This is a genomic window from Streptomyces sp. NPDC043896 (assembly GCF_056435605.1).
This window is the reverse complement of record NZ_JBWKEE010000031.1, coordinates 1-57,671: the sequence shown is the minus strand read 5'-3', so window position 1 is coordinate 57,671 and position 57,671 is coordinate 1. Positions and strand designations below refer to the sequence as shown.

At 73.1% G+C, this 57,671-nt stretch carries 43 protein-coding genes, 1 tRNA gene and 1 riboswitch (1 of these 45 running past the window's edge); of the genes, 28 read left to right on the top strand and 16 right to left on the bottom strand.

Translation table 11 applies throughout. The features are described from left to right. From hpnD to AC069X_RS33325, 7 genes are all read left to right on the top strand, one after another. Positions 1-373: the 3' end of a presqualene diphosphate synthase HpnD gene (hpnD, locus tag AC069X_RS33355; RefSeq protein WP_478734597.1), read on the top strand. It extends 566 nt beyond the left edge of the window; 373 of the gene's 939 nt are visible here — the last part of the coding sequence; its start codon lies beyond the left edge, outside the window; the stop codon is at positions 371-373. A gap of 262 nt (positions 374-635) precedes the next feature. Continuing rightward, positions 636-2,027, top strand: coding sequence for a hydroxysqualene dehydroxylase HpnE (gene hpnE, locus AC069X_RS33350; RefSeq protein ID WP_478734595.1), 1,392 nt, complete (start codon positions 636-638; stop codon positions 2,025-2,027). A 56-nt stretch (positions 2,028-2,083) separates the two neighbouring features. Further along, a complete protein-coding gene (locus tag AC069X_RS33345) occupies positions 2,084-3,184 on the top strand; it encodes a polyprenyl synthetase family protein (protein ID WP_478734593.1) in 1,101 nt (366 codons plus the stop codon). Positions 3,185-3,299: 115 nt separating this feature from the next. Continuing rightward, positions 3,300-5,369 carry a squalene--hopene cyclase gene (shc, locus tag AC069X_RS33340; protein ID WP_478734591.1) on the top strand — a complete coding sequence of 690 codons (2,070 nt, stop codon included), beginning with the start codon at positions 3,300-3,302 and terminating at the stop codon, positions 5,367-5,369. After that, positions 5,369-6,001, top strand: coding sequence for a phosphorylase family protein (locus tag AC069X_RS33335; protein ID WP_478734590.1), 633 nt, complete (start codon positions 5,369-5,371; stop codon positions 5,999-6,001). The genes shc and AC069X_RS33335 overlap by 1 nt, the downstream gene beginning before the upstream one ends. Positions 6,002-6,007: 6 nt before the next feature. Beyond that, on the top strand, positions 6,008-7,039 hold the full coding sequence (hpnH, locus tag AC069X_RS33330; RefSeq protein WP_478734589.1) for an adenosyl-hopene transferase HpnH: 1,032 nt from the start codon (positions 6,008-6,010) through the stop codon (positions 7,037-7,039). Next, a complete protein-coding gene (locus AC069X_RS33325; RefSeq protein ID WP_478734587.1) occupies positions 7,036-8,439 on the top strand; it encodes an aspartate aminotransferase family protein in 1,404 nt (467 codons plus the stop codon). The genes hpnH and AC069X_RS33325 overlap by 4 nt, the downstream gene beginning before the upstream one ends. A gap of 73 nt (positions 8,440-8,512) precedes the next feature. Here AC069X_RS33325 and AC069X_RS33320 read toward each other — a convergent pair whose 3' ends face one another. Further along, positions 8,513-9,334 (bottom strand): tyrosine-protein phosphatase, encoded by an 822-nt coding sequence (locus tag AC069X_RS33320; RefSeq protein WP_478734585.1) that lies wholly within the window; start codon positions 9,332-9,334, stop codon positions 8,513-8,515. Between the two features lie 317 nt (positions 9,335-9,651). After that, positions 9,652-9,813: riboswitch (cyclic di-AMP (ydaO/yuaA leader) on the top strand. A 4-nt stretch (positions 9,814-9,817) separates the two neighbouring features. Between AC069X_RS33320 and AC069X_RS33315 the strand changes: the two genes are divergently transcribed. From AC069X_RS33315 to AC069X_RS33305, 3 genes are all read left to right on the top strand, one after another. Next, a complete protein-coding gene (locus AC069X_RS33315) occupies positions 9,818-10,852 on the top strand; it encodes a M23 family metallopeptidase (protein ID WP_478734583.1) in 1,035 nt (344 codons plus the stop codon). 163 nt (positions 10,853-11,015) lie between these two features. Beyond that, entirely contained in the window at positions 11,016-11,801 is a 786-nt protein-coding gene (locus AC069X_RS33310; protein WP_478734581.1) for an SGNH/GDSL hydrolase family protein, read from the top strand. A 289-nt stretch (positions 11,802-12,090) separates the two neighbouring features. Further along, positions 12,091-13,299, top strand: coding sequence for an MBL fold metallo-hydrolase (locus AC069X_RS33305; RefSeq protein ID WP_478734579.1), 1,209 nt, complete (start codon positions 12,091-12,093; stop codon positions 13,297-13,299). A gap of 57 nt (positions 13,300-13,356) precedes the next feature. Here AC069X_RS33305 and AC069X_RS33300 read toward each other — a convergent pair whose 3' ends face one another. Both AC069X_RS33300 and AC069X_RS33295 read right to left on the bottom strand, forming a co-directional pair. Next, complete coding sequence (locus tag AC069X_RS33300; protein WP_478734577.1) at positions 13,357-14,478, bottom strand: serine/threonine-protein kinase; 1,122 nt, start codon at positions 14,476-14,478, stop codon at positions 13,357-13,359. A gap of 4 nt (positions 14,479-14,482) precedes the next feature. After that, positions 14,483-16,294 (bottom strand): hypothetical protein, encoded by a 1,812-nt coding sequence (locus AC069X_RS33295; protein ID WP_478734575.1) that lies wholly within the window; start codon positions 16,292-16,294, stop codon positions 14,483-14,485. A 327-nt stretch (positions 16,295-16,621) separates the two neighbouring features. Here AC069X_RS33295 and AC069X_RS33290 point away from each other — a divergent pair, with 327 nt between their 5' ends. The 5 genes from AC069X_RS33290 to AC069X_RS33270 all read left to right on the top strand — a co-directional run bounded on the left by AC069X_RS33290 (position 16,622) and on the right by AC069X_RS33270 (position 21,218). Continuing rightward, entirely contained in the window at positions 16,622-19,117 is a 2,496-nt protein-coding gene (locus tag AC069X_RS33290; protein ID WP_478734573.1) for a sensor histidine kinase, read from the top strand. Next, positions 19,114-19,572: a roadblock/LC7 domain-containing protein gene (locus tag AC069X_RS33285; protein WP_478734571.1), complete on the top strand. Its 459-nt coding sequence runs from the start codon at positions 19,114-19,116 to the stop codon at positions 19,570-19,572. The genes AC069X_RS33290 and AC069X_RS33285 overlap by 4 nt, the downstream gene beginning before the upstream one ends. Before the next feature lie 77 nt (positions 19,573-19,649). Beyond that, complete coding sequence (locus tag AC069X_RS33280; protein ID WP_478734569.1) at positions 19,650-19,991, top strand: DUF742 domain-containing protein; 342 nt, start codon at positions 19,650-19,652, stop codon at positions 19,989-19,991. Then, positions 19,969-20,676 carry a GTP-binding protein gene (locus tag AC069X_RS33275; RefSeq protein WP_478734567.1) on the top strand — a complete coding sequence of 236 codons (708 nt, stop codon included), beginning with the start codon at positions 19,969-19,971 and terminating at the stop codon, positions 20,674-20,676. The genes AC069X_RS33280 and AC069X_RS33275 overlap by 23 nt, the downstream gene beginning before the upstream one ends. Beyond that, positions 20,673-21,218, top strand: a complete 546-nt coding sequence (locus AC069X_RS33270) for a GAF domain-containing protein (RefSeq protein WP_478734565.1) — start codon at positions 20,673-20,675, stop codon at positions 21,216-21,218. The genes AC069X_RS33275 and AC069X_RS33270 overlap by 4 nt, the downstream gene beginning before the upstream one ends. Before the next feature lie 5 nt (positions 21,219-21,223). Here AC069X_RS33270 and AC069X_RS33265 read toward each other — a convergent pair whose 3' ends face one another. Together AC069X_RS33265 and AC069X_RS33260 are read right to left on the bottom strand one after the other, a co-directional pair. Further along, positions 21,224-22,120 (bottom strand): transketolase family protein, encoded by an 897-nt coding sequence (locus AC069X_RS33265; RefSeq protein ID WP_478734643.1) that lies wholly within the window; start codon positions 22,118-22,120, stop codon positions 21,224-21,226. A gap of 21 nt (positions 22,121-22,141) precedes the next feature. Then, on the bottom strand, positions 22,142-22,843 hold the full coding sequence (locus AC069X_RS33260) for a transketolase (RefSeq protein WP_478734563.1): 702 nt from the start codon (positions 22,841-22,843) through the stop codon (positions 22,142-22,144). A 158-nt stretch (positions 22,844-23,001) separates the two neighbouring features. Between AC069X_RS33260 and AC069X_RS33255 the strand changes: the two genes are divergently transcribed. Beyond that, positions 23,002-23,078: transfer RNA gene (locus AC069X_RS33255), tRNA-Pro, on the top strand. 165 nt (positions 23,079-23,243) lie between these two features. After that, the gene (locus tag AC069X_RS33250) at positions 23,244-24,593 is read left to right on the top strand and encodes a DNA cytosine methyltransferase (RefSeq protein WP_478734562.1); all 1,350 of its coding nucleotides are present in this window, start codon (positions 23,244-23,246) and stop codon (positions 24,591-24,593) included. Here AC069X_RS33250 and AC069X_RS33245 read toward each other — a convergent pair. From AC069X_RS33245 to AC069X_RS33235, 3 genes are read right to left on the bottom strand one after another with little or no spacing between them, the layout of a single operon-like run. Beyond that, entirely contained in the window at positions 24,515-25,420 is a 906-nt protein-coding gene (locus tag AC069X_RS33245) for a DUF6339 family protein (RefSeq protein WP_478734560.1), read from the bottom strand. The genes AC069X_RS33250 and AC069X_RS33245 overlap by 79 nt on opposite strands. Continuing rightward, on the bottom strand, positions 25,417-26,421 hold the full coding sequence (locus tag AC069X_RS33240; protein ID WP_478734558.1) for a hypothetical protein: 1,005 nt from the start codon (positions 26,419-26,421) through the stop codon (positions 25,417-25,419). The genes AC069X_RS33245 and AC069X_RS33240 overlap by 4 nt, the downstream gene beginning before the upstream one ends. Beyond that, the gene (locus AC069X_RS33235) at positions 26,418-28,568 is read right to left on the bottom strand and encodes a helix-turn-helix domain-containing protein (RefSeq protein WP_478734556.1); all 2,151 of its coding nucleotides are present in this window, start codon (positions 28,566-28,568) and stop codon (positions 26,418-26,420) included. The genes AC069X_RS33240 and AC069X_RS33235 overlap by 4 nt, the downstream gene beginning before the upstream one ends. Before the next feature lie 476 nt (positions 28,569-29,044). On the opposite strand from AC069X_RS33235, the gene AC069X_RS33230 reads away from it, so the two are divergent. The 4 genes from AC069X_RS33230 to drmB are packed head-to-tail and all read left to right on the top strand — an operon-like array spanning position 29,045 to position 40,831. Continuing rightward, a complete protein-coding gene (locus AC069X_RS33230) occupies positions 29,045-33,811 on the top strand; it encodes a sacsin N-terminal ATP-binding-like domain-containing protein (protein ID WP_478734641.1) in 4,767 nt (1,588 codons plus the stop codon). Next, positions 33,808-35,718: a UvrD-helicase domain-containing protein gene (locus AC069X_RS33225; RefSeq protein WP_478734554.1), complete on the top strand. Its 1,911-nt coding sequence runs from the start codon at positions 33,808-33,810 to the stop codon at positions 35,716-35,718. The genes AC069X_RS33230 and AC069X_RS33225 overlap by 4 nt, the downstream gene beginning before the upstream one ends. A 2-nt stretch (positions 35,719-35,720) precedes the next feature. Next, positions 35,721-38,969 (top strand): helicase-related protein, encoded by a 3,249-nt coding sequence (locus AC069X_RS33220; RefSeq protein ID WP_478734552.1) that lies wholly within the window; start codon positions 35,721-35,723, stop codon positions 38,967-38,969. Continuing rightward, complete coding sequence (gene drmB / locus AC069X_RS33215) at positions 38,966-40,831, top strand: DrmB family protein (RefSeq protein WP_478734550.1); 1,866 nt, start codon at positions 38,966-38,968, stop codon at positions 40,829-40,831. The genes AC069X_RS33220 and drmB overlap by 4 nt, the downstream gene beginning before the upstream one ends. A gap of 57 nt (positions 40,832-40,888) precedes the next feature. Here the strand turns inward: drmB and AC069X_RS33210 are convergent, their stop codons facing one another. From AC069X_RS33210 to AC069X_RS33200, 3 genes are all read right to left on the bottom strand, one after another. Beyond that, entirely contained in the window at positions 40,889-41,899 is a 1,011-nt protein-coding gene (locus AC069X_RS33210; protein ID WP_478734639.1) for a DNA cytosine methyltransferase, read from the bottom strand. Positions 41,900-42,064: 165 nt separating this feature from the next. Continuing rightward, positions 42,065-42,373 (bottom strand): hypothetical protein, encoded by a 309-nt coding sequence (locus tag AC069X_RS33205; protein WP_478734548.1) that lies wholly within the window; start codon positions 42,371-42,373, stop codon positions 42,065-42,067. Then, entirely contained in the window at positions 42,370-42,951 is a 582-nt protein-coding gene (locus tag AC069X_RS33200; RefSeq protein WP_478734546.1) for an RNA polymerase sigma factor, read from the bottom strand. Before AC069X_RS33200 ends, AC069X_RS33205 begins: the two co-directional genes overlap by 4 nt. Before the next feature lie 813 nt (positions 42,952-43,764). On the opposite strand from AC069X_RS33200, the gene AC069X_RS33195 reads away from it, so the two are divergent. Continuing rightward, positions 43,765-45,594, top strand: a complete 1,830-nt coding sequence (locus AC069X_RS33195; protein WP_478734544.1) for an ABC transporter ATP-binding protein — start codon at positions 43,765-43,767, stop codon at positions 45,592-45,594. A 118-nt stretch (positions 45,595-45,712) separates the two neighbouring features. Here AC069X_RS33195 and AC069X_RS33190 read toward each other — a convergent pair whose 3' ends face one another. After that, a complete protein-coding gene (locus AC069X_RS33190; protein ID WP_478734542.1) occupies positions 45,713-46,342 on the bottom strand; it encodes an endonuclease in 630 nt (209 codons plus the stop codon). Positions 46,343-46,554: 212 nt separating this feature from the next. Here AC069X_RS33190 and AC069X_RS33185 point away from each other — a divergent pair, with 212 nt between their 5' ends. Continuing rightward, a complete protein-coding gene (locus AC069X_RS33185; RefSeq protein WP_478734540.1) occupies positions 46,555-48,618 on the top strand; it encodes a SpoIIE family protein phosphatase in 2,064 nt (687 codons plus the stop codon). A 51-nt stretch (positions 48,619-48,669) separates the two neighbouring features. Next, complete coding sequence (locus AC069X_RS33180; RefSeq protein ID WP_478734538.1) at positions 48,670-49,539, top strand: YwqG family protein; 870 nt, start codon at positions 48,670-48,672, stop codon at positions 49,537-49,539. A 65-nt stretch (positions 49,540-49,604) separates the two neighbouring features. Here the strand turns inward: AC069X_RS33180 and AC069X_RS33175 are convergent, their stop codons facing one another. The 4 genes from AC069X_RS33175 to AC069X_RS33160 form a co-directional block, all read right to left on the bottom strand. Then, positions 49,605-50,285: a DUF305 domain-containing protein gene (locus AC069X_RS33175; RefSeq protein ID WP_478734536.1), complete on the bottom strand. Its 681-nt coding sequence runs from the start codon at positions 50,283-50,285 to the stop codon at positions 49,605-49,607. 67 nt (positions 50,286-50,352) lie between these two features. Beyond that, entirely contained in the window at positions 50,353-50,778 is a 426-nt protein-coding gene (locus tag AC069X_RS33170; RefSeq protein WP_478734534.1) for a DUF6153 family protein, read from the bottom strand. 89 nt (positions 50,779-50,867) lie between these two features. Beyond that, entirely contained in the window at positions 50,868-51,920 is a 1,053-nt protein-coding gene (locus AC069X_RS33165; protein ID WP_478734532.1) for an NUDIX domain-containing protein, read from the bottom strand. Between the two features lie 128 nt (positions 51,921-52,048). Then, positions 52,049-52,672, bottom strand: a complete 624-nt coding sequence (locus AC069X_RS33160) for a LysE/ArgO family amino acid transporter (RefSeq protein WP_478734530.1) — start codon at positions 52,670-52,672, stop codon at positions 52,049-52,051. A 68-nt stretch (positions 52,673-52,740) separates the two neighbouring features. Here AC069X_RS33160 and AC069X_RS33155 point away from each other — a divergent pair, with 68 nt between their 5' ends. From AC069X_RS33155 to AC069X_RS33140, 4 genes are all read left to right on the top strand, one after another. Next, complete coding sequence (locus AC069X_RS33155) at positions 52,741-53,646, top strand: LysR family transcriptional regulator ArgP (RefSeq protein ID WP_478734528.1); 906 nt, start codon at positions 52,741-52,743, stop codon at positions 53,644-53,646. Between the two features lie 280 nt (positions 53,647-53,926). After that, positions 53,927-54,547: an ankyrin repeat domain-containing protein gene (locus tag AC069X_RS33150; RefSeq protein WP_478734526.1), complete on the top strand. Its 621-nt coding sequence runs from the start codon at positions 53,927-53,929 to the stop codon at positions 54,545-54,547. Beyond that, entirely contained in the window at positions 54,544-55,734 is a 1,191-nt protein-coding gene (locus AC069X_RS33145; protein ID WP_478734524.1) for a YncE family protein, read from the top strand. Before AC069X_RS33150 ends, AC069X_RS33145 begins: the two co-directional genes overlap by 4 nt. A 37-nt stretch (positions 55,735-55,771) precedes the next feature. Next, on the top strand, positions 55,772-57,559 hold the full coding sequence (locus tag AC069X_RS33140; protein ID WP_478734522.1) for a serine/threonine-protein kinase: 1,788 nt from the start codon (positions 55,772-55,774) through the stop codon (positions 57,557-57,559). Positions 57,560-57,671: the final 112 nt, after the last annotated feature.

Genomic DNA, 57,671 nt, shown 5'->3' with positions numbered 1-57,671 from the left:
CGGCAACGGGCGCACCTACCTGCCCGCCGAGGACCTCGCCAAGTTCGGCTGCGCCGAAGGCTTCCAGGGCGGCCGCGCCCCCGCCGGCTCCGACTTCGCGGGCCTCGTCCACCACGAGGTCCGGCGCGCGCGGGCCCTGTTCACCGAGGGCTACCGGCTGCTGCCGATGCTCGACCGGCGCAGCGGCGCCTGCGTGGCCGCCATGGCGGGCATCTACCGGCGGCTCCTGGACCGCATCGAACGCGAACCCGAGGCGGTCCTGCGCGGACGCGTCTCGCTGCCGCCGCACGAGAAGGCCTACGTGGCCGTGCGCGGCCTCTCCGGCCTCGACGCCCGCACCGTCACCCGCCGGACCACCCGGAGGCGGGCTTGATGCCGGCCGCCCCGGGCACCCGCCTGGCGCCGGCCCGTGCCGCCTCCCCGACCGCTCCTGGCGGCGCCGCCGCCCCGGGCCGGGGCCGGGCGGCGGAGGGCTCCGGCCACGGCCCGGCCGGCTCCCGCCGCCCCGGCGCCACCTCCCCGCAGGACGCCGTCCCCGCCGCGCGGGCAACCGTACGGGGCTGGGCGGCGTCTGTCCCTGCGGGCTTCGCAGCACCCTCCGGCCGCGCGGGCCGGCGTACCACCCGGGAGGCCTCATGAGCGTCAGCGCAACCGGCGGCGACCAGCACGCCGTCGTCATCGGCGGCGGCCTCGCCGGAGTCACGGCGGCCCTCGAACTCGCCGACGCCGGACTGCGGGTCACCCTCCTCGAAGGGCGCCCCCGGCTCGGCGGCCTCGCCTTCTCCTTCAAACGCGGTGACCTGACCGTCGACAACGGCCAGCACGTGTACCTGCGCTGCTGCACCGCCTACCGGTGGTTCCTCGACCGCGTCGACGGCGCCGCCCTCGCCCCGCTCCAGGACCGGCTCGACGTACCCGTCCTCGACGTGGCCCACCCGCGCGGCCCCCGCCTCGGCCGGCTGCGCCGCAGCGCGCTGCCCGTACCCCTGCACCTGGCCGCCTCCCTGGCCACGTACCCGCACCTCTCCCTCGCCGAGCGCGCGAGCGTCGGCCGCGCCGCCCTCGCGCTGCGCCGCCTCGACCCCGCCGACCCCGCGCTCGACGGCCTCGACTTCGGCACCTGGCTCGCCCGCTACGGCCAGTCCCCGCGCACCGTCGACGCGCTGTGGGACCTCGTCGGCATCGCCACCCTGAACGCCACCGCCGGCCAGTCCTCGCTGGGCCTGGCCGCCATGGTCTTCAAGACCGGCCTGCTCTCCGAGAACGGCGCCGCCGACATCGGCTGGGCCCGCGTACCGCTCGGCGACCTCCACGACACCCTCGCCCGCAAGGCCCTCGACGCCGCCGGGGTGCGCACCGAACTGCGCACCCGGGTCACCGCCGTCTCCCGTACCGGCACGGGGGACTGGCGGGTCGACACCGAGGGCGAGTCCCTCGAAGCGGGCACCGTCGTCTTCGCCGTACCGCAGCGCGAGGCGCACGCCCTGCTGCCCGCCGGGGCACTGGCCGACCCCGACAAGCTCCTCGACATCGGCACCGCCCCCATCCTCAACGTCCACGTCGTGTACGACCGCAAGGTGCTCAAGCAGCCCTTCTTCGCCGCGCTGGGCACCCCCGTCCAGTGGGTCTTCGACCGCACCGACGCCTCCGGGCTCACCGACGGCGGCCAGTACCTGGCCCTGTCCCAGTCGGTCGCCCAGGACGACATCGACGAACCCGTCTCCGTCCTGCGCGCCAAGTACCTGCCCGAGCTGGAACGGCTGCTGCCGGCCGCACGCGGCGCGAAGGTACGGGACTTCTTCGTCACCCGCGAGCGGACCGCCACCTTCGCCCCCAGCCCCGGCGTCGGCCGGCTGCGCCCCGGCCCCCGCACCGACACGCCGGGGCTCTATCTCGCCGGTGCGTGGACCGCCACCGGCTGGCCCGCGACCATGGAGAGCGCCGTCCGCAGCGGCCTCGGCGCGGCGCACGCCGCGCTGGCCGCTCTCGGCCGCCCCCGCGAACACCCCCTGCAGGAGGCGGTATGAGCACCACTACCACCAGCACCACCGGCACAGCACGTACAGGAACCAGAGGAGAGCCAGTGAACCCGGGGAACCCGGCTGTCGAGAACACGGATGCCGGCACGGGCGCGGCCGGAGGGGGAGTGGAGAAGTCCGACACCCTCGCCCTCCTGGAACGCGGCCGAGACCTGTCGACGCCCGTGCTCCGTGCGGCGGTGAGCCGGCTCGCGGCGCCCATGGACACCGTCGCCGCCTACCACTTCGGCTGGATCGACGCCCAGGGCAACCCGGCGGACGGCGACGGCGGCAAGGCCGTGCGCCCCGCCCTCGCGCTGCTCTCCGCCGAGGCGGCGGGCGCCGCCGCAGAGGTGGGCGTCCCCGGCGCCGTCGCCGTCGAGCTCGTCCACAACTTCTCGCTGCTGCACGACGACCTGATGGACGGCGACGAGCAGCGCCGCCACCGCGACACCGTGTGGAAGGTGCACGGCCCGGCGCTCGCGATCCTGGTCGGCGACGCCCTGTTCGCCCTCGCCAACGAGGTGCTGCTGGAGCTGGGCACCGCCGAGGCCGGCCGGGCGACCCGCCGCCTGACCACCGCCAGCCGCAAGCTCATCGACGGCCAGGCCCAGGACATCTCGTACGAGCACCGCGAGCGCGTCAGCGTTCAAGAATGCCTGGAGATGGAGGGGAACAAGACCGGAGCCCTGCTCGCGTGCTCCGTGTCGATCGGCGCCGTGCTCGGCGGCGCGGACGACCGTACGGCCGACAAGCTGGAGGAGTACGGCTACCACCTCGGCCTCGCCTTCCAGGCCGTCGACGACCTCCTCGGCATCTGGGGCGACCCGGAGTCCACCGGCAAGCAGACCTGGAGCGACCTGCGCCAGCGCAAGAAGTCCCTGCCCGTCGTGGCGGCCCTCGCCGCCGGCGGACCCGCATGTGAGGAGCTCGGGCGGCTGCTCGCGGCCGACGCCAAGAGCAACGACTTCGAGAACTTCTCCGAGGAGGAGTTCGCCCACCGCGCCGCCCTCATCGAGGCCGCCGGCGGCCGCCAGTGGACGGCCGACGAGGCACGCCGCCAGCACGCGATCGCCATCCGGGCGCTCGACGACGTGGACATGCCGCAGAGGGTGCGGGAGCAGCTCGTCGCCCTCGCCGACTTCGTCGTCGTGCGCAAGAGGTGATCTTCGCCGGAAAGTGGATATGAATCGCGAGTCGCCGGCCGGGGACCCCTCCTGAGGCAGTCCCCGGCCGACGGCAGACCCGGGCACAGCCGAAGCTCTGTTCGAAGGGGAAGCCATGACAGCGACGACCGACGGCGGCGGTGCGATCACCGGCGGCGCGGATCCGCGACACGACAGCACGGCGGCCCCGGCCGTCGCCGCCGCCGGCCCGGCCGGCGGTGCCACCGGCCTGGAGAAGGACGTCCGGGCGGGCCGCGGTGCCACCGGCCTGGAGAAGGGCGTCCGGGACGCGGCCGACCGGGCGACCGCCGACCTGCTGGCCCGCCAGGACCCGGCGGGCTGGTGGAAGGGCGACCTCCAGACCAACGTCACCATGGACGCGGAGGACCTGCTGCTGCGGCAGTTCCTCGGCATCCGCGACGAGGAAGTCACCCGTGCCGCCGCCCTGTTCATCCGGGGCGAGCAGCGCGACGACGGCACCTGGGCCACCTTCCACGGCGGCCCGCCCGAACTCTCCGCCACCATCGAGGCGTACGTGGCCCTGCGCCTGGCCGGCGACGCGCCCGACGCCCCGCACATGGCCCGCGCCTCGGCCTGGATCCGCGGCCACGGAGGCCTCGCCGCCGCCCGGGTGTTCACCCGGATCTGGCTGGCCCTCTTCGGCTGGTGGAGCTGGGACCACCTCCCGGAGCTGCCGCCCGAGCTGGTCTTCCTGCCGCCCTGGGTGCCGCTCAACATCTACGACTTCGGCTGCTGGGCCCGCCAGACGATCGTCCCGCTCACCGTCGTCTCCGCGCTGCGGCCCGTCCGTCCCGCCCCGTTCGCGCTCGACGAGCTGCACGCCGACGCCCGCGACCCGTACCCCGCCAAACCGCTCGCCCCGGCGGCCAGTTGGGACGGCGCCTTCCAGCGGATGGACAAGGTCCTGCACCTCTACCGGCGCGTCGCCCCGCGCCGGCTGCGCAAGGCGGCCATGGACTCCGCCGCCCGCTGGATCATCGAACGCCAGGAGAACGACGGCTGCTGGGGCGGGATCCAGCCACCCGCCGTGTACTCGGTGATCGCCCTCCACCTGCTCGGCTACGACCTGGAGCACCCCGTGATGCGGGCCGGGCTGGCGTCCCTCGACCGTTTCGCCGTGTGGCGCGAGGACGGCGCCCGGATGGTCGAGGCCTGCCAGTCCCCGGTCTGGGACACCTGCCTCGCCGCCATCGCGCTGGCCGACGCCGGCGTCCGCCCCGACCACCCGGCCCTCGTCAAGGCCGCCGACTGGATGCTGGGCGAGGAGATCCGCCGGCCCGGCGACTGGGCCGTGCGCCGGCCCGGACTCGCCCCCGGCGGCTGGGCCTTCGAGTTCCACAACGACAACTACCCCGACATCGACGACACCGCCGAAGTGGTCCTCGCCCTGCGCCGCATCCGCCACCCCGAACCGGCGAAGGCCGAGGCCGCCATCGCCCGCGGGGTCTCCTGGAACCTCGGGATGCAGTCGAGGAACGGCGCCTGGGGTGCCTTCGACGCCGACAACACCAGCCCCTTCCCCAACCGGCTGCCCTTCTGCGACTTCGGCGAGGTCATCGACCCGCCTTCGGCGGACGTCACCGCCCACGTCGTGGAGATGCTTGCCGCGGAGGGCCGCGCCGCGGACCCCCGCGCCCGGCGGGGCATTGCCTGGCTGCTCGCCGAACAGGAGGCCGACGGCTCCTGGTTCGGCCGCTGGGGCACGAACTACGTGTACGGGACGGGCTCGGTGGTCCCCGCCCTCACCGCCGCCGGGATCGCCCCCTCGCACCCCGCCGTCCGCAGGGCCGTGCGCTGGCTGGAATCCGTACAGAACGGGGACGGCGGCTGGGGCGAGGACCAGCGCTCCTACCGGGACCGCTCCTGGGCCGGGAAGGGCGCCTCGACCGCCTCCCAGACCGCGTGGGCCCTGATGGCGCTGCTGGCGGCGGGGGAGCGGGACGGCGACGCGGTCGCGCGGGGACTCGCGTACCTGGTGGAGACCCAGCGCCCCGACGGCACCTGGGACGAGCCGCACTTCACCGGCACCGGCTTCCCCTGGGACTTCTCCATCAACTACCACCTCTACCGCCAGGTGTTCCCGCTCACCGCCCTCGGCCGCTACCTCCACGGAGAGCCGTTCGGCCAGGGCCGGCGGCACACCCCGCCCGACGGGGGCTCCTGATGCCCCCCGGAACAGAGCCCCCGCCGCCGCTCGTGATCGCCTGCGCCCTGCGCATCGAGCAGGCGGCCCTGCGCAGCGCGGGCCGCGCCGGGCCCGGCGTACTGCTGCGCACCGGCATGGGACCCCGCGCGGCCGAACGGGCCGTCGCCCGGGCCCTGGAACGCCCCGGGACACGCCGGGCGGCCGTCCTCGCGACCGGGTTCTGCGCCGGGCTCGTACCCGGCATGCACCCCGGCGACCTGGTCGTCGCCGAGGAGACCCGGGACCCCCGCGGGGCCGTCACCTGCACCGGCACGGCCCTGCTCGCCGAGGCGCTGGCCCGCGCCGCCCCCGGCCGGACCGTGCACACCGGCGCGCTGACCGGATCCGACCACGTCGTCCGGGGCCAGGAGCGCGCCGAACTGCGCGCCACCGGCGCCATCGCGGTCGACATGGAGTCCGCGGCCACCCTCTGGACGGCCGCCGCACCGGGCCGCCCGGTTGCGGCCGTCCGGGTGATCGTGGACGCTCCGGAGCACGAGCTCGTCCGTATCGGCACGGTTCGCGGTGGAATATCTGCCTTCCGTGTACTGCGTGCCGTACTGCCCGCGTTTTATGAATGGCACCATTCGTCGCCGCTTCCCAGGAGGTGAATCCAGATGGCCATGCCGCTGCGCCAGTCCATCAGGGTCGGTACCTATCTGCTCGAACAGAAGCTCCGCAAGCGTGAGAAGTTCCCGCTGATCGTCGAGCTGGAGCCGCTCTACGCCTGCAACCTCGCCTGTGAAGGCTGCGGGAAGATCCAGCACCCGGCCGGGGTGCTCAAGCAGCGCATGCCCGTCGCCCAGGCCGTGGGCGCCGTCCTGGAGTCCGGCGCTCCGATGGTGTCCATCGCCGGCGGCGAACCCCTCATGCACCCGCAGATCCACGAGATCGTGCGCCAGCTGGTGGCGCGGCGCAAATACGTGTTCCTCTGCACGAACGCCCTGCTGCTCCGGAAGAAGATCGAGAAGTTCACCCCCTCCCCCTACTTCGCCTTCGCCGTCCACATCGACGGGCTGCGCGAACGCCACGACGAATCCGTGGCCAAGGAAGGCGTCTTCGACGAGGCCGTCGCAGCCATCAAAGAGGCGAAGCGCCGCGGATTCCGGGTCACCACGAACTCCACCTTCTTCAACACCGACACCCCGCAGACGATCATCGAGGTGCTGAACTTCCTCAATGACGACCTCCAGGTCGACGAGATGATGATCTCGCCCGCCTATGCCTACGAAAAGGCACCCGACCAGGAACACTTCCTCGGCGTCGAACAGACCAGGGAGCTCTTCAAGAAGGCCTTCGCCGGCGGCAACCGCCGCCGCTGGCGTCTCAACCACTCCCCGCTCTTCCTCGACTTCCTCGAGGGCAAGGCCGATTTCCCCTGCACCGCCTGGGCCATTCCCAATTACTCGCTCTTCGGCTGGCAGCGCCCCTGCTACCTGATGAGCGACGGCTACGTGCCCACCTACCGCGAGCTCATCGAGGACACCGACTGGAGCAAGTACGGCCGCGGCAAGGACCCGCGCTGCGCGAACTGCATGGCGCACTGCGGCTACGAGCCCACCGCCGTCCTCGCCACCATGGGCTCCCTCAAGGAGTCCCTGCGCGCCGCCCGCGAGACCGTGGCGAGCAACCGGGAAGCGTCGGCATGACCACCGGACAGGGTGCGCGGCGGGGCTTCGACCTCGCCGCGCTGCTCGCCGAGCGCGGCGGGGAGCGCTACGAGCTGCACGCCCGGTACCTCAACCACCAGCTGCCCCGCATGCTGCACACCATCGGCTTCGACAAGGTCTACGAGCGGGCCGAAGGCGCCCACTTCTGGGACGCGGAGGGCAACGACTACCTCGACATGCTGGCCGGCTTCGGCGTGATGGGCCTGGGCCGCCACCACCCGGTCGTACGGCAGGCCCTGCACGACGTCCTGGACGCCCGCCTCGCCGACCTCACCCGCTTCGACTGCCAGCCCCTGCCCGGGCTGCTGGCCGAGAAGCTGCTGTCGTACAGCCCCCACCTCGACCGGGTCTTCTTCGGCAACAGCGGCACCGAGGCCGTGGAGACCGCCCTGAAGTTCGCCCGGTACGCCACCGGCCGCCCCAGGATCCTCTACTGCGACCACGCCTTCCACGGACTGACCACCGGCTCCCTCTCCGTCAACGGCGAGGGGGGCTTCCGCGACGGCTTCGCCCCGCTGCTCCCCGACACGAGGATCGCCCTCGGCGACCTCGCGGCGCTGGAGCGCGAACTCGCGCGCGGGGACGTCGCCGCCTTCGTCGTCGAACCGGTCCAGGGCAAGGGGGTGCACGCCGCGCCGCCCGGATTCCTGCGCGCCGCACAGGAACTCCTGCACCGGCACAAGGCCCTCCTCATCGCCGACGAGGTGCAGACCGGCCTCGGACGGACCGGAGATTTCTACGCGTACCAGCACGAGCCGGGCGTGGAACCGGACCTGGTGTGCGTGGCCAAGGCCCTCTCCGGAGGCTACGTGCCCGTCGGCGCGACCCTGGGCAAGGACTGGATCTTCCAGAAGGTCTACTCCTCCATGGACCGGGTGCTGGTCCACTCCGCCAGCTTCGGCTCCAACGCGCAGGCGATGGCGGCCGGGCTGGCGGTCCTCTCGGTCATGGAGGACGAGCAGCTGGTGGCCAACGCCCGGGCCATGGGCGACCTGCTGCGCGGACGCCTCACCGAGCTCGTGGACCGGTACGAGCTGCTCCACGAGGTGCGCGGGCGCGGGCTGATGATCGGCATCGAGTTCGGCAAGCCCTCCTCGCTGGGCCTGCGCAGTCGCTGGGCGGTGGTCCAGGCGGCCCGCAAGGGGCTGTTCGCCCAGATGGTCGTGGTGCCGCTGCTGAGCCGGCACCGGATCCTGACGCAGGTCTCCGGGGACCACCTGGAGGTCATCAAGCTCATCCCGCCGCTGATCGTGGACGAGGCCGACGTGGAGCGGTTCGTGGGGGCCTTCCGGGAGGTCATGGACGAGGCGCACGGCGGGGGAGGGCTGATGTGGGACTTCGGCCGGACCCTGGTGAAGCAGGCGGTCGGCAACCGCTGAACCGGGTGGCGCCGCCGGAGGGGGCCCGCACGGGCCCCCTCCGGCCGCCCGGGGCCGGTCGCGCCGTCCGGGGTCAGCCTTCGAGGAGCCGGTCCCGCAGCCGGTCCAGGGACTCGGGTGCCAGTGCGAGGCCCTCGGCCAGGTAGCGCTCCACCCCGCCCCACTGCTCGTCGACGACCGCGAAGGCGGCGAGCAGGTACTCCGCGCGGGCGTCGAACAGCGGCGCCAGCAGCTCCATCACCTCGGGGGAGCGGGCCTCGGGCGCGTCGCTGCCCCGGCGCACCCGGTAGCGGTTGTGGGGGGCGTTGGACTTCAGGTAGTCGGCCACGATGGCCTCGCGTTCCACGCCCAGCGCGAGCAGGGTCACCGCGACCGACAGTCCCGCCCGGTCCTTGCCCGCGGCGCAGTGCATCAGCGCCGGCACGCTGTCCAGCGCGAGCGCGTGCAGGACGCGGCCGTGTTCGGCCGTGCGGGTGCGGATGATCGTGCGGTAGGAGTCGGTCATGCGGGCGGCGGCCCTGCCCTCGCCGAGGAGGCCGCGGAGCTGGTCGAGCTCGCCGTCGCGGACCATCTTCCAGAACTCCCGGCCGTCGGCGGGGTCCGTCAGCGGGATGTTCACGTTGCGCACGCCCGGCAGTTCGACGTCAGGTCCCTCCAGGGCCTGGTCGGCTCCGTTGCGGAAGTCGAAGACGGTGTGCAGCCCCAGCGAGGCGAGGAACTCTGCGTCGGTTTCGGTGGCATGTGCGAGATGTCCGCTTCGAAACAGTCGTCCCGGCCTGACCCTCCGTCCGTCCGTGGTCGGCAGCCCGCCCACGTCACGGAAGTTGCGCACTCCGGTCAGCTCCGCACCCGGGTCGGGGGCCGCCGGAAGGGGCTGGGGTATCTGCTGGGTCACGTGTACTCCTCCGCTTGGTCTGTGGTGTCCGAATTGGTCCGGTTGGGAACAACTTGCCATACGTGGAGGCGAGATCGGGCCGAGCGCCGTGAGCCAGATCATACGGTGACCGTGCGTGCCTGATCGCAAGAACCGAATTGCCTTGTGAGGGCGGTTGTTGATGGTGCGGAATGGACACAGGGTGACCGGAATTCCGTTGATCCCCCATATCTGCGATTCCGTCAGGGAATTCGCGGCTTGTTGCCCGGTGGCCGACTCGATTACCTTCGCGAGCGATCCGGGTGGACCGCCTAATCCTGCCGCCGCCCGGGAACCGCACCCGACCATCGCGCGCGGCAGGAGCGGGGGAACCAGGTAGTCCGCTGTTCCGGAGCACTTCCGGCGCAGCTCGGGGTGAAGCCGAACCGTGCACCGCACGTACGGCCGGACATCTCCAGTCCGAACCCGACAGCTCACCTCGCAGGCGCCGGAGAGGAATTCGCCATGCCCGGAAAGGGTAAGCACCGCCGTCCGAAGTCCCGTTCGATATCCCGCGGCTTCGCCGTCGCCGGGACCGGCGGGGCGGCCCTCGCGCTCCCGCTGATGGGAGCCGCCGGCGCCCAGGCCGCCCCCGCCGCCGCGCCCGCCACGTCGGCGCCCGCCACGTCGGCGCCCGCCACGTCGGCGCCCGCCACGCCGGCGTCCGTCGCGTCGGCTCCGGAGGCGGTCCCGGCCGCGGCCCCCGCCGCCGCGACCACCGTCTACACCGTCGTTGCGGGCGACCACCTCTCGAAGATCGCCGCCGAGCGCCACCTCGACGGCGGCTGGGAGCAGCTGTACGCCGACAACCGCGAGGCCGTCGGTGAGAACCCGTCCCTCATCCACCCGGGCCTCAAGCTGAACCTCGTCGGCGGCCAGGACGCGGCCCCCGCCCCGAAGGCACCTGCGGCCCCGGCCGAGGAGTCCTCCAGTGGTGCTCCGGCCGGCTCCGAGGGCCTGGGCGGCAAGGCGCAGGCGCCGAAGAGCTCGGGCAAGAGCACCGCCGGCAAGCCCGCCCGCACCTCCGGCGGCACGGCCGCGCAGGGCTCCGGCGCCGCGTCCAAGAGCGAGAAGGCCGCCGCTCCCGCGGCCGCCTCCGGCTTCACCGCCCCCGTCGCCGGCGGCGTCTCCACCCGGTACCGGGCCTCCGGCGCCATGTGGTCCTCCGGCTACCACACCGGCGTCGACTTCATCGCGAGCACCGGCACCACCGTCCGGGCCGTCGGCGCGGGCACCGTGGTTTCCGCAGGCTGGGGCGGCGCGTACGGCAACGAGGTCGTCATCCGGCACGCCGACGGCAAGTACTCCCAGTACGGCCACCTCTCCTCGCTGTCCGTCTCGGCGGGCCAGAGCGTCACCGGCGGCCAGACCATCGGACTCTCCGGCTCGACCGGCAACTCGACCGGTCCGCACCTCCACTTCGAGATCCGCACGGGCCAGTCCTACGGCTCGGACATCGACCCGCTCGCCTACCTCCGCTCCAAGGGCGTGAGCATCTGACGGCACCCGCCGTCGGCACCCTGACACGCGTGGGGCCGGGACCCGAGGGGGGTCCCGGCCCCACGTGTACTTATTCCTTATCCCCCGCGTGGTATAGATCACGGTCCGTCAACCCCTCATTACGTTGGCGTAGGTTGGTTGCCAAGGTGAAGGATGTCGTTCCGTGGCAGCGACGAAGACGACACTCAAGACCATCGGCTCGTACGCGGCGATCGGGGACAGCTTCACCGAAGGCGTCGGGGACCCGGGACCCGGGGACTCGTATCTCGGCTGGGCGGACCGGCTCGCCGTACTCCTGGCCGATCAGCGCGACGAACACGACTTCCGGTACGCGAATCTGGCCGTGCGGGGCAAGATCCTCGACCAGATCGTGGCCGACCAGGTCCCGAGAGCCAAGGAGCTCGCCCCCGACCTCGTCACCTTCTGCGCGGGGGGCAACGACATCATCCGCCCCGGCAGCGACCCGGACGACGTCGCGGAGCGGTTCGAGGCGGCCGTCGCCGACCTCACGAACTCCGTCGGCCTCGTGATGATCACCACCGGCTTCGACACCCGGGGCGTTCCGGTCCTCAAGCACCTGCGGGGCAAGATCGCGACGTACAACGTCCACGTCCGCGCCATCGCCGACCGCTACGGCTGCCCCGTGCTCGACCTCTGGTCCCTCAAGACCGTCCAGGACCGCCGCGCCTGGGACGACGACCGGCTGCACCTCTCGCCCGAGGGGCACACCCGCGTCGCGCTGCGCGCCGCGCAGGTCCTCGGGTACGAGGTCCCGGCCGACCCGGACCAGCCCTGGCCGCCCGTCCCGCCGCGCGGATCGGTGGACGTGACCCGGGACAACATCCAGTGGGCGCGCGAGCACCTGGTCCCCTGGATCGGCCGCCGGCTGCGCGGGGAGTCCTCGGGCGACCACGTCGAGGCCAAGCGCCCGGACCTGCTGCCGCTGTGAGCCGACGGGTGCCGGGCGCGGGGTGACCGTACGGGCTCGGGCACGGGCTCGGGGATGCGGGCCCCCGGGTACGGGCACGGGCTCGGGGATGGGGGCGCGGAACCCGGGCGCGGGGTGACGGGTACGGGGTGACGGGCGCGGGGTGACGGGGACGACACGGGGACGGACGGCGCGCGGCGGAATCCTCCGGGGCCGGTGCGCGTTGGGATGGTCGTGGACGTACACCCCGTCCCCGCCCGGCACCGTCACCACCCCGTCCCACACCGCCCCGCACTTCCCAGGAGGCGCCTTGACCGGCTCCCTTCCCCTGCGTCCCCGGCTGCGCGCCCTGCGGCCCGAAGCCTTCGGCGCGGACCCCACCGGCGCACGGCTGGAGCGGATCATGCGCTCGCCGAACTTCGCCGACGGCGTCTTCCAGAACCCGGTCGGGGCCCGGACCAGACCTTCCGGGTCGATGGCGGAATTCGCCAAGATCTACTTCCACAAGGAGCAGCGGGCCCGGCGCAACCCCGGCGCGCCGATCCCGGTCCACCCGACCACCCTCGCCGACCTGGCCAAGCCGCCGGCGAGCGGGCTGCGCCTGACCTGGATGGGCCACTCCAGCGTGCTCGCGGAGATCGACGGACGCCGGGTGCTCTTCGACCCGGTGTGGGGCGAGCGCTGCTCCCCCTTCCCCTTCGCCGGGCCCAAGCGGCTCCACCCCGTGCCGGTGCCGCTGGCCTCGCTGGGCGCCGTCGACGTCGTCGTGATCTCCCACGACCACTACGACCACCTCGACCTCCCCACGATCAAGGCCCTGGCCCGCACGGACACGGTCTTCGCCGTCCCGCTCGGCGTCGGAGCGCACCTGGAGCGCTGGGGAGTCTCCCCGGACCGGCTGCGCGAGCTCGACTGGAACGAGTCCACCGAGGTCGCCGGGCTCACCCTCACCGCCACCCCCGCCCGGCACTTCTGCGGACGCGGCCTGCGCAACCAGCAGTTCACCCTGTGGGCCTCCTGGGTGGTCAGCAGCGGCGAGCACCGGATCTTCCACAGCGGGGACACCGGCTACTTCCCGGGCTTCAAGGAGATCGGCGCCGAGCACGGCCCCTTCGACGCCACGATGATCCAGATCGGCGCCTACTCGGAGTACTGGCCCGACATCCACATGACCCCCGAGGAGGGCATGCGGGCCCACCTCGACCTCCAGGGCGGCGCCCCGCTCGGCACGATGCTGCCGATCCACTGGGGCACCTTCAACCTGGCTCCGCACCCGTGGGACGAGCCCGGCGAGGGCACCGTGACCGCGGCCGGCGCGGCCGGCGCGGCCATCGCCCTGCCGATCCCGGGCCGCCCCTTCGAACCGGGCGCCCCGGACGCCCCGGCCGAACCCTGGTGGCGCCCCTTCGTCGCCGGCCGGCCGACGGTGACGCCCCCCGCCACCATCGTCGTGAGGACACCGGAACCCGCGTTCGACCCCACCCCCCGTGGCGATCTCGACCCGGCGGGCGAACGCTGACCCGAGGCGGGAGCCCCGGCCCGCCGCCGGCGGCTCCCGCGGCGCCGGAACGTCACCTCACACGGCCCGCTCCTTCCACCGGGCCGCCTCCCTGTAGGCCCGGAAGGCCCGCCCGTCCCCCGGGCCGCCCCTGTCCGCACAGTCCTGCCCCAGCCGCTGGTACAGCGCGGCCGCACCGCGTATGTCGCCGGACTCGCCGGTGAGCTGCGCGTGCCGGGCGCGTGCGTCGAGCACGTCCGGGTCCATGGCCCGCGGACCCTCGGCGTGCCGGTGTATGAACTGTTCCAGCCGCCGGATCTCGGCGACGTGCCGCGCGTCCACGTGCGGGACGACGGCGCCGTCGCAGGCGTACTCGACCTGCGCGACCGCCCGTTCCACCGCCCTCGCGTCGGGCGGCCGGTTCTCGGGCTTCTTCTCCAGCAGGCGCATCACGAGGTGGTCCAGCGCCCCGGGGACACCGGGAACCAGCGCGCGAGGAGGGTCGGGGCGCTCCCACCAGTGGTGCCACAGGAGGGCGGCGCGCTCCCGGAGGTGCCCGAAGGGGGGCCGGCCGGTGAGCATCTCGTAGAGCACGCAGCCGAGGGAGTACAGGTCGCTCCGGGGCGTGCCCGCCAGGTCGGAGAGCCGTTCGGGAGACGCGTACGGAAGACTTCCCGCGAAGCCGGAGTGCGAGGACGACCCACCGATCAGGCGGGCCAGCCCGAAGTCCACGATCTTCACCGCCCCGGAGGTGTCGATCATGATGTTGCCCGGCTTCAGGTCCTGGTGGACCACCTCGGCCGCATGGGCGTCGGCGAGCCCGGAGCAGATCTCCTTGGTCCACCGCACCGTCTGCTCCAGGGTGAGCGGCCGTCCCGCTCCCATCAGGGAGGAGAGCGGCGTGCCCTCGATGTACTCCATGACCGAATACAGGACGGTGCCGTCGGAGCCGGCGTCGTAGATCATCGCGACATGGGGATGGTTGCGGACCAGTGCCATGGCCCGGGCTTCCTTCTGGCAGCGCCTGATGGCGGCACGCACCTCGTCCGGCCGTTCGTCGCCGGGCACGGTGGTCGTCTTGACGGCGACCTTGCAGGCCAGGCGCAGATCCCGGCTGAGCCACACCTCCCCCTGGGCGCCGCGGCCCAGAAGCGAGCCGAGCCGGTAGCGGCCGTCGAGGACCTGCCCGGATTCCGGCATCGTCTCACCGCCCTTCCGGGTCCCATGTGCGCAGCTCGGACAGCCGCGCCACGTGCGCGTCCCAGTCGCCGAAGAACCGCACCCGTCCGTCCAGCACCTCGCGCAGCCGCCGCTGGGCGCGCTGCGCCCGGGCGGCTCCGTCCGCACGGACCCTTTTGCGCTCCGCCGGCACACGCGGTACGTCCAACAGCCCCCAGGCCCCGGTGACCACCCCGAGGACGACGCCGAACCACAGGAACGTGCCCGTGAGGAGGAAGGGAGCGAGGACGAGGGCGGTCAGCCCGCCGACGGTTCCCCCGACGCGGCGGGGCAGGCTCCGGTCGACGGCGTCGGCCTCCCGCTCGGTGCGCGCCCGCAGGGCGGCCCCGAGGTCCGCGGAGAGCCCCTCGGAGTCGACGGGTGCGGCCGGGTCGGTCGGCAGCACGGCCCGCCAGCCCTCGATCGCGATGGGCACGGTCTGCTGCCGCCGCCGGTGCGAAGCCGCCAGCATCGCCTCGGAAGCGTCACGGAGACTGGGCCACACCAGCTTCACCGCGAGGCGTCGCGCGTCCTCGCCGAGCGCCACCCGGCCGGGCCGGAACACGGCGCTGTCGAGGAGCGTGGTGAAGTCCGTGACCTCGGCGTCCGCCGCCCGGTCCGGATCGTGTTCCCGTCGCGCGGCCTGCTCGTCGCCGCGGTGCTCTATGAACCGGCGCAACCACTCCATCTCGGCGTGCACCGCGGCCTCGTCGGGTTCCAGATGGCCGATGAGCCGGTCGATGGCCGTCCGCGAGTACCGCCCGTCAGCCGTGTTCCGCGCGGTCCGGTCCGGCGGAGGGAACTCCTTGCGCAGGTGGGACAGGGTGGCCGTGGTGACGGTCGCCAGCCGCCACCCCTCCAGGAGCCCCTCCCACTGCCCGCCGCAGGCCTTTCCCAAGGGGGCGTAGCGGTCCCCGGGCGAGATCAGCAGCCGCCGCAGCCGGGGTTCCCAGCGCGCGGCACTCGCCCGGGCCGCCGTACCGCCCGCCGCCGCCCCGGCGGCCCACCGGACCATCGTCTGGTGCGCGTAGCTGTGGGCCTGCTCGCCCAGCTCCTGACTGGCGACGGCGTCGAGGACGACGAGGAACTCCCTGCCGAGCCGGTCCGGGTCCACGGCTCCCTGGAGGTAGCCGTCCATGTACAGGCCCGCCTTGGCGTGGTCGCCCATCCGGGCCGAGGTGAGCGCGAAGAACAGGTTGGCCTTCCCCGGGGAGGCGTGGAGCGCCTGCCCCAGCGCGCTCAGCATGAGCTCCTCGTCGCCGTCGAGCCGGGCGGCGACGGCGAGGGTGGCGTGGCCGAGCCAGAAGCCGGGGTCGTGCACCAGGTGCTTCTCCACGAAACCCCGGAGGCTGCCGGTGCGCAGCACCCCGTTGGCCACGAGCTCGGGAGTGATGTCCCGGACCAGACCGCCGGCCAGGGAACGCACCTTCTCCCGCTCGCCGAACCGCCTCTGCCACTCGGCGCTGATCCGGTCCAGCCTGAACTGCGCGGTGAAGACGGCCTGGTCGCGTTCGTACTGGGACCGGAAGTCCGTGAACTCCTTCCCCAGCCGGTCGACCTTGGCGTCGGTCGAGGACAGGTCCGCCCGCAGATCGTCCGTCGCGGAGCGCACCGACTCCACCTCGCCGGCGAGGACGTCCGTCTTCCCGCGCAGGGTGTCGAGCGTCCCGCTGAGCACGGTGAACCGCCGCAGCAGACCGCTCAGGTCGGCCGCGCGCCGCTCCAGCTCCGCGCGTAACTCCCGGTTGCCGGCCCCCGGATCCTCGTCGCGGGCATCGTCCCGGGACGCTTCGCTCATGCTGCCTTCCTCCCGCGCGGGGGCCGTGCACGGCCCTGGACACGTACCTTCCGGCAGCGCGCGCGGTCGGCACAAGAGCGCGTCGGAGCCGACGGAGGGGTTGGCTCCGGCCGTCCGGCGGCGCACGCCCCCCGGCCGTGCGGGAGTACGCGCTCCCGGCGCATTCGGGCTGTCGTACGAGCGCTCCATCGGGAGCGGGAAGCACCCCGGTGAAGTTCCCCAACTGGGCACCAGCTGCGGGATCGTGCGGTCTAGCGTGGGTATCCGGTGATCAACACCGGGCCCCGCGACACGGTGGGGGCCGGGCCCCACGTACCGAGGACGCCGATGTCCGGACTCCGCGCCGCCCGCCACGCCCCGTCGAGACACGCCGTCACGGGGCCGGGCCGGCAGATACGCCCCCAGCTGGTCCGCGCCGCCCTGCTGCCCACGCTCGCCGCCGGGCTCAGCGGCGCGGCCGCGGTCATGTTCACCCTCCACCTCGGCGGTGGCTCCGGAGAGCGGGACGACCGGCTGTGGCCGGTGCTCGCCGGCTGCGCCCTGCTCGCCGTCGGGGCGCTCGCGGCGGCGCTGCTCGGGGCCCAGCGCGGGGCCAAGGCCGTCCGTGACCGCTGCGAGGCGCTGCGCCGGTCCAGCGTGCGCGGGCGCGAGGAGCTGCGTACCGCCGCCGAGCGGATCGCCCGCGGGGAGGCGGCGGTCCGCCCCGTGCTCGGGGACCGCGGCGGCGCTCCGCCGGAGGGCGACCCGGCCGGAGTGGACGAGTTCTGGCTGCTCGCGCAGGAGTTGAGGGCCGCGCGGGAGCAGGCGCAGGGGACCCTCGTACGACTGGCCGTGCCGGCCGCGCCGACCGACAGCGACCGCAAGGTCGAGGTCTTCGTCAACCTCGCGCGCCGCCTCCAGTCGCTCGTGCAGCGGGAGATCTCGCTCCTCGACGGGCTGGAGGACACCGTCGAGGACCCCGACCTGCTGAAGGAGCTCTTCCACGTCGACCACCTCGCCACCCGGATCCGTCGGCACGCCGAGAACCTCGCCGTGCTCGGCGGGGCCGCCTCCCGGCGCCAGTGGACCCGGCCCATCGACCTGAGCGAGGTGCTGCGTTCCTCGGTCGCCGAGGTCGAGCAGTACACGCGGGTGAAGGTGGTGCCCCCGGCGGGCGGCACCGTCCGGGGCCACGCCGTCGCGGACGTGGTGCACCTGCTGGCCGAACTCGTGGAGAACGCCACGGTGTTCTCCGCCCCCGACACGGACGTGGTGGTGCGGGCCGAACGGGTCACCGCCGGGATCGCGGTCGAGGTGGAGGACCGCGGACTGGGCATGCCGGCCGAGGAACAGCACCGGATGAACACCCTGCTCGGCGACCCCGACCAGGTGAGCGTCCGGCACCTGCTCGCCGACGGGCGGATCGGCCTGTACGTGGTCTCCGCGCTGGCCCGGCGGCACGGGATCGCGGTCGAGCTGAAGTCCAACATCTACGGCGGGGTACTGGCCGTGCTGGTGCTGCCCCAGGGCCTGCTGGGCGCGGAGGCGCCGAACGCGGCCGACGCCGTGAGCGGATCCCGGGCCACGTCCTGGGGCACGGTCAACTGGCCGGATCCGACGCCGCGCGCCACTACGGCCCCCGCGGCCGCTACGGCCCCCGCGGCCGCTACGGCCCGCGCGGCCGCTACGGCCGCTGCGTCTCCGGCGGAGGCGGCGGGCGTGGGCCAGGGGTGGGGGTCGGTGGTCCCCGCGCCTGATCCGGCCCCGGCCCCTGCCCGGGAAGCCGCGTCGGCGCCGGCGCAGGGGTGGGGGTCGGCGGTCCCGGCTTCGGGCCCCGGCCAGGATCGCCTGCCGGGCCCGGCGGGCGGCGCCCCCGGTCCGGCTCGGGCCGCCGGTCCGGTCGGGGCCCGGGGGTGGGGGCCGGAGGGCCCGGCCCCGGAGGCGGTTCCGGGTCAGGTGCCGCGTACCGCCGCTCCTTCGGGCCCGGCCTCGGCGCCGGGCGCGGGGCACGACCCCGGCCCGGCTGCGGTCGCGGGCCGGGGGTGGGGGCCGGCGGGGCCGGAAGCGGTTCCGGGTCCGGGGCCGCGTACCGCCGCGTCCGCGGCCTCGGCGCCGGGTGCGGGGCACGATCCCGCGCAGACGTGGGGGGCGGTGGTTCCGGCCCAGGGCGCGGCCGCGGTACCGGGCTGGGCCACGGTGCCGGCCGACGGGCCGGCCCCGGACTCCGGCCCGGACTCCGGCCCGGGCGCGGAGCCCGGCCGGGAGGCGGCGGAGACCCGTTCTCCGGTACTCCCCGCCTCGCGCCCGGCCCTGCCGCCGCCGTCCTCCGGGGACCCGGACCGGCCGGCGGGCCGGGTGCCGGGCCCCTGCCCGGCGCTGCCCCCCGCCCCCGCGGTCGGACCGCCCTGGCAGCCGGTCCCGTACGAGGCCTCCGCCCCGGCCGCGGATCCGGCCCCGTACCCCGGTCCGGAGCGCGAGCGGCTTCCGGCCGCGGACGGAGCCCGCGCCGCCTGGCCGGCCACGCCGCACGCACCGGCCCCGGGCCACCGGGAGGCCGCCGCAGCGCCCTGGCCGCTCGACACCGGCAGCGTCGACGGCCGGCCGGCCGAGCCGCAGCCGGCACCCGCCCCCCTGCCGCGCCGCGTACCACCGCAGACCCCCGCCCCCGAGGGGAGCCGGCCGCCCCTGCCCCGGCGGCGCGCCCAGCAGCACCTCGCGCCCCAGCTGCGCGACACCCCGGCCCCCCGGCGGGCCGAAGAGACCGAACAGCCCGTGCACGACCCCGGCCTGATGGCCGCCTTCCAGCGGGGCTTCGGCCTCGCCCAGACCGACGAGCAGGCATGAACCCCAGCAAGGAGCACACCCCCATGGCCGGCGAACTGGCGACGAAGACAGGCAGCCTCTCCGATCTCGACTGGCTCCTCGGCGGGCTGGTCCAACGGGTGCCGTACACCCGCAGCGCGGTACTGCTCACCGCCGACGGGCTCGTCACCTGCGTACACGGCATGGACGCCGACAGCGCCGACCACATGGCCGCGCTCGCCTCCGGCCTCTACTCCCTCGGCCGCAGCGCCGGTGCCCGCTTCGGCGACGGTGCCGAGGTCCGGCAGGTGGTCGTGGAGCTCGACACCGCTCTCGTCTTCGTCTCGGCGGCCGGCTCCGGCACCTGCCTGGCGGTGCTCGCCGACCGGGAGGCCGATGCCGGAGTTCTCGGCTACGAGATGGCGATGCTGGTCAAGAGCGTGCGGCCGTACCTGGCCGCCCCGCCGCGCCGGCCCGTGGCCGACGCGGAGCGATGAGGGCCTGGGCGAGGGGGGTACACGGTTTCCCGCCGGCGAGGGACACACCCTGGCTGGACGACTCCGCCGGCCGGGTCATGCGTCCGTACACGGCCTGCGGCGGCCGCACCCGGCCCGCCGTCGCGCTCGACCTGCTGTCCCTGATGACCGCGACCGGCGTCCGCCCGGGGGTGCACCTCGGCGCCGAGCACACCCTCGCGCTGCGCATGTGCGCGGGCGCGGCGGCGGTGACGGTCGCCGAGGTGGCCGGGCAGCTGCGGCTCCCGGCCGTGGTGGTGAAGGTGCTGCTGGCCGACCTGATGGAGTACGGGGCCGTCATGGCGCAGGCACCCCGCTTCCCGCACGGCGGCGGCTCCTTCGCCGCCGACGACCTTTCCCTGCTACGGGCGGTGCTCGATGGCCTACGCCGACGGCTGTGAGACGGCCGAGACGGCCGAGACGGCCGAGACGGCCGAGACGGCCGAGACGGCCGAGACGGCCGAGACGGCCGAGACGGCCGAGACGGCCGAGCCGGCCCCGGTCCTGCCCGCGACCCTGAAGATCCTGGTCGCGGGCGGCTTCGGGGCGGGGAAGACCACCTTCGTGGGCGCGGTGAGCGAGATCGAGCCGCTGTGCACGGAGGAACTGCTGAGCGGGCTGGGCGAGGGCGCGGACCGGCTCGACGGGGTGGGGACGAAGACGGCGACGACCGTCGCGCTGGACTTCGGCCGGCTCACCCTGGACGACCGGCACGTCCTCTACCTCTTCGGCACGCCCGGACAGGAACGCTTCTGGTTCCTGTGGGAGGAGCTGTGCACGGGGGCGCTCGGCGCGGTGGTCCTCGCCGACACCCGCCGCCTCGCCGACTGCTTCCCCGCCGTGGACTTCTTCGAACGGCGCGGCATCGGCTTCGTCGTCGCCGTCAACGAGTTCGACGGTGGCCACCGCTACACCTCCCAGGAGGTCCGTGAGGCCGTCGGCCTCGGCCCGGACGTGCCCGTCGTACGGTGCGACGCGCGCCTGACCCGTTCCGGTACGGGGGCCCTGGCGGCCCTCGTCCACCACCTGCTGTCCACGGCCCGCCAGGGCCGGCCACCACACTCGGATCCGGGGGAACCGCCATGACGTACTACGAATCGACCGGCCACCTGCTGCTCACCCCCGTGGACCGGGAGGCACCGGCGCGCGCCGCCCGGCTGCGCGAGATGGACCTGGGCGAGCGGGTGGACGCGGAACTCGACGCCTTCGCGCGCCGGGTCTCCCGGACCCTGGAGGCCCCGCACGCGGGCGTCAACTTCGTCGGCGAGGAACGGCAGTTCTTCGCCGGCCTGCACCACGGGCCGGACGCGGCGGCGAGCGGCTACCCGGCCCGGGTACTGCCCCGGGACCACGGCTACTGCCCGCACGTGGTGGTGCGGGGGCGCGCCCTGGTCCTGGAGGACGTACGCGACTTCGCGCGCTTCGCGGGCAACGCGGTCGTCGACGAGAGCGGGGTGCGCTCCTACCTCGGCGCACCCGTCACCGACCGGCGGGGCTTCGTCCTGGGCACGGTGTGCGCGGTGGACGTGGTGCCGAGGCGGTGGGGGACCGAGGGGCTGGCGACGGTCAAGGCGCTCGCGGCCGAGCTGGCGGAACTGCTGCACACCCGGCAGCACCGCCGTGCGTGACGCCCTCAGCGCAGGAACGCGGTGATCCGCCGCCGCAGGGAGGCCGCGTCCAGGCCGTGGGCGGCGGTGTGCTCGTCGATCGTGCCGTAGCGGCGCAGCTCGGCCCGCCCGACGCCCAGCGGCAGCACGCGGTGCGGGACGTCCACGAGGGCCTGCGCGGCGGCCGCCGCCGAGGTCCCGGCGAGGTACGGCTCGACCAGCACCACGTCGGGGGCGGCCCGTCCGGCTGCGGCGCGCAGGGCCGCCTCGTCGAAGGGGCGCACGGTGGCCGCGTACAGGACGGTGACGTCGAGACCCTCGGTCGCCGCGAGGACGTTGTCGAGGAGCGGTCCGACGGCGAGCACCACCCCCGCGCGGCCCTCCCGTACGGTCTGGAAGCGCAGGTCGCCCAGGGGGCGCGGTGCGGCGTTCGACTGCTGGGAGAGCCGTACGTACACCCGGTCGTCGCCGGCCGCGTAGGCGTGTCGCAGCAGGAACTCGGCCTCGTCGGGGTGGCCGGGTACGTGGACGGTCCAGCCGTCGAGGGTGTCGAGCAGGGCCACGTCCCCGGGCGCCATGTGGGTGAAGCCGCCGGCCGGCCAGTCGTAGCTGGCGCTGGCGCTGACCAGGACCCCGCCCGTGTCCTGGTGCCCGAAGTCCAGCTTGACCTGCTCGAACGGCCGCTCGACGAGGAAGCTGGCGAAGGTGTGCAGTACGGGCCGCAGCCCCGTGAGGGCCAGCCCGCCGCCGACGCCGACGAGCAGCTGCTCCCGGATGCCGACGTTGACCACCCGGTCCGGGTGCCGCTCCTGGGCGGGGCGGAACCCGTCCGAGGAGATCTCGGCGAGCACGAGTGCCAGCCGGGGGTCCTCGTCGAGCAGCCGCGACGTGACCGAGACGAACCGCTCCCGCATGGTGTCCATGACGTCCATGTCCCTTCCCCCTCAGAACTTCTTCTCGACGCGGGCGACGACGGCGTGCGGCCGGCCCGGATGCGGTGCGGTGAAGGCCGCGTGCAGCGCGGAGTGATCCCGCCCGTCCACGGTGACGGTGCTCCAGCCGGCCGCCTCGAAGCGCGAGGCGATCCCGCCGGGCCAGCCGTGGGTGGCGGAGTCGTTGTCGATCACCACCGTGTGCAGCGCCTCCAGCCCGGCCGCGCCGGCGAAGGCGATGGCCTCGTGGTTGCTGCCCTCGTCGAGCTCGGCATCCCCGATCAGCGCCCACACGGCCGCCTCGTCCAGGCCCTGCGCCCGCAGCCCGAGCGCACTGCCCACGGCGAGCGGCAGCCCGTGCCCGAGGGAGCCGCTGCTGATCTCCACGCCGGGGATCAGGGTGCGGTCGGGGTGGTGGCCGAGCGGGGAGCCGTACGCCCCGAAGCCGGGCAGCCAGTCGACGGGGAAGAACCCCTTGGCGGCGAGCACGGCGTAGTACGCCATCGGCCCGTGCCCCTTGGACAGCAGGAACCGGTCCCGCCCCGGATCCCCGGCACTCCCGGGCCCGACGCGCAGCACCCGGTCGTAGAGCACCCAGAGCACGTCGAGGGTGGAGGTGGCGGCGGGCCCGTGCTTCTCGGCCCCGGTCATGAGGGCGATCAGCCGCCCCAGATCCTCGTAGCGGAGCCCGGTGTCCGCGGATGTCTGTGTCATACAGCAACCATGTGACCTCAAGCGCACTTGAGGTCAACCCCGCCCCGTCCGCGCACCCCGCCGCCCCCGAGCCGCAAAAGGTGCGCGCGACCACCCCCGGAAGTGCGGTATTGTTCTCGTGCCGGTCGGGCCAGGGGAAACCCCAGGTCAACGGGCATCGGGACGTGGCGCAGCTTGGTAGCGCACTTGACTGGGGGTCAAGGGGTCGCAGGTTCAAATCCTGTCGTCCCGACCACGCGGAAACGCAGGTCGGAGGCCGTTCTCTCGTTCACGGGAGGGCGGCCTTTCGTGCGTCCGGGAGAGCGGTTCAACTGCGCCTGTGGCAACGGCTGGTCTCGGGCTGAGCGAGTGCGTCCACCGGGTGCATCGCGACTGGTGCCGCAGGCTAAACTTTGGCCACATGACCAGCTCGGACGCACCCTCTGGATTCCTTGAGAATCCGTACATCTTGGACCTGTTTGCCGGTCCGGGCGGTCTCGATGTAGCCGCGCACATGCTCGATGTGCCCTCGCTCGGGGTCGAGTGGGACAAGGACGCCTGTGAAACGCGCTACAAGGCTGGCCTCCAGACCTGGCACGCGGACGTCAGCGCGGTGCGTCGTCACCGGTTCGAGGAACTGCCCAAGGGGCTGAACGTGCTGGCCGGCGGTCCGCCCTGCCAGACGTACTCGGTGGCCGGCAAGGGCGCGGGACGCAAGGCCCTGACCGACGTCGAGAACCTCATTCATGCCTTGGTGGAGGGTGAGGGGGCCAAGGATGCGGATATCGACGCAGAGCTCGCGCGGCTGCACGGCGACCCCCGCACCGCCCTGGTCCTGGAACCCCTCCGGTACGCGATCACGGCCCTTCGCAGTGACAACCGGGAGGGGCGCCCGTTCGACGTGATCGTTTTGGAGCAGGTGCCTGCGGTGGAGGCGCTGTGGAAGGTCTACAAGAAGGCCCTCGAGGGCGGCCTGCCCCGCCCGGGCGGGAAACGGGCGACGTACAAGGTCGCCAAGATCGCCACCCTGCCCACCGAAGCCTACGGCGTTCCCCAGACCCGTCGTCGCGCGATCCTGATCGCGCGGCTCGATGAGTACAGCGCCCCCGCACTGCCGGGCGCCACCCACCACCCCTACAGGCCGCACAAGCCGAAGCAGGGTGGCCCCGATGACCCGCAGGCGGCCCAGCCCACTTTGCCGATGTCGAAGGGGGAGGGGCCTCTCCTGCCCTGGGTCTCGATGGGGGAGGTGCTGGGAGCGACGGGACGGCGCACGCCCTTCGAGATCAGGTCGAACTACGGCAGTGGTGGTGACCCCAAGAAGCGCGGCATCCGTACCGACCGACAGCCGTCGGCCACCGTCACCGGGAAGGTGTCCCGCAACATCGTCCGCAACCCGGACGGCAGCCACCAGGAGCCGGCCAACCTGACCATCCCCGAGGCGGGCATGCTCCAGACCTTCCCTCCCGACTACCCCTGGTCGGGGGGCGACCGGTCGCAGCAGGTGGGCAACGCGGTGCCCCCGCTGTTCGGGATGCACGTGCTGGCGGCCGCGTTGGACCTCCCGCTGCCGCGCGAGGAGAGGCTGAGGGAGAGCTGGCCCGCTGCCGATGACGAGGAGCGGGCGACCCTGCGCAAGGAGGGCTGTGGCGATCCGGACGGGTGTGGACCCAACTGCCCGGAGGCCGAGAATCAGGCCACTCCCTCCACCCCGTCCTCGGACTCCTCCCGCCCCCGGACCGGAGCGTCTGCGAAGAGCTCGGAGAAGTAGTCCACGAGCGCGCTCACGGAGATCTCCGGCACCGGTTCCTCGTCCGGACCGTCCGGGAGCGCGTTCCGTGAGACCTGCCGGGCCGTTTCGGCTTCCTCTATCCAGTCGAGCAACGTACGGGACTCGCGTTCGACATCGGGGGCGATCGCGTCGTACATGAGCGTGGCCGCGGAGGCGTTGACGGCTCCGGCCAGAGCGTTCACCTCGCGACCGGTGCTGATCGTGCCCTTCGCGACCAGACGGACGATCGCCTGGGCGGTGGGCCGGTGGTTGATCACGGACAGGCGCAGTGTCGTGTTGAGCATGTCCTGGCTGGCACAGGCGGTGGCGACGGGGCCGTAGTCCGCGCCGTCGCGGAAGAGCTCGGCCGCCCACCAGAGGCGGGCGAAGGCCTGCTTGTGGTAGGGCCCCCGGAAGCGGTCGGCCGCCACCCGGGGGGCCTTGCCGTCCTTGGTTTCCGTCAGGTGTCGCCACACCACGTAGTCCGGGGCGACGCCGAGGGCGAGGTAGTTCCAAATGCCCGGGTCGGCCGCCTCTCGGCGGGTGAGCCGGAGGGCGGCGTGCAGGCGCGGGGCCAGCCAGGCGTCGGCCTGCGTGGCCTTGAGCCCCTTGTTCCGGCAGTAGGCGATGGCGTCCTCGGCCAGATCCCGGACGGGCAGCAGCTCCCCGCGCCGGGCCGCGTGCGGCAGGGGCTCGGTGACCTGGTTGAGCTTGATGCTCGGGACGTCCTCGCGACCGGTCAGCAGTCCTTCGGTGAGGAACTCCGCCGCCTCGGCGTTGTGGAGCAGCGCGAGGCGCTCCGGGAGGTGGCTGGGTCGGCCGGTCATGCTTCGTCCCCCTGTGTGAGTCGTTCCAGGTCGCGGATGGTGGTGGAGAGCGTCCGGGGGACGCCGGCACGCCGGGAGGCGGCGAAGTGGATGCGGGGCTGGAGCTCCCCCCAGCCTGACGAGGCGGTTCCCGTGCGAGCCGTGTGGACCTCGCGCAGGGCACTCTCCGGCTCGCGATCGGGGTACATGTCGGGGAGCATCGCCCGCAGAACTTCACCCTGCCAGCCGTGTGGGAACAGCGGGGTCCCGTCCTCCTCGATCTCCAGGTCGGAGACGGCGGAGTGGAACACGGCCGTCCAGACCTCTGAGCACATCTGGGCGAGGAGGAGCTCCCGGACGGTCTTCTCCGCCCCGCTGCCGCCGTCCGCGCCGATCAGGTCGCCCAGACCGTCGAAGTCGGTGTTCACGCGCACGAGGGGAAGCCGTCCGGTCGTGTCGACCAGCCAGGGGGAGTCCTTGAAGCGCTGGAGCCGGCTCGCTCCGGAGGCGAAGCCGACCATCTTCACGTCGAGTTCGCGGGCGAGCGAGGGAGCGGCCTCCAGCACGTCGACGAACCATTCCACGTCGGAGGTGGCGATCACCCGCCCGGGGACGCCGTCCACGGTCGCGACGACATGGACGGCGAGGGTGGCGCGGTCGAGGAGATCGCACCGGTGGACGTACAGTTCGGCGGTCCGTTCGCGCCCGTCGCCGGAGACCGGCGAGAATTCGGCGGTCGTGCGGGTGTTGGTGGCGCGCTCGGTCAGCACGGCCACGACCTTGACGTCCTGCCAGGTGCCGGAGGCGTCGACGGCCTTCGCCGGAAGGCCGACGGAGAGGCGGAGCCGTGCCTGGGTCCAGTCGGGGCGATCTTCGTCGGGTCCGAGGGCCACGACGCGCTCGATGGTGGAGACGTACTTGCTCTCCACGTCCTCCCAAGGCTCCCCCTCGGCCTTGAGCTGGGCGCTTTCGACGCGCCAGGACACGTTTCCGGTGAGCCGCCGGTAGGGGTAGACCTTCACGCCTGCTCTGCCTTTCCGGTGCGGAGTTCTACGACGAGTCCGGTGAGTTGGGCCCGGACAGGATGGCGGGAGACGTCGGTGATGCCCCGGAAGACGGCTTTGCGACTGCCGGGGACGAGGCGCAGGGCCCCGTCGACGACCTCGCAGCCGCTGATGGCGACGAGCTCCTTCCAGGGTGCGGCGGGGCGGGGGCCGGAGCGCACGTCGAACTTGGCGACCGGTGTGACCGGGCGGTCCGTGTCGACGCCGGGCGCCACGCGCAGGTCGACGGTGACCGACCAGGCTCCGGATCCGTCGATCGACGCGTCCACGTTGTCCAGCTCCGGCAGGGCCACGGTCCCGGTGGCGCGGGCCTTCTTCGGGGCGCCGCCGCCCATCTTGAGCCGGCCGGCGATCTTCGCTTCGCCGCCGCTGCGGCGCTTGGCGCGGGGCACGGCCACCAGGTCGCGCACCGAATGGTTGGCGGCGGCGGTCAGGGCGGCGATGCGGCGGTGGGCGGAGGGCGAGTAGATCAGGCGGAGTTCCTCGGTCTGCCCCCACTTGTTGTGCTCGGGGGGTTCCGATGCGCGGAGGAACTCCTCGGCGGCCTCGGCGCCGGCCGCGTCCTGACCTGCCGCACGGCCGGTGAGGAGGATCGCCTGGAAGGGGTTGGTGCCGATCGGGACGTTGGTGACGGCGCTGTCCTTGACGGTCATGCGGTTGCCCCGCATGGACACCAGGCGATTGGGGCGACCGTCGGCGTCCTCCGCGTGGGTGACCAGGAGCACGGCCTCGTGGGGTACGCCACCGCGCACCTGACCGCCGTGCAGGGGCACGTTCAGCGGGACGGTAGCGCGGGCGACCTGGCCGGGTCCTGTGAGCCGGTCGACGGTGTCGCCTTCGAGGAAGGCGCGCAGGGCCCGAGTGCGGGAGGGTTGGGTGAGTGCGGGGTCCACGCGCTCCTCGGCGATGAGGACTTCGCCGTTGCGGTAGGTGCGCACGGAGGCCTCGAGATGGGGCTTGTGGTCGCCGCCGCCGGTCATAGCGGCCCAGAAGTTGCGGCCGAGGGCCTCCACGAGTCGAGCGTGCATCCGGTGGACGGAGTCGTCGTCCTGGGTGTTCTCCTCCTCGTCGTCGACTCCGCCGAGTACGGGTGCCAGGCTGGCGACGTCGTGCGCGCCGACGATGAGGAAGGAGGTGCCCGGGGCGGCGCTTTCGCGCGTGAGGTGGAGTGCCTCGACCGTCTCCTCGTCGGCCCACCAGGAGCGGGCCACGTCGGTGGACCTGGCGTCCGGGTCGGGACGTCCGAACCAGGCCGGGCCTGCGTACTCCTGGCCGTCGACCGAGCGCCAGGGGAGGTCGAGCCGGCCGATCAGGCGTCGCTCGGTGCGACCCTCGTGCGGTGTGGAGAGCGTGGAGTTGATCAGCACGAGGCCGAGGCGACTGGTGGCCCAGAGGGTCGCCTTGCCCAAGCCGTAGGAGCCGCCGGCACCGCGGTCCGTCTTGTGGCTGTCGAGCTGGCGGCGGACGACGGCGGCGAACAGCCCGTTGTCGTAGTCGCCGCCGGTCAGGCCGGTGGCGTTGTAGTCGTCGACGCGGAGCAGGACGAGGCGATCGTGCCGGTACATGTCGCGCAGGCCTGCCGCGATCGTCCGGGCCACCTTGCCCTGCTTGTCACCGTCGGCGGTGAGCGCCTCGTAGTGCGGCAGCAGGCGAGCCCAGTCGATGGCCTCGCGGAAACGGGCCAACGCCTCGCCGGTGAGTTCGTGCAGGGTGTAGCGCACCCGAACGGGCTCGGCCCGGTCGAGCCGCGCGTCCAGGCTGTTCTGGGTCGCTTCCCGGGCGAGGACCGAGACGTCCGCCTCGAAGGCGAAGGCGGCCGCGTTGCCGTACTCACGACCGCCGTCGGCGTGGGCCGGCCGGTGGTACCAGGAGACCGGCAGGCCCACCTGTGTGTCGGTGCTACGGGTATGGATGGTTTCGAGGTCGGTCCGGAGCACCTCCGCGATGCGTCGGATGGTCTCGTCCCGAGGGACCGAACGGCCCACGATCCAGGCGGACACGGCCGCCCGGGTCATCCCGAGCACGTCCGCGAGTTCCGTTTGGCTCATCCTGGCGTGCCTGAGCTGGCGCGCCAACCAAGGCCCGAAGTCCTCAGCGGCTTCCACGTCCCACCCACCTGCTTCCGCTTCTCCTGCTTTCGACGAGGTGAGATCCACCGTACAGGACGGCTGTTGACAGCGTGGATACTCGTCAAAAGTTCTTTGACGTGGCCGGTTCGTCGGCGGTGCTGTCGTTCGAGCATCGAATATCGGAACCTTTGGTTCGGCCGCAGGTGCGCCGAATCGGTCTGAATGTCGGGGCAGTTGGTCACGAGGTCGATGTGCGAAAGCCCCTTGCGTGGCGATGGGGGCCCGTGGTTGGGTTTGATCTTGGCTGCTCCAGCACCCTTTCGGAACAACCGCCGTTTTCCCGGGCACAGTTGTGCCCTTTTCCGCCTGCCACAGATGACGTGCGGCAGGGTCGGGAGGACCGGATCCATCCACGATCCGAGGGTCTTGCATCCCGTGCCTTCACTTCCGCACCAGCCCGTCGACTTCGTCCACCCCGTTGTCTCCATTCCCGTCCTGAAGTGGAACTCCCCGTGGCCAACCCGCAGTCCGCAGTGATCCGCACCGTCGTCGAACAGTCCCTCCGCGTCCTGGAGACCTACCGGGTCGATCCGGGGCTGATTCCCGAGCACGCCAATGGCGAGCGCCGCATCACCCAGGGCGGCTACGGCGACCGGCAGCTCTTCGAACTGGTCCAGAACGCGGCCGACGAGATCCGCGACGAGCCCGGCGGTCGGATCCACGTCGTGCTCACGGACGGTCACCTGTACTGCGCCAACCAGGGGAATCCGGTGACGGCCGAGGGAGCCGAGACCATCCTTCGCATGAGCATGTCGCGCAAGCGCGGCGGGCAGATCGGCCGCTTCGGCGTCGGCGTCAAGTCGGTCCTCGTGGTGACCGACGCCCCGGAGTTCTTCAGCCGAACCGGCAGCTTCGGCTTCGACCGGACCTGGTCGCACGGGCTGATCCGGAACGTGCCCGGTGTCCGCGAGCGACACGGTGACGACTTCGAGGCGCCCGTGCTGCGCATGGCCCGTGAGCTGGACACCGCGGCCGAGCGGCTGCGGGACCAGGTCCTCGACGAACTGCTGGAATGGGCCACCACCGTGGTCCGTCTGCCGTTGCTGCCCGGTGCGGCCGAGCGGCTGGGCAAGGACATGCACGGTCACCAGGGGCGGCAGAGCCACGAGACCCGGGAGGAGTTCCCCTCCGGCTTCCACCTCTTCTCCCCGCACGTGGGTCAGGTGGTCCTCGAGGACCGTCGCCCGCGCCCCGTCGCACGCCGGACCCTGCGGAGCGAGCGGGAGGGGAACCGTCGCACGATCCACGAGGAGCGCACCGGCCGGCCGCCCGTCGAGTCGCGGTGGCAGGTCTTCACCCACACGCACGAGCCGACGGAGGCCGCCCGCCGCGACGCCGGCGAACTGCACGACCGACTCTCGATCGACGTGTCCTGGGCCGTCCCCGCCTACCGGCAGGGGGAAGGAACCGGCCTGCTGAGTGCCGCCGACGCCCGAGGACGCGGCAGGTTCTGGTCCTTCTTCCCGACCAAGTACGAGATGACCCTCAGCGGCATTCTGAACGGGGCCTGGAAGACCAATGAGGACCGGCAGAATCTGCTGGACTCCTCGCCCTTCAACGTCGAGATGATCCAGGTCGCGGCCCGGCTCGTGGTCGATTCCCTGCCGGAGTTGGCCCCGGCCGAGGACCCCGGTGCCTACCTCCCGTTGCTGCCGGGTCGTAGCAAGGGGGCGGAGGTCATCAGCTGGGCCGACCGGCTCCTCACCGAACAGATCTGGGCCGCTGCGGCCGTCCGCCCGTCCCTGCCGGACCAGGACGGGGTACTGCGCGTGCCCAGGGACCTGAACGTCCACCCCGACCTGGGCAAGGACCACACCGCACAGAACCGCTGGCTGCGGACCTGGCACGCGTACGACGGACGGCCCCGTGACTGGGTGCACCCTTCGGTCGAAGCGAACGAACTGCGATCCGGCAAGACCAAGCACATCCTGGACGCGGCCGACAGGCAGCGGGCCTCCGTCGTCCAGTGGCTGGAAGCGCTGGTCTCCGACGGTACGGCGAAGGCCTCCGAGATCGCCATCCGGATCGTCGCGGACATGATCGAGTGCAGGGCGGCGTGTGCCGCGGAGGCGCGCACGGCCAAGATCGTGCTCACGGAAGAGCACGGCATGGTGGCCCCGGTGGGCGGCGTCGTGTACCGACGTGTCGAGGAGGACGGCCTGCGGGAGTCGCTGGTCTACGTGGACAGTGCCCTCTCCGACGACCCGTCGCTCTCATCGGCCCTCACCGTCCTGGGCATTCAGGAGGCGGATGTCCGGGGCCGCTTCGTGAGCGTCCTCGACCAGGGCTTCACCTCGTACGGACCGCAGGAGTGGAACCGGTTCTGGGACCTGTTCCACAGGGCGGGCGCCTCCGTGGTCGGCCACGAGGTGATCAACCGGGTGCCCGACGTGAGGAGCACGCTGATGGTCCGGACCGCGGACGGTGGTTTCCACAGGATGCGCGACTGCATGCTGCCCGGCACCGTTGTCACCGCGCAGAGTGACCCAGGAATCGCCGTGGACATGTCCTTCCACTCCGACGACACGGGCTTCTTCCGCGAGGTCGGCCTCCGGGAACGCCCGACCGCCAACCACCGACCGGAGAACGAGGCCTGGTTCGAGGAGTACCGGGAGGCCGTGCACGCCGGGTACTGCCGCCGGCTCGACAACCGGGCGAGCCGTCCGACGCTGGCCCGGATCAAGATCGAGGGTGCGGCGGTCGGCGGACCGTTGCACCTCCTTCCCCGTCTCTCCGAGGCGGCGCGCGCAGGGTTCCTGCGGGTTCTTCCCGAGGAAGGCCTGATCGAGAACTGGACGCTCCAGATCGGCGCGCAGGTGGCCACGCGACAGCAGGCTCCCTCACCGATCCGCTGGATGCTGGCCCGATACGGCCGGGTCGAGACCTCGCAGGGCGTCAAGCCGCTCAGGGAGGCAGTCGGCCCACAGCTCTCGGCCTACCGCGACGTCCTCCCGGTGGCTTCGCTCAGCGCCGAGAAGGCACGCAAACTGAAGCTCGCCGACAGCGTCGAGAAGGTCCGTTCCGAACAGTGGGAGCAGCTCCTGGAGAAGCTCCAGGAGAGCGAGGACGATGCGTTCGTCGGCTCCACCTACGCCCTGCTGACCCGGCTGGAGATCGACTTTCCCGAGGGTTCCCTGACCCGGTGTCGGATCGGTGACCTCTGGGACACCAGGGAGGACGGTGAGATCGCCGTCGCCGCGAACGCGGAGCAGTACCGCTCGCTGAGGGCCGAACGGGTGCCCGCCCTGCTCATGCCGGACCAGGAATCCGCCGACCTCATGATCGAGCAGTGGGGCATGCTGCGCCACGATGACGTCGTCAGCCGTGAAACCCGCCACGAGTCGACGGTGGAGGCGGTTCCGCTGTCAGAGGAGTTCCCCACGCTGCGCCAGAAGATGGGGGCTTCCGTGGGCACCTACTCCCTGTTGCGCTGCTCCACGCTGGAAGAGGTCGTTCGAACCCCGCACGGTGCGCGGGCGAAGTCCTTGGAGAGCGCCCGGCAGGGCAACGTCATCAAGGTCCTGGACTCGTTGGACCGGCTCGGCACGCTCCGGGCCGTGGACCGTGAGCTGGGCCTGAGGATGGGCGAGACCGGTTGCCTCGCAGTGCTCGGCGCCCAGGACCGTCAGGAGCAGGACGAGAAGGTGCGGTCCGCGCTGAAGGCGATCCGCGAGGCCGAGGACGTCACCGCCAAGCTGGAGTTGCTGATCGGCGCGGAGGCCCTGCGCGACCGCCTGCCCGCCGGACTGATGGAGGCCGAGCGCCAGGAACTCGGTGGGGAGGCCCCCACCGGCCTCCGCATCGCGCAGATGGCGTTCAACGCGCACGGCGACACCGTGCTGAAGACACACGCCCGCGACATCCAGGAGCGGTTCCCGAACGCACCGTCGGCCTACACGGGCGGCTCCGCAGCGGTTTCCTTCGTCGCCGAACTCGGCCTGCCCGCTCCCTTCGCCGGATACCGGGCCCCGACCCTCGAACAGAGCCTGACGGTGGAAGGTCCCCGGGACTTCCCCCGCCTGCACGACTACCAGGAGCGACTCGCCCTCAACATCTTCGAGATGTTGGACCGGCTCGCGCCGCAGCGTGCCATGCTGTCGCTGCCCACCGGCGCCGGCAAGACGCGAGTCACCGCCGAGGCCGTCATCCGTTGGGTGAAGCAGGCCGGTGACCTCAAGGGTCCGATCCTGTGGATCGCCCAGACCGAGGAACTCTGCGAGCAGGCCGTGCAGAGCTGGCAGTTCGTCTGGAGCAAGGCCGGGGCACAGACCCGTTTGACGATCAACCGACTGTGGACCTCGAACGAGGCCGCCCAGGTCGCCGACGGGCCCCAGCTCGTCGTGGCCACCGATGCCAAACTCCAGGTGTGCCTGGACAGCGACCGGTACGTCTGGCTGAGGGAAGCGGCACTCGTGGTGGTGGACGAGGCGCACGTGGCCACCAGCCCGCGATACACCGAAATCCTGAACCTGCTGGGCCTGACTCAGCACCGCACCGAACGGCATCTGCTCGGTCTGACCGCCACACCCTTCCGCGGCCACAACGAGGAGGAGACCGGCCGCCTGGTCAACCGCTTCGGTGCGCGCCGGTTGGACGAGGGCGTGTTCCCCTCCGACGACGCCTACGGACACCTCCAGGAGCTCGGCGTGCTGGCGCGGGTCGAGCACAGGGAGCTGACAGGCGGAACCATCGAGTTGTCCCGCCAGGAGCGAGAGAGCGCCGAGCAGTTCAGCCTTCTGTCCAAGGCCGCCGAACAGCGGCTGGCCGACGACCACGACCGCAGCCGCCGTATCGTCTCGGAGATCGCGGCGATGCCCGCGGACTGGCCGGTGCTGGTGTTCGCGACCTCCGTCGAGCACGCCAAGTACCTGGCGGCACGGCTGAAGGATCACGGGATCTCCGCGTCCTCGGTGGACTCCACCACCTCCGACAGCGACCGCCGCGCCCGTGTCCGGGAGTTCCGTGAAGGCAGGGTGCGCGTACTCACCAACTACGGCGTCCTCACCCAGGGCTTCGACGCCCCCGCCACCCGCGCCGTGGTGGTCGCCCGCCCCGTCTACAGCCCGAACGTCTACCAGCAGATGATCGGACGTGGGCTGCGTGGTCCCCGCAACGGCGGCAAGGAGACATGCCTGATCCTGAACGTCCGCGACAACATCCGGAACTTCGACACCGTCCTCGCCTTCACCAAGTTCGAGCACCTGTGGAGCAAGAAGTGACCTCCGCCCCCGAGGACGGCCCTGTCCTCACCGCCCAGCAGCGAGAAGTCGTGGACCTGCCCTGGGACACCCGCCTCCTGGTCACCGCGGGCGCCGGCACGGGCAAGACCCACACACTCGTGCGCCGCATGGACGCCCTGGTGGGCCGTGCCGACCCGGACGAAGCGCTGGAAGCCTCGGAACTGCTGGTCCTCAGTTTCTCCCGGGCCGCCGTCCGCGAGCTGCGCGACCGCATCGCCCGACATGGCGAGCACGCCCGTCGGGTGCGGGTACAGACCTTCGACTCCTGGGCGTACTCCCTGCTGGTGCAGGCGTACCCGGAGAGCGACTGGTCGGCGCATTCCTTCGACGCGCGCATCCGAGAGGCGACCAAAGCGATCGAGAAGGGCGCGCTGGAATCCCTGGAGTCCGGGCTGCCCGCGCACGTCATCGTCGACGAGGTCCAGGACCTTGTCGGCGCCCGTCGGGACATGGTGGAGTCCCTCCTCGACCGCCTCCAGGACTCCTGCGGCTTCACCCTGGTCGGAGACTCCGCCCAGGCGATCTACGACTTCCAGATCGACGACCCTGAGGAGTACGCCGACCGGGCTGATCTCTTCCTGCGATGGGTACGCCGCTCCTACGCGGACGACCTGGTCGAGTTGAAGCTGACCCGGAACTTCCGGGCCGTCACCCCGGAGGCGCGCGCGGCCCTGCCGATGGGTCCCGCGGTGCAGGCCATCGGCAGCGCGCCCGAAGGCGCGGACGCGGCTGCCGCGCGGCTCCACGCCGAGCTGCGCGAGCTGCTGCTCGACCAACCCGACCTCGTCTCACTCGCCGATTCGTTCACCCTTGACTCGCTGCGGTGCTTCCCCGGAACCTGCGCGATCCTGACCCGGGACAACCGACAGGCCCTGCTCGTCTCCGAACTGCTGCACACCCAGGGCGTTCCGCACGTCCTGCGCCGCTCCCTCCGGGACCGGCCGGTGCCGTACTGGGTCGCCGAAGTGCTGCGTCGCACTGAGGCCGCCACCCTCACCGAGCAGCGGCTGCGCGAGCTCCTCGACGAGATTCCGCTGCCCGAGGGAACCGACCCGGACCGCTTGTGGAGGACCCTGCGCGGGGCGGCACGCGGAACGGGTCGTGGCACGCTCGACGTCAGCCGGCTTCGCAGGCTGGTCGTGGATCAACGGTTCCCGGACGAGCTGGCCGACCCCGAGCCGGCCCGACTGGTCGTGTCGACCGTTCACCGGTCCAAGGGCCTGGAGTTCGACCGGGTGGTGCTGCTCACCCCGCCCACCCTGGCCGAACTGCGCCGCCGCAGCGACGGACTCGACGTCCCCGGCGAAGCCCGCGCCCTGTACGTGGCGATGACCCGGGCCCGCGAGGACGTGTACCGGGTCCCCGCACCGGATACGGCGACCGTGCTCAAGCACAAGCCGACCGGCCGCTGGTACCGGGGGGTCCCGAACCCGCAGCAGAGGTGGCGGCGCGACGGCGTCGAGGTGCGTGCCGGGGACGTGTGCGCCCAAGCACCGGCGGACGCGACGCACGGAGCCCCAGCGGCGCAGTCCTACCTGTTGGAACGGGTGAAGCCGGGTGACGAGGTGGTGTTCCGGCTGTGCGACTCCCTGCCCATGGGCCCGGAGCAGAGCCCCCGCTACGCACTGTTGCACGCGGAGCGGGAGATCGGAGAGGCATCCGAAACCTTCAGGAGCGCGTTGTACGCCGTCCTGAAGGTCGGTACGGCCTGGGAGGTCAGATGGCCCGACGCGATCTCCGGTCTGCGCATCGACTGTCTGGAGTCGGTCGCGGGTAGCGCCGCCGCCGGAGCCAACGCCGGCCTCGGCGACCACGGCGTGTGGATCGCACCGCGCATCAGCGGAATCGGACGGTTCCGGCGGTCTGCCGGGGCCGAGGAGGAGTAGGTATGACGATCCACGCAGGGCGACACGCCGCGCACTACGAGGTTCGGGAGGACCTCGTGGCCCGGCTCCGCCGAGAGCTGCTGGGCCCCGACGTCGACGCCTCGGCGGCAGACCGTGCCGAGGTGCTGGACCAGGACGCGCCGATCACCCGCTATCCAGTCGGCGTGCTCTTCCCCCGCCCGGCGGACGCCGCCGCAGTCCATCGCCTGCGGGAGGACGAGGCCGAGGAGGACGGCCTGGACGAGGAACCCGTGACCGGGGCGAACGGCCTCGACGAGTCCGGTCCGGTCGCCGAACGCCCGCACGCCGGTGACCGGCGCCCGTCCACGGTCGGCCTGACCTTCGCCGTCGATCTCGCCGCGTGCCGGGAGATCGTGGTTTCGGCGCGTGCCGCCGTGTACGAGCCGGAGGACACCGAGGGACGCAAGGTCGCGGCCCGCCGGAGCGAGGCCCGCACCACGTCCGAGCAGCGGGAGCGTTGGCGTCGGGTGGAACTCGACCTGCCGGACACCACCGTGGACGTGACCTACCCGGGGCGTGGTGCCTCGCGCGATCTCGTCGAGGACAGGGTCCGGCTGGACGTGCAGGTGCGTCGTCCGTCGGACCGGACCGGAACGGTCACCGTCACGGTCACCCTGGTCAACGTCCAAAGGGTGGGGGAGCGTGAGCTCCAGGACGCCTTCGCCCTCTTCCAGACCGGACTGACGATCCGCGCCGCCAACGGATCGAGCGCGTTCGTCGAGCGCCCCGCAGCATTGGCCGCCGTCGACCCCGAACTGGAGACCAGCCGGCTGCTGCACCGCCACGCCCCCACCTTCGCAGCAGGTCACGGCTGTGCCGCGGTGTGGGACTGGACCCCGTCCCCGGTCGGCCTCACCGATGTGGAACGTGCGGGCGTGGCGGAGGTGCGCACCGAGTTCGTGCCCACGCACGAGGTGTTGCTCACCGACTCCAACCCCGAGATCGACGACGCCGCCCTGACGATGACGGGCCTCGCCGAGGCGTCCGACACCGACGTGATCACCGCCCTGGAAGGTCTGGCCGCAGGGTATGAGCGGTGGATCACGCGCAAGAGGGACGAAGCGACCGCTCTCGCCGGCACCTCGTACGAGCAGGCCGCGTTCGATCAGGTCAACTCCTGCCAGGAGGCCTTGGACCGGATCCGCGTGGGCATCGCCCTGCTGGACACCAAGCCCGATGTGATGCGGGCATTCCGGCTGGCCAACGTCGCGATGGCGACCCAGCGTGCCCGCAGCGCCTGGGTCAAGGACGGCCGGGAAGGCGAACCCGACCTCGCGTCCGCGCGCTGGCGCCCCTTCCAGATCGCGTTCGTGCTGCTGTGCCTGGCCGGCGTGGACGACCCGGAGCACCCGGACCGGGGCGTGTCGGACTTGCTGTGGTTCCCCACCGGTGGTGGCAAGACCGAGGCGTACCTGGGCCTGATCGCGCTGACCACCTTCCTGCGTCGGATGCGCCTCGGCGCGGCGGGCGGCGGCGTCACCGTGCTCATGCGGTACACGCTGCGCCTGCTCACGCTCCAGCAGTTCGAGCGCGCTGCGATCCTGATCTGCGCCATGGAACGGATGCGCCGCGACAATCCTGCCGAGCTGGGGCACGAGGAGATCTCCCTCGGCATGTGGGTGGGGCAGTCCGCAACACCCAACACCCTCGCCGTCGCCTCCGACCAGCTCGGTGCCGCCCGCGCCGGGAAGGCGCTCCAGCGGGAGAACCCGGTCCAACTCCACGCCTGCCCCTGGTGCGGGACCGCCCTCGACGCCCATCACTACTCCGTCGACAAGGAAGCAGTCCGGATGGACGTGCGCTGCCCCGGCGCGGGCTGCGCGTTCTCCGGCGGACTGCCCGTCCACCTGGTCGACGAGACCGTGTACAGGGCCCGTCCCACCTTGGTGATCGCCACCGTCGACAAGTTCGCCGCGATGCCGTGGCGCGCCGAGACCGCGGCCCTCTTCAACAGGGACCGTCAGGACTCCACGCCGCCCCCGGAGCTGATCGTGCAGGACGAGCTGCACCTGATCTCCGGACCGCTGGGAACGCTGACCGGTCTGTACGAGACGGCTGTCGACGTGCTCGCAGACCGCCCCAAGGTGATCGCCTCGACCGCGACCATCCGCCGTGCCGCCGACCAGGGCAGGGCCCTGTTCTCGCGTGAGGTGCGCCAGTTCCCGCCCGCCGGCCTGGACTCCCGGGACTCCTGGTTCGCCGTGGAAACCCCCGCAGGTGGGAAGGCGTCCCGCCGCTACGTCGGGCTGCTCGCCCCGGGGACCAGCCAGTCCACCCTGTTGATCCGCACCTACGCCACCCTGCTCCACCGGGCCATGAGGGCCGACACCCCTCCGAAGGTGCGTGACGCCTACTGGACGCTGGTCGGCTACTTCAACAGTCTGCGCCTGCTGTCCGCCGCCGAACTCCAGGTCCACGACGACGTCGTGGCCCACTTGGAGCACTTGGCCGACCGGGACGGCTGCGAGCCCCGCTCCATCGGCAATTACGCCGAGCTGACCAGTCGGGTGGACGCCAGCGACGTTCCGGCCCGCCTGAAGCAGATCGAGCGACGGCTGCCCCAGGACGACGTGGTGGACGTCCTCCTGGCCACGAACATGATCGCCGTCGGCGTGGACGTCGACCGCCTCGGCCTGATGGCCGTCATGGGCCAGCCGCAGACCACCGCCGAATACATCCAGGCCACCAGCCGCGTCGGCCGTGCCCACCCCGGGCTGGTCGCGGTGATGTTCAACGCGGGCCGCTCCCGCGACCGCTCCCACTACGAGAACTTCCAGCACTTCCATTCCGCGCTCTACCGAGAGGTCGAGTCCACCTCGGTGACACCGTTCTCGGCCCGTGCCCGCGGCCGCGGCCTGCACGCGGTGATCGTCGCCCTGGCCCGCATCCTGATCCCCGCAGCCCGCGCCGACGAAGCCGCCGGAGACATCGACGTGTTCCGTGAGGAGCTCCGGAACCGGATCCGCCCCGTGATCCTCGAACGCGTGGCGGCCGTGGCTCCCGACGAGGCGGACCACGTCGCCGACGCCTTCGACGAGTTCGTCGACTGGTGGTACGAGGAGGCCGCCGCGCACGGCGGCCTGCACTACGCGCCGAAGCGGGGACGCCGTGCCCCTTCGTTGCTCAAGCCCTACAACGACGCTCTGGAGGACGTCGAGGCGTGGGAGACCCTGTGGTCCCTTCGCGACGTCGACGCCGAGTCCGCCCTGTTCATGGAGGCATCCCGATGACCCCGCCCCCCGCCCGCCGCCGGCGCGGCTCCGACGGATCCCCCGCACCGACCCGGAGCCTGCCCCGTCGTGGCGCGGTCCGTCGCGCACAGGCCATCACCACGTACGGCGTGGGGGCCCTGATCGCCGTGGAACAGGAGTCGTTCATCGTCTGCGGCATCGACGGTGCCGACCAGTACTGGCCCCGGGACGAGGCCCCGCCGATCCACGAGCCTCGCCTCGCCCGTGTGCTGGGCGTGAGCCGCTTCAGGCTCCCGCCCGCCTCCGACGACTCCAGCCGCGACGGGGTCCGGGTACGACGCTTTCCCCTGTGGCACCACTGCCCCGGATGCCACGCGCTTGACCACGTACGGAGCTTCAACTCGCCCCCCGGCCGGAACGAATGCGCCGAGTGCGCGGAGGCACTGGTGCCCTCCCGCTTCGTGGCCGCCTGCGAGGACGGGCACATCGCGGACTTCCCGTACTGGAAGTGGCTGCACCGTGGCAGGCGCGGTGACGGCGAGGCAGGCTACTGCGGCGGTCGGATGAGCCTGCGCTCCACGGGCCGGACCTCTTCCCTCCGTTCGGTGGTGCTCTCGTGCTCGTGCGGGGTGCCGGAGGTGTCCATGGAGGGCTCCTTTCGACACGGAGCCCTGCGGGACCTCAACATCCGCTGCGAGGGCAAGCGCCCCTGGTTGAAGGACGCTCCCGACCTCTTCTGCTCCCAGCCGCCCCGGACCCTCCAGCGCGGTTCCTCCTCGGTGTGGCAGCCGGTGCTCCGCTCGGCGCTGTCCATTCCGCCGTGGAGCGACAGCAGGGTGCACGTACTGGAGGAGCATTGGGACACCCTGCGCGCGTGCTCGACGACGGCCGAGATCGAGATCGCGCTGAAGATCGTCTTCAAGGGTGCCCCCTCTCCCGTGAGCGCTGAGGAGGTCTTGGAGCTCCTGGCGGCGATGGAGGCCGAGGACCCCACCGGCGAGGGCGCTCCCGAAGCCGACCAGGAGCAGAGTTACCGGGCCCTGCGCGACCTGGAGTACGAGCGACTGTGCGCGGGCAACCCGGAGGACTCCGGATCCCACACCGAGCAGTTCGTCTGTGAGCCTCCGTCCGGTGACGACGAGCCCTTGACCGGTCTGGGACTCACCACGCCCATGCTGGTGAAGAAGCTCCGTGAGGTCCGCGCGCTGAAGGCCTTCACGCGGGTCATCGATCCGGAGACCTCCGCCGAGGGGCACGAGGCGGAGCTCTCCCTCGGCGCCACGGACTGGTTGCCCGCCATGGAGGTGCACGGTGAAGGCGTCTTCCTGCGGCTCGAGGAGGACGTGGTCGACGCGTGGGCCGAGCTGCCCGCAGTAGCCGCCCGGGTGGAACGCATGCGACAACGGCATCAGCAGGTCCTGACCGAACGGGCTTCCGACCCCGCGCTGGTACCGGTTTCGCCCGCCACCCCGCGCATGGCCCTGCTGCACACGCTCGCCCACGTGGTGATCAACGAGTGGAGCCTGGACTCCGGCTACCCCGCGGCATCGCTCCGCGAGCGGATCTACGCGGGCGACGAGATGGCGGGCGTCCTCATCTACACGGCAACCAGCGACTCGGCCGGCAGTCTCGGCGGCCTGGTCGCCCAGGGCGAACCCGAACGCCTTGCCCGGGCCGTGCGCGCGGCGGTCCACCGCGCCGAGTGGTGCTCCGCCGACCCGCTCTGCCTCGAGACCGAGACCTCCGGTGCGGGCGGCACCAACCTGGCCGCCTGCCACGCGTGCGTGATGCTCCCGGAGACCAGCTGCGAGCACAACAACGGGCTGCTCGACCGGGCTCTCCTGGTGGGCACTCCGGAGGACCCCACCGTCGGCTTCTTCTCCCACCTGCTCACGCAGTGAGCACTGCGCGGTGACGCCGGCGGGTGGGAGGAGGTTTCCTCCCACCCGCCGGAGCGGTCACCCTTCGTTCGGCGACGATGCGCGGTGCCCCAGAGCGGCCCGAACGGCGAGTCCGAGGGCCCGCCCCACAGGAGGCGGCGACGCATGGCCTATCTGGCGGTACCGTGCCGTCTTCCGACCGGCGAAGGACCAGTCCTCGGGGAATCCCTGCAACCGTGCCGCCTGCTCGACGGTCAGGGCCACCATGCCCTTGACCCCGAGTGACAGGTCCCACGGGAACTCGGGTCCCGGGGATTCGTCGGCGACGGTCCCGCCGTTCACGCGCATGCGCGCCCAGGAACGCTTCGACCCGGTCGGCCCCAGATCGGGGCCGCCCCGGTTCCAGGAGCCTCCGACCAGAGTGGGGGCCACCTGGTCCGCCTGGGCGGCCCAGTCTGCCGCGTGGGGCCAGCCGCGCGCTGCCATGGAGGCACCCAGCGCTTCGCCCACCGTGATCGGTGGTCGAGCGTCGTGGACCGGGGGGACGAACGCGTCCGCGGAGTCGCCCTTGAAGGCAACCAGAATGCCCTGTTTGCGGTCCTGGGGCACGCCGTGGTCCATCGCGTTGAGGACGAACCAACGGTGCCGATAGCCAAGGTGCGCGAGCTCGGTGGCTATGTAGGCGCGGATCGGCTCGTACCCGGGGTTGGAGACCAGATCGGGGACGTTCTCGATCAGCAGGGCCCGAGGCTGCACGCCGTGCATGAGCATGATCGTCGCTTCGAGTATGCGGATCTCCTCCGCGCTGTTCTCGCGCGCCACCGCCGCGCTCGCCTTCACCCTCGGCAGGCCGGCAGCCAGAAGGTCCACGTCATAGGTCGCCTGATGGTCCACGGGGTCGAAGTCCAGCAGATCGGCTTCGAGGACATTCCACGCAGGGCGGTTGAGTCGCAGCGTTTCGCAGGCCACCGCGCGGTTGTCCAGGAGCAGCACGGGATCGAAGCCGGCCTGCTCCAGACCGAGAGCCAGGCCACCCGCACCGGCGCACACGGCAAGGCAACTGAGGCGTTCAAGCCCGGACTCTTCCATGATCACCGCTAGTGCTCGTCGGGAACCCGCGACCCGGGGTGGGCCGCGGCCATGATCGCATTCCCTGGAGGGCGGCGTCGGGCGCCGTTTCGCATCCTGTCGTCCCGACTCGGAAGAGTCGTAGGTCGAAGGGCCGTTTCAGAGGGATCTGAAACGGCCCTTCGGTCATTCCCGGTGGTCCGCCGTCCGGTGGGCCCGGGTCAGGGTGCACGTGCCGTTCGCGCACTGGCGTCGCAGGCGGCCGCGGGAGATGGTCTGGGCCAGGCCGACCATCCAGCACGTCGGGCAGCCGCGGAAGGCGATCAGGGACAGCGGGGCCGCCAGCAGGGCGGCCGGGCCGGCCGCGGGGACCAGGGCTACCGAGCCGATGATCAGCCCGAAGCCGAGGGCGCCCCGCGCCAGGTGGCGCGGGACCGAGCTGCTGGCGAAGTCCGGCCCGGGGGTCTTCGGGCGGGCGGGGTCGGCGGTGTTCACGGGTGCGGGTCTCCTCCCGGGGCGGGGGTGCGGTCGGTCGCCTCCAGCGCGAGGCGCAGGGCCGCGCGGGCCCGGTGCAGCCGCGACTTCATCGCTGGGGCGCTGAGGCCGAGCGAGCGGGCGACGGTGTGGCCGGGCAGGCCCTGGACGTCCCGCATGATCAGGACCTGGCGCTGGTCCCGGGGGAGGGCGCCGACCGCCGCCGCGATCCGCTCCACCTCCAGCCTGCGCAGCACCGCGTCCTCGGCGGACGGTTCCGCGGAGGGGTCGGGCGCGGCCTCCGTGTCGTCGCTCCGCGACACGAGCAGGCGTACCTGCCGCAGGCACTCGTTGCGGACGATCCGGAACATCCACGAGGCGAGCGCTCCGGTGGCCCGCAGGGTGCCGATCTTCCGGTAGAGGATGATCAGCGCCTCCTGCGCCGCGTCCTCCGCGTCCTGGGGTGAGGAGCACAGCGAGAGGGCGAACTTGCGGACGTGGGGCTGCGATTCCATGACGACGGTCGTGAGCGAGCCGACGTCACCGTCCTGGGCGGCCTTGATCAGCCGGTCGTCCGGCCAGGCGAAGCGTTGGTTCATCTGCGGGTCAACTCCGGGGTGGTTCGGGCGCGTTCGCTGCTCAGGTGCGGTTCTTGAAGCGCCGCGTCAGGTGCCAGGTGCACGCGCCGACGAGCAGGGCTCCGACGACTACGAGGGTGGTGACCAGCATGGGGTTCCTCCGGGGTCTCTTACGGCGTGTTGGGTCGGTACGCGGATAAGAGGCGCGGAGGTCCGGAAAGGATTCGCGGCCCGGGGAAGTTTCTCGGCCGGGGGGGCTGGGACCGGCTCGTCACTTTCCGATCGTGTTCATCAGGATGATGGCCGTGAGGTCGCAGACGATGACGAAGGCGGTGAAGATGATCGCCGCCCATGCCCTTTGGGATGTGTTCAAGTCCACGGGCCACCTCCCGGGTCACCGGTTCGGTTCGCTGCCTGGGGTCATGATGTGCGCATTCGCCGGCCGCCGCACGACGACGCAGGGCCCCTGCGCGCCGAACACCGCGATCGGCGCGCAGGGGCCTCCTGCCGGCAGTGCCCGGGCGGCGAGAGCCGCTCGTCCGCCGAGGGCCGGAACAGGCGGTGAGGCCTGTGTGGGTGCAGTCAATCATTCGAGAGGCAAATGCGCCACCTTGGCCAGCATCTGCGGGGTGATGGGTCGTGTGGCTTTGGTTTTGCTGCTTGGAGGGTGAGGGGGGTGGGTGGCGGGGTCTTCGTGGCGGGGGTGTGCCGGGGCCTCGTGTGCGGACGCCATCCGATCGGTGGAAAGACGGAGAAAACGCTTGGACGGCGTGAGCGGCCCTGCGGAACACTGCGACTCCTGTCCTGACGCCGCTCACACCGCACAGGGTTGGTATGGGATCTCCTGAAGCACACCCAAGTCCGCCGGGCAGGGGCCCGGTCCTCCTCGCACTCCGCCACTACGGACGGGAACTCGTCCGGCTCCGGTGGCTGGCCCTGCCCGCCATGCTGCTCCCGGCGCTGGGCAACATCGGCATCAACTACGTCGCGCCGCTCGTCGTCGCCAAGCTCGTCGGCCGGATCTCCGACGACCGCGAGGTCGTCGCCTCCGGCATCGGCCCGGTCCTGCCCTACGTCATCGGGTTCGCCGGCGTCCTGCTGCTGGCCGAGGCGCTGTGGCGCGTCGGGCTGCACTGCCTCAACCGACTCGACGCGCTCGGCGTCGAGCAGCTCTACGTACTCGGCATGGACGAACTGTTCGCCAAGGACGCGGCGTTCTTCCACGACAACTTCGCCGGCTCGCTCACCAAGCGGGTCCTGAGCTTCGCCTCCCGCTTCGAGGAGTTCGTCGACACGCTGACCTTCCAGATCGTCGGCAAGTTCGTGCCGCTGCTGTTCGGCTCGGTGGTGCTGTGGCAGTACGAACCGCTGCTCGTCATCGGGCTGTTGGCGATGATCGCGCTGACCGCGCTGTGCGTGACGCCCCTGATCCGCCGCCGGCAGGCGCTCGTCGACCAGCGCGAGGAGGCCATTGCCCGGGTCTCGGGCCACGTCGCCGACAGCCTGATGAACATGGACACGGTCCGCGCGTTCGCCGCCGAGGAACGCGAGGCCGCCGAACACCGCTCGCGGGTCGCCGAGTCACGGCGGCTCATGCTGCGTTCGTGGGACTACGGCAACCTGCGCATCGACACGCTCGTCGCGCCGATGTCCGTACTGACCAACGCGCTCGGCCTGCTGGTCGCCGTCGGGCTCGCCGCGCGCGGTCACGGCGTCGAGACCGTCGTCGTCGCCTTCACCTACTACGGCAACGCCACGCGGATCATGTTCGAGTTCAACCAGATCTACCGCCGCCTGGAGAGCTCGATGACGGAGGCCGCGCAGTTCACCGCACTGCTGCTGACCCCGCCCACCGTCCTCGACCCTGAGTGCCCGGAGCCGCTGCGGCCCCAGGGCGCCGACGTGCGCTTCGAAGGCGTCACCTTCGCCCACGCCGGGGCGGAGCCGCTCTTCGAAGACCTCGACCTCGCCGTGCCCGGCGGGACGAAGATCGGCCTCGTCGGCCGCTCCGGCGGCGGCAAGACCACCCTCACCCGGCTGCTGCTGCGGATGACCGACATCCACGGCGGGCGCATCACGGTCGGCGGACAGGACATCAGCCGGCTGTCCCAGGCCGACCTCCGCGGCATGATGGCCTACGTACCGCAGGAACCGGCGATGTTCCACCGCACGCTGCGCGAGAACATCGCCTTCGCCCGCCCGGACGCCACCGACGCCGAGGTCCGCAGGGCCGCCGAGGCGGCACACGTGACGGAGTTCGCCGACGCCCTGCCCGACGGCTTCGACACCATGGTGGGCGAACGCGGCGTCAAGCTGTCCGGCGGACAGCGCCAGCGCGTCGCCCTCGCCCGGGCGATCCTGCGCGACGCCCCGATCCTGCTGCTGGACGAGGCGACCAGCGCCCTCGACTCCGAGAGCGAGATCCTCGTCCAGGACGCGCTCTGGCGGCTCATGGAAGGGCGGACGGCGCTCGTCGTGGCCCACCGCCTCAGCACCGTCGCCACCATGGACCGGCTCGTGGTCCTCGACCGCGGCCGGATCGTCGAGCAGGGCACCCACCAGGAGCTGCTCACCGCCGAGGGGGCCTACGCCAAGCTGTGGCAGCACCAGTCCGGGGGCTTCCTCGACGACACCCCGGCCCCGGGGGCCGGCCTCCGGACGTGACCGCCCGCCGCCGCGCGCCGTGCCCGCCCGGTACGGCGCCCGGCGCGGCGCGGGAGCTCGCGGTGGTGGGGGAGCGGTGGTGGGGGAGCGGTGGGGGGAGCGGCCGGTGGGGGCGCGGTCAGGCCGGTGCCGCGGAGCCTCCGGCGAGGTCCGCGCGGACGAGCGCGGCGGCGAGCCGCGCCAGGTCCCCGGGCCCCACCAGCGCCGCGAGGCCGCTCGCGGTGTGCGGGAGCCCCAGGGCGGCGGCGGCCTTCAAGGAGCGCGCGTCGAAGAAGGGACGCAGCCCCGGCCAGACGGCCTGCACCTCCCGGCAGAACACGTCCGCGCCCACCGGCCCGATCCGCGGTACCTCCCGCAGCAGCCCGCGCAACGCCGCCGGGTCGCCCCCGGCCCGGTCGCGCAGCCGGCGCAGATCGCCGCCGTACCGGTCGAGGAGCAGCTCGGCGCCCTCGCCCAGCGCGGTCGCGGTGCTCTCGTCGTAACGGACGTAGTGCCCCCGGCCCAGTGCCGCCACCCGGGTCCGCCACGCCGCGTCCGCCATCGCCCGGGGCGTCCGCAGTCCCGCCGCGAAGAGCTCCCGCGCGGCGGCCACGGCCGTCCCCGCCCTGATCGGCGCCGAACACAGGACGGTCAGCACCAGCAGCCGGTACAGCGGGGCGGGCTCGTCGCGGAGCGTGATCCCCGCCTCCTCCGCGTACGTCCGCCCGTGCTCGCGCAGCAGCTCCGCGACCGCCTCGGTCCTTCCCACGGCGGCCTCCTTCCGTCCCTTCCCGCGTACCCGGTATCTGCCGCCGCCACCGGACGGCGCCCCGGCCCCCGTCCCAGGGCCCGGACGGTACGTGGCGCCCGGCGCCCGGTCCCCGGCCCGGGAGGCGCCGGGACGGGGACCGGCAGACGATGGAGGCGTGCAGGTGCCACACGAGCCGGCCGACGCGACCGGGCCCCGGTGAACGAGGCCCGGTGAACGAACAGGTCCCGGTCGACGAGCTGATCAGCAGCGCGGCGCAGGCCGCCGGCGGCTGGCTGGGCGCGCTGCCCGTCGCACTCGTCGCCACCGGCGGTGACGGCACGATCGTGCGCTGGAACCAGGTCGCGCAGGAGCTGCTGGGCTACACCCCGCCCCAGATGCTCGGCCGCAACATCGCCGACCTCCTGCACCCGGGATCCGACCGCAGCCTGGGCCGCTCCCTGTGGGAGGCGGCCGCCTCAGGGCGCGGCGTGATGGGCACCGTCACCGCCTGGCACCGCGACGGACACCCCCTGGAGGTGGAGATCTGGGCCTCCCCGGTGTCGGACCGGCAGCACGGCTCGTCGGTGCTCGTCTTCGCGGCCGACGCGCACGCCGCCCGGCGCATCCGGGGCTCCTCGGCCGTCTGGGACGGCCTCTTCGCCCGCTCGCCCGTCGGCATCGCCATCCTCGACACGCAGCTGCGGTTCCTCCAGGTCAACGCGGCCCTCGAAGCCATGAACGGGCTGCCCGAGTCGGCGCACGTGGGACGCCGCCTCGCCGAGATCCTGCCCGAGGTGAACGCCCTGGAGATGGAGGAGGCCATGCGGCAGGTCCTGGAGACCGGGACGCCGGTCCTCGACCGCCGCCGGGTCGGCCGGACCCCCTCCGAGCCGGACCACGACCGCGTGTGGTCGTGCTCATACGTCCGCGTGGAGGACCCCGCGCGCATGCCCATCGGGGTGATCGCCTCCCTCGTCGACATCACCGAGCAGCAGCGCGACCACGTCGAAGCCGAAGCCGGCCGCCGCCGGCTCGCTCTGCTCAGCGAGGCCAGCATGCGCGTCGGATCCAGCCTGGACCTGGAGCGCACCGCGCAGGAACTCGCCGACCTCGCCGTACCGCGCCTCGCCGACGCCGTCACCGTCGACGTCCTCGACGCGCTGGCCCGCGGGGACGAACCCGGCATGGGCCTCACCGGCGGCGCGGCCCTGCGCAGGCTGGGCCGGGCCCCCCTGTCCGGATCCCGGGTCACCGACATCCTCGCCCCGCTCGGCCGGACCCTCACCTTCCCCGCGACGGCCCCCTACACCCAGGCCCTCGCCGCCCGGCAGCCCTTCCTCATCGCCCGCCTCGACGACCAGGCCATCGCCCCCGCCGCCCGGCACTCGGCCAAACCCGCGCAACTGCTCGCCGCCGGGGTGCACTCCTTCGTCATGGCTCCCCTGGTGGCCCGGGAATCGGTGCTCGGCCTCGCCACCTTCTACCGGACCCGCCCGCTGGGACCCTTCACGGCCGAGGACGTCACCCTCGCCGGGGAACTCGCCGCCCGCGCCGCGCTCAGCATCGACAACGCCCGCCTCTACCACCGCGAGCACGAGACCGCCGTCATCCTCCAGCGCAGCATGCTCCCGCAGCACATCACCCCGCCGCCCGGCATCGAGGTCAGCCACCGCTACCTGCCCGCGAGCGACGTCAACGAGGTCGGCGGGGACTGGTACGACGTCCTGCCCCTGGCCGGCGGCAAGGCGGCCCTGCTGATCGGCGACGTCATGGGCCACGGCATCGCCGCCGCCGCGGTCATGGGCCGGCTCTCCGCCTCCGTACGGTCCCTCTCGCGCCTGGACCTCTCGCCCGTACGGCTGCTGCACCAGCTGGAGGCCGCGCTCGCCGACCTCGCCGAGCCGATGCTGGCCACCTTCCTCTACGTCGTCTGCGACCCGGCCACCGGGCGCTGCACCGTCACCCGCGCCGGGCACCCGCCGCCCGCCCTCGCCCTCCCCGACGGCACCGTCCGGCTCCTGGACACCCCGCCCGGGGTCCCGCTCGGCGTCGGCGGCATCGCGTTCACCCCCACCGAGATCGAGGTTCCCCCCGGCAGCCTCCTCGTGCTCTACACCGACGGACTCATCGAAGCGCGCGGCACCGACCTCGACGAACGGCTCGGCGAGCTGACGCAGCTGCTCGCCGACCCCCAGCGGCAGCTGGACCACCTGTGCGACTCGCTGATCACCCACCTCGTCCCGGCGGCCGCCGACGACGACATCGCCCTGATGGTCGCGCGCGTCGGCGGCTGACTACGGCACCCCCGGGGCCCGTTGTCAGTGGCGCCGGGCATGATCGGACCCATGACACACGGATCCGCCGAAGCCCTGCGCGACCTGGCCCTGCGTCACCTGCCCGCCGAGACCGCGGAGCGGTGGCTGGGCCTGCTGCGCCCCGGCATACGCCTCACCGTCGCCGGAGCCGAGGACGAGGCCGTCGGCCGGCTGGGCGGCCTGCCGGCGCTGCCGGCCGGCACCGAGTGGCCCGTGTGGGAGGGCCACGGCCCGCTCGCGTTCGTGGCCTCGGTCGACTGCGCCGCACTGCCCTCCGGAGCCCTGGACATCGACCTGCCGGGTGAGGGGACGCTGCTCTTCTTCTACTTCGACGGACAGCTCGACGGCGGCGAGGCCCTGGTCCTGGCCGAGGACCCGGACAGCCGGCCGGGTGCGCGCGTCCTCCACGTCCCGGCGTCCGCCGGGACGGCCCCGGAGCGCGCGGCGCCCGAGGGGATCACCGCGTACCCCGTCGTACGGCTGGCCGCGCGTCCGGGCCTGACGGCCGCCGACCCGTGGCACCCGGACCTGAGGGCGGCGTTCGCACCGGACGCGCCGCACGGCGAGCCCTACGAGCACCCGGTGACCGACCCGGAGTTCACGGACGCCCTGTGGGAGTTCGACGGCGACCCGGGCCACCGGATCGGCGGCCACCCGGCCGCCGTGCAGAACCCGGTCGAGCTGGAGGTCGCCGAAGCCGTGCTGGAGGGGAAGGCCTCCTGGGACGACCCCGAGCTGTCCGAGGAGGCCGGCCGCTGGGTGCTGCTCGCCCAGTTCGACAGCGAGGACGCCGCCGGCATGATGTGGGGCGACTGCGGCGTCCTGTACTGGCTGATCCGCCCCCGGGACCTGGCGGAACGCCGCTTCGACCGGGCGGTGTTCACCTGGCAGTGCGGCTGATCCGCCGGGGAGGAGCGGAAGCCGGGGACCCCCGCGGGCTCCGCGGGGGTCCCCGGCCGACGGGGTCAGCTCTTGCCGAGGAGCTTGTTCATCCGGGTGATCTCTGCGCTCTGCGAGCTGATGATCGCTCCGGCCATGTCCTTGGCGGGCTGGTACTTGCCGTCGGACCGCTCCGTCTTGGCCATGGCCACGGCGCCCTCGTGGTGCTTGACCATCAGTTCGAGGAACGCGGTGTCGAAGGCCTTGCCGGAGGACTTCGTGAGCTTGTCCATCTCCTCGTCCGTCATCATCCCGGACATGGAGTGGCCGCCGTGCCCGCCCTGTGCGGCGTCCTCGGCGGGAACCTGCTCGCCCCAGGCGGTCAGCCAGCCGGACAGGGTCTTGATCTCCGGGTCCTGGGCCTTCTTGATCTCGTCGGCCAGCGCCTTGACCTCGGCGGATTCGGCACGGGTCGCGGCGAGGCCGGCCATCTCGACCGCCTGGCGGTGGTGCGGGATCATCCCCTGGGCGAAGGCGGTGTCGGCGGCGTTGTTCGCGGCCTGCGCGTTGCCGGCGGACGCGGACGCGGACGCGGACGGGGACGCGGAGGGCTGGGCGGACGCGGAAGCGGAGGCGGTGGCCCCGTGGCTGTTGTGCGCCGAGGAGCCGGAGCCGCCGTTCCCGCCGCAGGCGGCGAGGACGAGCGCGGCGGCGGTGGCGGCGGCCGCCGCGGTGGTACGGCGGACGAGGGAACGCTTGACGGTCATGGTGGTGCTTCTCCTGTTGGGGTGCGTACGGGTGCGCTCACCGGCGGGAACGCCGGCCGGGGCCGCCCTATACGCGCAGGAGTTGCAGTTCGCTCAGTGACGGGGGCGCGCGCCCGCAGGCCGTCGCCCCGAGCACGACGCCGTGCGGGGCACCGGCGACGGCGGTGATCCCGCCCGGCGCGGGCGCCGGTGCGTGCAGCGCCGGGGCGCCGCTGGTGCCGGACGCCGCGCAGGTCGGGTCGGCGTGCTCGGCGTGCCCGCCGGCGGGCCCCTCGTGGCCGGGGGCGTCCGCGTGGGTGCAGCCGCAGGGGTCGGCCGAAGGGTGCCCGGCGGCCGCCGCGTGGGCCGCGGCGTGCGCCGCGGGCGGCGGGACCGCGCCCGGGCCCAGGCCGTGCATGCCGACGATCCCGGTGAGCACGGCCAGTACGAGGAGCAGCCGCGCGGGCAGCCCGAAGGGCCTCCTCGCGCGTCCTGCCTGCGTACTCGTGCTCATGGCGGCATCGTAGAGGAGCCCCCGCGGGTACTCCAAAGGGGTAGGGGGTATCCGGGCCGGGGTCCACCCGCACGGGTCCACGGGCCGGCTCAGGCCGGGCCCGGGCGCACCGGGCGTCCCGAGTGCAGTTCCAGCGGGCCGGTGCCCTCGGCCAGGGCGGTCAGGCAGGCTTCGATCTGGCGGCGCAGCTTCGGCTTGACCAGGCCCCGCAGTTCCTCGCGGCGGGCCGTGCGCCACTCCAGCAGCTCGGCGGGCGGCAGCCGGACCGAGGCGAGTTCCGCCGGGCCGAGGACCCCGCCGTCGTACAGGAACCGGATCCGTGCGGGGTAGCCCGGCCGGTGGGTCCAGTTGACGGCGAGGAGGCGCCCGGGGAGCCGGTCAAGGCCGGTCTCCTCGCGGACCTCGCGCGCCGCCGCGTCCCGGGGGGTCTCCCCGAGGTCGCTGTCGACGCCGCCGCCGGGCAGCAGCCAGCGGCCCGGCTCGCCGTAGCCGGGCCGGACGAGCAGGACCCCGCCCGCCCCGTCCCTGAACAGCACGTTCGCCGCGGTCAGCGCCTTGGGCCGGGCCGCGCGGTGACCGGCCGGGTCGTAGCCGCCCGCGTGCTCCATGGCGGCCCGGTCGGCCGGATCCAGCCCGGCCGGGGAGCCGGGCTGCGGCACGCCGCCGACCAGGTGTGCGACGGAGCCGGAGTACAGCGCGGCCAGGGCGGCCCGCAGCCGGGGCGCGAGCCGGTCGGGCAGCCGCCGGGCCGCCTCCTCCGGGGTCAGCCAGCGGGCCTCGGCGACCTCGCCGTCCGCGAAGGCGATCGCCTCGACTGCCGCGTCGGTCAGTGGGCCCACGAAGTACACGTGGACCACGAGCGAGCGGCCGAGCGCGCCGGGCGGGCAGGAGTCCACGGCCAGCAGCCGGCCGACCGGGACGGTGAGGTCCAGCTCCTCCTTCAGCTCCCGCGCGAGCCCCTCCTCCGGGGTCTCGGTGTCCTCCACCGTGCCGCCGGGCAGTTCGAGCCCGTCCTTGTAGGAGGGGGTGAGGACGAGGACCCGTCCCCGCGGGTCCAGCACGATCCCGGTCGCGGCGACGAGCGGGGCCGGCCGGGCGGCGTAGTAGGCGCGCACGGCCTCGGGCGACGGGCGGTCGGGCACGGCGGCGGCTCCGGGGTCGGGGGAGGGGATCGGTGACGGGGTCGGGGGGAGGGGATCGGTGACGGGGTCGGGCGGCCCCGGTGGGCGGGGCGGGCGTACCGGAATCCCTACCACGCCCCCGCCGGGGTTCAGGCCCGTACGAGGAGCAGTCCGCCCATCGTGACCATCGTGGCGGCGACCAGCCCGTCCAGCACCCGCCAGGCGGAGGGCCGCGAGAGCAGGCCGCTGAGCAGCCGGGCGCCGTATCCGAGCGTGCCGAACCAGATCAGGCTGGCCAGTACGGCCCCGGTGCCGAAGACCCAGCGCAGGTCGCCCCGGTCGGCGGCCAGCGAGCCGACCAGCAGGACGGTGTCCAGGTAGACGTGAGGGTTGAGCCAGGTCATGGCCAGGCAGGTGAGCACCGCCGCGCGGGCCGAACCGGCGGCGGCGCCCTCGGTGCTGAGGGCCGCCCCGGGCGTGGGCCGCAGCACCCGCCGGGCCGCGAGGAGCCCGTAGCAGATCAGGAAGGCGCCGCCGGCGATCCCGACGGCCGTCAGGGCGGCCGGCCAGGCGGTGACGAACGCGCCGACGCCGGCCACGCCGAGGGCGATGAGGACGGCGTCCGACACGGCGCAGATGGCGACCACCGCCAGGACCGCGTGCCGGCGCGCGCCCTGGCGGAGCACGAAGGCGTTCTGCGCACCGATCGCGACGATGAGGGAGAGGCCGGTGCCGAAGCCGGCCAGGAGTGCGGGGGTGATGCCGTTGCTCATGGTCCGACCGTAAGGACCGCGCGCCCATGCGTACAGCTAAAGATTTTTACGTATCATTAGCACTCGTGATGGACGAGCTTCCCCTGGAACAGGTACGGACCCTGCTCGCGGCCGTGGACGAGGGCACCTTCGACGCGGCGGCCGCCGCCCTGCACGTGACGCCCTCCGCCGTCAGCCAGCGCGTCAAGGCCCTGGAACAGCGCACCGGGCGGGTCCTGCTGATGCGGACCAAGCCGGTGCGGCCCACGGAGTCCGGGGAGGTGGTCATCCGCTTCGCCCGGCAGCTGGCCCGGCTGGAGCGGGACGCGCGCGCCGAACTGGGCATGGGCAGGGCGGACGGGCTGGGCCCGGTCCGGATGCCCATCGCGGTCAACGCGGACTCGCTGGCCACCTGGTTCCTGCCCGCGCTGACCCGCGTCCCGCAGCAGCCGGCCATCTGCTTCGAGCTGCACCGCGAGGACGAGTCCCACACGACCGCCCTGCTGCGGGAGGGCCAGGTCATGGCGGCCGTCACCTCCTCACCGGACCCGGTGGCCGGATGCACCGTCCGGGCGCTCGGCCTGGCACGCTACCTGCCGGTCGCGAGCCCGGAGTTCACCGCCCGCCACCTCACCGGAGCCCCCGCCCGGGACCTGCGCGAGGCACCGCTGATCGTCTTCGACCGGCGCGACGTCCTCCAGGACGAGTTCGTCCGGGCGCTCACCGCGGGCGCCTCCGCAGCCTCCGCCGCACGGCACCTCGTACCGACCTCGGAGGGCTACCGCGACGCGGTGGCCGCCGGCCTGGGATGGGGCCTCGTCCCCGAACCGCAGGCGGAACCGCTGCTGGAGAGCGGCGCGCTGGTGCCGCTGGCGCCGGGCCGCTGGCTGGACGTACCGCTGTACTGGCAGCAGTGGAAGCTGGACTCGCCCGCGCTGGCGCTGGTCGCCCGGGTGGTGGCCGAAACGGCGATGGAGGCCCTGAGGCCCGTGTAGGCCGCGCCCTTCCGGCCGCGCCCTTCCGGCACCCGCGCGCTTCCGGCACCCGCCCCTTCCGGCCGCGCCCGGCTGACCCCACGGAGGCCCGGGGTGTCCGCACGGCAGCGCCGGCCGCGCCCGGAGGACGCCGCGGGCGGGTGCGACTTCACGGCCCCCCTGGCACGTGCCGGGACCGCGCGGATCGGCCGATCGGATGACGGACGGGTCGGCCGGGCGGCCGGGGAGGCGGGGACGGCGGGGGGACCGGCCGCCGCGCCCGGCCCGCCAGGATGGAGGCATGAACCCGCACGACCGACTGCTGCTCGACGCCGCCAAGGCCGGGGACACCGACGCGGTGCGCGCCGCGCTCGCCGCCGGCGCCGCCCCCGGGACCCGGGACGAGGACCTCCGCACCCCGCTGCTGCTCGCGGTCCTCGGCGACCACGTCGCCACGGCCGAGGTCCTGGTCGCCGCCGGCGCGGACCCCGACGCCCCCGACGCCCGCGAGGACAGCCCCTGGCTGGTCACCGGCGTCACCGGCAGCGTCCGCATGATGCGGGTCCTGCTCCCGGCCGGTCCCGACCTGACGCGGCGCAACCGCTTCGGAGGGACCGCCCTCATCCCCGCCGCCGAACGCGGGCACGTCGGATACGTCCGGGCCGTCCTGGCGGAGACGGACATCGACGTCGACCACGTCAACCGGCTCGGCTGGACCGCCCTGCTGGAGGCCGTCATCCTCGGCGACGGCGACTTCCGCCACGAGGAGGTCGTCCGGCTGCTGCTCGCCGCCGGAGCCGACCCCTGGCTCGCCGACTCCAAGGGGGTCACCGCGTACGAGCACGCGGTCCGGCGCGGCTTCGACGGCCTGGCCCGGCTGCTGCGCGCCGCGCAGGACGGATCCGGCCGGAGCGGACGATGAGCCCCCGCGAGCGGGCCATGAGCCCCCGCGAGCGGTCCCGGGCCGCGCGCCCGGCCCGCGGGCGCGGCCGCTCGCGGACGCTGCTCCTCGTCGTGCCGGCCGTCGTCGCGTTGCTGGGCGGCTGCACCCCGTCCGGCACCGGCGACGGGTCCGGACCGGGACGCGCCGCCGCCCCGCCCGCCCCCGCCGGCACCCCGCTGCCCGCCGGACGCCCCACGCCCGGCGGGACCCTGCTCGTCGCCGACTTCGGGGCGGACACCGTCACCTTCGTCGACCCGCGGCACGGCCCGGTCGGCTCCGTCCCCGTCGGCACCGCGCCCTACGGGCTGGCCGTCGGCCCGGACGGCCTCGCCTGGGTGGCCACCGCCGAGGGCGTCGCGGTGGTCGACACCCGCACCCGGGCCCGCGTCGCCCGCATCCCGTACACCACCGGCACGGGGCCGGCCGGCACCGGCGAGTACCGGGGAGGCGGCATGGGCATCGCGCTCTCGCCGGACGGCACGCGCGCCTACGTCGGCGTCAACGTCCCCGGCGGCCGGGGCGTGCTGGAGGTGATCGACACCGCCGCGCGCGAGGTCACCGCCACCGTGCCGGTGGGCCGCCGACCCTTCGACGTGGACGTCGCCCGCGACGGCGGCGAGGTGTACGTCACCGGCCACGACTCCTTCGACGTCACGGTCGTCGCGGCGGACACCCTCGCCCAGCGCCGCATCGAGGTCGCCCCGTACGGCACCGAGGGAGGTCTCGGTTCCTGGCTCAAGCCGCACTACGCGGTCGTACGCCCCGGCGACGGCCGGCTGCTGCTGCCGTTCGAGGGGGAACGGCTGGCCGTGGTGGACCCCCGGACCGGCGCTGTCACCGTGGAGCCGATGACGGCCGACACCCACCAGCACGGCGCCGCCCTCACCGCGGACGGCCGCCTCCTGGTCGTCGGAACCGGCGCCGTCGAGGAGGGCGAGGGCCCCTCGCTCACCGTGCGGGCGCCCGGCGGCGACGAGCGCGTGTACCCGCTGGACGGCCCGCACGAGGACGTGGCGGTCTCCCGCGACGGCCGCACGGCGTACGTCACCGGCGGCCACACCCGGGACGGCTACTGGAACGGGCTGACCGTCGTCGACCTCACCGACGGCACCACGCGCCGCCTCCCGGCCGGCAGCCGCCCCCTGGGCATCGCCGTCCTGCCGTAGGCCGTGCCTTCAGGCCCGGCAGGTCCGCCCGCCGATCATGCCTCTACGCTTGTGCCCCGTCAGATCGTCGAGACGAACGACCGGTCGTGGAACGGAGCATGTGGTGCCAGCGGGCCAAACGGGGGAAGCGAACGACGGGGACCTCGTCGGCAAGGTGCTCGGGGGCCGCTACCGGGTGACCTCCGTGGTGGGCCGCGGCGGCATGGGCGTGGTCGCGCGGGCCGTCGACGAACTGCTCGCCCGCGAGGTCGCCGTGAAGGTCGTGCGGGCCTACACCGACGCCGGCGACGCCGAACTGGCCGACCTGCGCACCCGGATGGAACGCGAGGCCCAGGCAGCCGCCCGCATCCGGCACCCCGGCGTGGTCACCGTCCACGACGTCACGCACGAACAGGGCCTGCCCGTCATCGTCATGGAACTCGTCGACGGGCCCTCCCTCGACGACTCGGTGACCCGCTACGGCGCCCTCGACCCGTACGAGGCCGCCGCGATCGGCGCCAAGCTGATGGACGCGCTCGGCGCCGCGCACCGGGCGGGCGTCCTGCACCGGGACGTGAAGCCGGGCAACGTGCTGCTGGAGCGGGGCGGCCGGGTCGTGCTCACCGACTTCGGCATAGCCACCATCGAGGCCTCCGGCGACGAGGCCATGGCGAAGCTGACCCGCAGCGGTGAGCTCGTCGGCTCGCTCGACTACCTGCCGCCGGAGCGCGCGCAGGGCAGGGAGCCCGGCCCGGCCTCGGACATCTGGTCGCTCGGGATGACCCTGTACGCGGCGGTGGAGGGCACCTTCCCGTTCCGCCGCACCTCGGTGTGGTCCACGCTGGCCGCGATCATCGGCGACCCGCTGCCCGAGCCCCGCCGGGCGGGCCCGCTCGCCCCGGTGCTGCGCGCGCTGATGGCGAAGGAGCCGGAGCACCGGCCCACCGCCGAACAGGCCCGCGCGATGCTGGAGCAGGTGGCGTCCGGCGGCACCCCCGCGGTCCCTCCGGCCCCCGCCGCGGCGCCGGTGTTCGCCCCCGGGCCCGCTCCGGTTCCGGGGCCCGGGCCGCAGCCGGTGCCCGGGTTCGGGCCCCCGCCGGCGGCTGCCGGCGCGCCCGTCGGCGTCGGCGGTGGCGGTGGCGGTGGCGGTGCCGGATCGTTTCCGCAGCCGTACGCCCCCGCCCCCCAGCCCGGCTTCCCGCCGCAGGGGCCGCCCCAGGGGCCCCAGCCCGGGCAGCCGCTCACGGCCCCCCAGCCCGGCTCGGCGGCCGTGGACCGGGCGCGGCGCCGCAGCCGCGCCGCGATGGCCGTCGCGGTGGTCGCCGTACTCGCCGCCGGCGGCGTCACCTACGCCGTGACCTCCGGCGGCGGCGACCGTACGGACGCGGTGGCCCCCGCCCCGGCGCCCGGCGGCTCCCCGGCCGGCGGCGGGCAGCCGGGCGCGGCCTCCCCGGGCCCCTCGCCCTCCGGCACCGGGCCCACGCCGAAGCCGTCCGCGAGCACCTCGAAGAAGCCGGGCACGGCGTCGCCCACCCCGAAGGGCTCCTCGGCCGCCCCGGGCCAGCCCAAACCCGTACCGACGGGCTGCGCGGGCTGGACCCACCGGGACCCGAAGCCGGGCACGTACGGTTACATCGACGGCGACCACCACGTGCTGGCCGCGCCGTACCAGCAGTGCGCGCGGGGCGCCCTGGTCAAGAACGGCACGAAGCTCTGGTACCACTGCTACATCGTCAATTCGTACGGCAACCAGTGGACGTTCGTGCGGGTGGACGGCACCAACACCACCGGCTGGCTGTACAACCGCGACCTCAAGGGCCAGAAGGGCTCGTCCCCCGCCTGTTAGCACCCCGGGGCCGTGCCGCCTAGACGAGTAAGTCCGAAGTCTTCGGGTGCATGAAGCGAGGGTCTCGTTGATCCGTTTGTGACGACAGATCTCGAAACCCTCGCGACAGCAC

What these genes read in the sequence shown, in the direction of transcription:
- hpnE (WP_478734595.1), top strand. Translation starts at nt 636, where the DNA reads ATGAGCGTCAGCGCAACCGGCGGCGACCAGCACGCCGTCGTCATCGGC.
- shc (WP_478734591.1), top strand. Translation starts at nt 3,300, where the DNA reads ATGACAGCGACGACCGACGGCGGCGGTGCGATCACCGGCGGCGCGGAT.
- AC069X_RS33335 (WP_478734590.1), top strand. Translation starts at nt 5,369, where the DNA reads ATGCCCCCCGGAACAGAGCCCCCGCCGCCGCTCGTGATCGCCTGCGCC.
- hpnH (WP_478734589.1), top strand. Translation starts at nt 6,008, where the DNA reads ATGGCCATGCCGCTGCGCCAGTCCATCAGGGTCGGTACCTATCTGCTC.
- AC069X_RS33325 (WP_478734587.1), top strand. Translation starts at nt 7,036, where the DNA reads ATGACCACCGGACAGGGTGCGCGGCGGGGCTTCGACCTCGCCGCGCTG.
- AC069X_RS33315 (WP_478734583.1), top strand. Translation starts at nt 9,818, where the DNA reads ATGCCCGGAAAGGGTAAGCACCGCCGTCCGAAGTCCCGTTCGATATCC.
- AC069X_RS33300 (WP_478734577.1), bottom strand. Translation starts at nt 14,478, where the DNA reads ATGCCGGAATCCGGGCAGGTCCTCGACGGCCGCTACCGGCTCGGCTCG.
- AC069X_RS33295 (WP_478734575.1), bottom strand. Translation starts at nt 16,294, where the DNA reads ATGAGCGAAGCGTCCCGGGACGATGCCCGCGACGAGGATCCGGGGGCC.
- AC069X_RS33290 (WP_478734573.1), top strand. Translation starts at nt 16,622, where the DNA reads ATGTCCGGACTCCGCGCCGCCCGCCACGCCCCGTCGAGACACGCCGTC.
- AC069X_RS33285 (WP_478734571.1), top strand. Translation starts at nt 19,114, where the DNA reads ATGAACCCCAGCAAGGAGCACACCCCCATGGCCGGCGAACTGGCGACG.
- AC069X_RS33280 (WP_478734569.1), top strand. Translation starts at nt 19,650, where the DNA reads ATGCGTCCGTACACGGCCTGCGGCGGCCGCACCCGGCCCGCCGTCGCG.
- AC069X_RS33275 (WP_478734567.1), top strand. Translation starts at nt 19,969, where the DNA reads ATGGCCTACGCCGACGGCTGTGAGACGGCCGAGACGGCCGAGACGGCC.
- AC069X_RS33270 (WP_478734565.1), top strand. Translation starts at nt 20,673, where the DNA reads ATGACGTACTACGAATCGACCGGCCACCTGCTGCTCACCCCCGTGGAC.
- AC069X_RS33265 (WP_478734643.1), bottom strand. Translation starts at nt 22,120, where the DNA reads ATGGACACCATGCGGGAGCGGTTCGTCTCGGTCACGTCGCGGCTGCTC.
- AC069X_RS33260 (WP_478734563.1), bottom strand. Translation starts at nt 22,843, where the DNA reads ATGACACAGACATCCGCGGACACCGGGCTCCGCTACGAGGATCTGGGG.
- AC069X_RS33250 (WP_478734562.1), top strand. Translation starts at nt 23,244, where the DNA reads ATGACCAGCTCGGACGCACCCTCTGGATTCCTTGAGAATCCGTACATC.
- AC069X_RS33245 (WP_478734560.1), bottom strand. Translation starts at nt 25,420, where the DNA reads ATGACCGGCCGACCCAGCCACCTCCCGGAGCGCCTCGCGCTGCTCCAC.
- AC069X_RS33220 (WP_478734552.1), top strand. Translation starts at nt 35,721, where the DNA reads ATGACGATCCACGCAGGGCGACACGCCGCGCACTACGAGGTTCGGGAG.
- drmB (WP_478734550.1), top strand. Translation starts at nt 38,966, where the DNA reads ATGACCCCGCCCCCCGCCCGCCGCCGGCGCGGCTCCGACGGATCCCCC.
- AC069X_RS33210 (WP_478734639.1), bottom strand. Translation starts at nt 41,899, where the DNA reads ATGGAAGAGTCCGGGCTTGAACGCCTCAGTTGCCTTGCCGTGTGCGCC.
- AC069X_RS33200 (WP_478734546.1), bottom strand. Translation starts at nt 42,951, where the DNA reads ATGAACCAACGCTTCGCCTGGCCGGACGACCGGCTGATCAAGGCCGCC.
- AC069X_RS33195 (WP_478734544.1), top strand. Translation starts at nt 43,765, where the DNA reads ATGGGATCTCCTGAAGCACACCCAAGTCCGCCGGGCAGGGGCCCGGTC.
- AC069X_RS33180 (WP_478734538.1), top strand. Translation starts at nt 48,670, where the DNA reads ATGACACACGGATCCGCCGAAGCCCTGCGCGACCTGGCCCTGCGTCAC.
- AC069X_RS33175 (WP_478734536.1), bottom strand. Translation starts at nt 50,285, where the DNA reads ATGACCGTCAAGCGTTCCCTCGTCCGCCGTACCACCGCGGCGGCCGCC.
- AC069X_RS33170 (WP_478734534.1), bottom strand. Translation starts at nt 50,778, where the DNA reads ATGAGCACGAGTACGCAGGCAGGACGCGCGAGGAGGCCCTTCGGGCTG.
- AC069X_RS33160 (WP_478734530.1), bottom strand. Translation starts at nt 52,672, where the DNA reads ATGAGCAACGGCATCACCCCCGCACTCCTGGCCGGCTTCGGCACCGGC.
- AC069X_RS33155 (WP_478734528.1), top strand. Translation starts at nt 52,741, where the DNA reads ATGGACGAGCTTCCCCTGGAACAGGTACGGACCCTGCTCGCGGCCGTG.
- AC069X_RS33150 (WP_478734526.1), top strand. Translation starts at nt 53,927, where the DNA reads ATGAACCCGCACGACCGACTGCTGCTCGACGCCGCCAAGGCCGGGGAC.
- AC069X_RS33145 (WP_478734524.1), top strand. Translation starts at nt 54,544, where the DNA reads ATGAGCCCCCGCGAGCGGGCCATGAGCCCCCGCGAGCGGTCCCGGGCC.
- AC069X_RS33140 (WP_478734522.1), top strand. Translation starts at nt 55,772, where the DNA reads ATGCCTCTACGCTTGTGCCCCGTCAGATCGTCGAGACGAACGACCGGT.